Raw genomic sequence first — 57671 nt, forward strand, 5'->3', positions numbered from 1 at the left:
ATGCTGAGCGGCCCGCTCGATGCTGTCAGGACCATCGAGATCCTGATGGAGATCGATGCCGTGCATGTGCTCGGCAATCATGACCGCTATTTGCTCGACCGGCCCCCGGAGAAGATGGGCTCGTGGGATCGTCCTGCGCATGCGCAGCTCAATGCCGCCCAGCTCGATTGGCTGCGCGCGCAACCGATGACGCGCGTGTTTCGGGATCAGGTTTTCCTCTGCCACGCAACGCCCGAGAATGATGAAATCTATTGGCTCGACACCGTGCACCCCGATGGCACCGTCGCGCTGTCGCCGCTCGATCGCATCGAGCAGTTCGCGCAAGGCATCACGCAATCGCTGATCCTCTGCGCCCATACCCATCTCGCGCGCGCCGTGCGGCTTCGCGACAGCAGGCTGATCGTCAATCCCGGCAGCGTCGGCAGCCCCGGCTATCGCGACGTACATCCGTTCCCGCATGTCGTCGAAGCCGGCACCCCGCACGCGCGCTATGCAATTCTCGAACTCGTTGATGGTGCCTGGCAGGTGACGTTCTGCCACATCGCCTATGACCATGAAGCGATGGCCGCACTCGCCCGCCGCAACAATCAGCCCGAGCTGGCGAACGCACTGGCGACGGGGTGGATCAAATAGACGCCCGTAGCTCTGATGGGCTACGATCAACCTCACTTCAGCAGCTTCATCGGATCGGCCGCCTTCTGCTTCAACTGCTCGAAGGTACACTGCCGGGGCGCCTTGTCGGGGCGCCAGCGCAGGATCGAGGTGCCGTGGCGAAAGCGCTCGCCGCTGAAATGGTCGTAGCAGATCTCGATCACCAGCTTCGGCTTGAGCGGGCACCATTTGGCCGAGCGCTCGGTCGACCATCGGCTTGGCCCGCCGGGTGCGTTACCGGTGAAGCCGGGCTCGCCGATCAGCGCTTCCAGCCGGTCGGTCAGGGCGGGCTTCTCATCGGCCTTGATCGCTGACGTGAAGCCGACATGGTGCAGCAGGCCCTTGTCGTCGTAGAGCCCGAGCAGCAGCGAGCCCACGACCTTCCGGCCCGCGATCTTGTTGGTCGCATAGCGGAAGCCTCCGACCACGCAATCGGCGCTACGAAACTTCTTGATCTTCTGCATGCCCTCGCGATTTCCGGCCTGATAGGGCAGCTCAATGCGCTTGGCGATCACACCATCCGAACCGCCGCCGGATTGCGCCAGCCATTTTTTGGCCGTCGCGTAGCTCATCGTGAAAGGAGAGAGGCGGAAGAAACCGCCTTTCAGGTTGGCCCTCGCAAAGGCCTCCAGCGCCGGCCGGCGCTCGGTGAGCGGCGCATCGGCAAGCTCCCTTTTGTTCGCCGTCGCCAGCAGGTCGAACACGAGATACAGCGCCGGTGTTTCCTCCGACAGTTTCTTCACCCGGCTTGCGGCAGGATGAATCCGCTGCAGCAGCGCATCGAAGGAAAAGCCTTTGCCTTGCGGCACCACGATCTCGCCGTCGAGCGTGAACCGATCCGCCTTCAGCTCCAGCGCGGCGGCGACGATCTCGGGAAAATAGCGCGCGAGGTCCTCGCCGGATTTCGAGCGCAGATCAACGTTGCTGCCGTCGCGCGACAGCAGGCAGCGGAAGCCATCCCATTTCGGCTCGTACTGCCACTCCCCGCCGCGCGGGATGGCATCGACCGAACGCGCCTCCATGGCGGTCAGCCGGGCGGGCTTTCGGCGGGTTGCGCGGCGAGGAGAGGGCACGGCGAACGCTCTTTGACTGAGGACATGCGCTTCAACGCGGGGCCCGTAAATTTGCTCCTGCCAGGTGCCTTGACAAGATGATATGTGCGCTTATTATAAGCGCGCATATTAAAAAGGAGGCCGCATCGTGCGCATCGAAAACACCTGGCAGACGGAATGCGCCATCGAGACCACGGCCTCTCCGGAGGCGATCTGGGGCATCTTTCGCGACGTCCCCGCCTGGAAGAACTGGAACGCCGGCATCGAGCAGATCGCCATCGACGGGCCGTTTGCATCAGGCACCTGGTTCACCATGAAGCCGCCCGGCGAGGAAGCGCTGTGCTCGCAACTGGTCGAAGTGCGCGAAAATGTCTGCTTCGTCGATGAAACGCGGGTCGGCGACCTCGCCATCCTTGTCGCCCATCGCATCGAGCCGCTTGGACCCGGACGGACGCGCATCGTTTACGCGGTCGACGCCCGCGGGCCGCAGGCTGCCGAAATCGGCCCGGCTGTTTCCGCCGATTTCCCGGAGGTGCTGGCGAGCCTTGCCAAGCTGGCTGAAGGGACACGATGACCAAGCCGCCGCTTCCGACCCGATTGTCCGGGCCCGCCGAAAGCCCGGGCTTCCTGCTCTGGAAGATCTCGAACGCCTGGCAACGCCGGTTGCGGGTGGCGCTTCAGCCTTACGAGCTCACGCATTCCCAATTCGTGCTGCTGGCGACGGCAACCTGGTTTGGCGCCGAGGAAACGCTGACCCAGGCGCGGCTCTCTCAGCTCAGTGGCATCGATCCGATGACCACGTCGCAAGTGTTGCGCGCGCTGGAAGCTGCAGGGTTGATCGAGCGGATCGATCATCCTCAGGACCCGCGCGCCAAGGCGATCACCGTCACCAGAGCGGGGCGTGATCTCGCGCGGAAAGCCGTCGTGGCCGTCGAGGACGCCGACGCCGCGTTCTTCAAGCCGCTCGCGTCCGATACCAAGCGGCTGGTTGCGATGTTTCAGTCGCTCGTCGAGGGCAATGAGCGCGTTGATGAGTAGCCCGGATGGAGCCACCGGGACGGCGCGTCGCGCCGATCCGGTGGCTCCATCCGGGCTACGAGCAAAACAAAACGGCCGGCTGTTCGCCGGCCGTTGCAGAACTCTTATACGACGTGGATCAGACCGCGGAGGTGATCCACTGCTGCAGCTTCGCCTTCGGTGCGGCGCCGACCTGACGGGAGGCCATCTCGCCGCCCTTGAAGATCATCAGGGTCGGGATCGACATCACGCCATATTTCGACGCGGTCTTCGGGCTCTCGTCGACATTGAGCTTCACGATCTTGACCTTGTCGCCCATCGCGCCGGCGATCTCGTCGAGGGCGGGGGCGATCATGCGGCAGGGGCCGCACCACTCGGCCCAGAAATCGACGACGACGGGGCCGTTCGCCTTGAGCACTTCGGCTTCGAAATCGGTGTCAGAAACCTTGCCAACGGCCATTGGAGTACCTCACTCGGTTGAAAGAGAATCGGCGCGACCTGGAATCGCGCCGGAGATCATGGTCTCAACCTATGAACGGCCCCTTGCCGGGTCAAGGATGCTCACGCCGAGATGAAGGGATGCCAGCGCCGCGTCCAGCGCGGGGGCTGAAAGCTCCATATATTCAAGGGCCTCGGTCCAGAGCAGCACGGCGCGGACGGGCTTTTGGGGATAAAGCCTGGAAAGCACCGCCCGGTAGAGCGCGAGCTGCCTGACATAGGCGGCGGGCGCCTCGGCAGCGCTCCTGGGCGCCGTCTGGTTGGTCTTGAAATCGACGATCAAAACCTCTGATGGCGTCACCACCAGGCGGTCGATCTGCCCCGATACCAGCGCCGGCGGCCCGCCCGGCCGTTCCAGCCGTCCGACGATGGCGACCTCCGCCCGGCTCCCGGCGGCAAAGACCGGTGCGAAGCGCGGCTCGGCGATCAAGGCGAGCACCTTGTCGGCCAGCGCGACCCGATCGGCCTCGGTCCAATCAGCGGCGTTACGCGCCATGAAACCGAGCGCGGCCTCGCGCCGGCGCTCGGTGGCGATATCGGGCAGGGATTGCAGCAGCCGGTGCACCAGCGTGCCGCGCTGCAATGCAAGAGCGCGCGATTGCACGGATTCGCCTGATCGCACGCGGCGGCCTTCCTCGGCCTGCTGGCCGGAGGGGCGCAATGGATCGTCCTCCATCATCTCGCGCAGTGCCGGCGTCCGCAGCCAGTCCGGCAGCGTGATCGTCTGATCGACTGAGCTCGCCGGTGTGCCCAGCGCCGCCACATCCCCGGGACGGGCGAATCGGGTCACCTTTCCGAGCGGTGTCTCGATCGTTTCTTTCGCCAGGCCCGAGCCTGAGAGACCGGTGTCGATCAGATCGTACCAGCTCAGCTTGCGGACGGTCCTCATGTTGCCGGGCATGCAGCCGCCGACGATTAGGCGGTCGGCCGCGCGCGTCATCGCGACATAGAGCAGGCGGCGATATTCGTCCTCGGTCTCCTCCAGCATCGCCTTGCGCGCCTCGGCGACAGGTCTTGGATCGTCGGCCTTGCGCCCAGCCCAGACCACGACCTCGCCGCCATTGCCGCGTGGCACGTTGATAAGCCGCACCCGCTGCGAGTCCGCGGGTGACGACGTGGTGTCGACCATGAACACGACCGAGGCCTCGAGGCCCTTGGCGCCGTGCACCGTCATCACCCGGACTTCGTCGCGGGTGATTTCCATGTCGCGCTTCACTTCAGTGTCGGCTGAGCGCAGCCAGGCCATAAAACCCTGCAGCGAGGCAGGTGCCTTGCGCTCGCAATTCAGCGCCAGCTCCAGAAACTCGTCGAGCGCGTCATTGGCTTCGTGACCGAGCCGCCGCAGGATCCGCGCGCGGCCGCCGTCGCCGCCGAGCAGCCAGGCATAGAAGGCAAACGGCGTTTCCTCGCGGGCCCGGATCTCGCAGGCTTCCAGGCGCCGCAACACGGTCGCAAACTTCTCGCTTCCAGCCGCACGCTCGCCGAGGGCGCTGCGCAGCGATCCCTTGCGGTCATGCGCAAGCACGAACAGGTCGTCGTCATCGAGCCCGAACAGCGGGCTCTTGAGCGCCACCGCCAGCGCAAGGTCGTCCTGCGGCAGCAGCAGCGCGTCCGCAAGGTTCATCAGATCGATGATGGCGATGTGCTCGGTCAGCTTGAGGCGGTCGGCGCCGGCAACGGGGACGCCGGCGTGCTTCAGTGCCTGGATCACGGCGTCGAACGCATTGCCGCGTCGGCGCACCAGGATCAGCACGTCGCCATAGCGCAAGGGGCGTCGCTCGCCTTCATGACCCGTGAGCGTGCCGCTCTCGACCAGCCGCTTGATCTCGGCCTGGATGCGCCGGGCGAGCTTGACCTCGGGGCTGGTCACGGCGACGCCGTCGAACGGCGCGCGCCATCCCTCGATCTCCTGCCGGTCGTCGGCTTCGGCGAGATCCCAGAGCTCGATCACGCTCGGGCCGGCATCGGCCAGCGCGTTGTGCAGGGGATGGCCGATCTCGACCGAATGGATGCTCTTGTAGATCGCGGGATCGCGGAAGACGTGGTCGACCGAATGCAGGATCGCGGCGCCCGAGCGGAACGAATAGGTGAAAGCCACGGGATCGAATTTCAGCCCGGCCGCGGTGAATTTGCGGTGCAGCTCGCGCCGGCGCGCATCGAACTCGTGCGGGGCTGCGCCCTGGAACGAGAAGATCGACTGCTTCTCGTCGCCGACGGCGAAGACCGTGCGGTTCAATCCCTCGCGCGCGCCTTCGCCGGCCGTGAATTCCGAAATGATATGCGCGACGATGTCCCATTGCCGCGGGCTGGTATCCTGCGCCTCGTCGATCAGCACGTGATCGACGCCGCGGTCGAGCTTGTAATGCACCCAGCCCGAGGAGATGCGGTCGAGCATCGCCAGCGTCTTGTCGATGAGGTCGTCATAGTCGAGCAGGCCGCGCTCAAGCTTCTCGCGGCGGTAGTTCGCAGCGGCTGCGGTCGCGATATGCAGAAGAGCCGCGGTGCGGTCGCGTACGACCACTGCACGGCGCTTATCTATCAGAGCCTCGAGACGCTGCGCCTCTTTCTCCAGAAGATCAGCGACGGCTGGATAGTCCTTGCAAAACTGCTTTGTAAATAACGCTTTGCGCGGTTGCTTCTTATCATCGGTAAGGAACACTCCGAGATAAGTATCGACTTGATCACTTCCCGAGAAGGCCTTCGCATTTCGCAAGCAATCGGAATGGGCTTTTTCGGTCTTGTTCCCGTTATCTAGCACAAGGGCTATCTCATCCCAGCGGGAGCGCGGCAGGTATGGGCCGTCGAGAATCTCGGTCTCGACATCCTCGACGCGGTCACTCGCGTCGACGCCCAATACGGTCGCCATCTGCTCGGCTGCAACGGCGGCGTTGCCGGCCTCATCGGTCCAGGCCATGAAATGGTCGCGGCTGAGGCACGCCTCGCGCACGACCTCCTTGAAGGTGACGTCGGCGGCGCTCGCCATCGCGGTCAGCAGCGCGCGGCCGGTGACGCTGTCAGGATCGCGCGCGGCCTCCAGGAATACCTTCAGATTGGCGCGCTCCATCATGTCGTTCTGATCGCGGTCATCCATCACGGCGAATCGCGCCGGCACGTTGGCTTCGAACGGGAACTGCTGGAGCAGGCGGGTGCAGAGCGCGTGGATGGTCTGCACCTTCAATCCGCCCGGCGTCTCCAGCGCGCAGGCGAACAGCTTTCGTGCCTCGCGCCGCAGCTTTGCGCTGGGATGCGGGATGCCGATGGCGCGGATCGCAGCGTCGAGCCCGGCATCATCGAGCGTCACCCAATGTCCCAGCGTGGTGAACACGCGCTCGGCCATGTTGGCGGCGGCCGCCTTGGTGAAGGTGATGCAGAGGATCTTTTCCGGCGGTACGCCCGACAGCAAAAGGCGGATCACGCGCTGCACCAGCACATGCGTCTTGCCCGAGCCGGCATTGGCCGACACGAAAGCCGACGCGGTCGGGTCCGACGCACGCGCCTGCCGTGCACGCACCTCGTCCGGGATCGGGCGCGGAAGCTTCACCATTCCTCGATCCCCAGACCGCCGGCCGCGGACCATTCCTTGATCCGGGCGAGATTGTCATAGGCGCCGTAGCGGTTGGTCCACATCGGCAGGTTCAGCGAGGTGTAAGGCTGGTTCTCGTCGTCGAAGGCGCGGATCAGCGCTTCCAGCTTGGCGCGCGCTTCCGCGGCCGCGGTGTCCGGCGGCTGCGGCTCGTCACCGGGCTTGTATTTGAGCTCGAGGATGCGCTCCTCGCCCGGCGGGTTGTTGCCGCTGAGGCGGACGTAGACGAGCTGGCTCACCGATGCGCCGGCGTCGATGTCGGGGAAACCGCCCTCGCGCAGGATGGCGGCTTCCAGCGTCAGCTGTGGCGACAGGCCCATGCGGACCTGCTTGCCGGTCGGTGGCTGACCGGTCTTGTAGTCGAGGATGGCGTAGCCACCGCCGCGGCGCCGCTCGATGCGGTCGGCGCGGGCGGAGAGAATGAAGCTGCGCTGATGATCGAGCCGGATCGAGATCTCGCCGCGGGTCTCGGCCGTGATCGCCTCGATCGCATCGCGCCGCGCCGTCTCCCATTCGCCGAACCATTGCGCGATGCGCTGGAAGCGCGGCCACCACAGCGCGCGCGCCTCGGGCCGCTCCATCAGCAGGGCGAAATGCTTCTCACCGATCGCGCGCAACACGCGGGCGGGATCGTCGGGCAGATGCCTGGCGTAAGTCTCGGTGAACTCGCCGATTGCATCGTGAATGGCCGAGCCGCGATCAGCTGCCGACAGCGGCATGTCGACGGGATCGAGCGTGTCGAGCTTCAGGATGTATTTGGCGTAGATCGTGTAGGGATCGCGCAGCCAGTCCTCGATCGCGGTGACCGACATCTTCAGCGGCCGCGTCGCGCGCGGCGGTCGCGGCTCGGGCTGCTTGACCGGCCTGACCTCGGCGGGCTGGTCCAGCGCGCCCGCGAGCTGCACGTATTTTTCGCCGGTGCGAACCGCCACCTTCCAGAGCTCGTCGCCCGCAACAGCTTCCAGCCGGTGCAGGAAGCGCGAGGCGACGGCCGGCGCGCCGCCGGCTTTGGCGGAATGGGTGAGGATCACCTCGTCGCCGCCGAGCAGCTGCGCGAAATCATGCGCGGAGAGGCCGATACGGCGCTCCGGCAGATCGAGACCGAGCTCGTGCCGCATCGGTCGGCTCAGCCAGGGATCGATCCGCGGCGCCGGCGGCCAGACGCCTTCGATCAGGCCGCCGATGATGACGCGGTCGGCCTGCATCAGGCGCGATTCCAGCGGGCCGTAGATCTGAAGGCGCGCGCCGGGCTGGTCGCGCCGTCGCACCGCGCGATCGCTGAACGCGGTCTGGAACACATCGGCATAGTCCGCTAGCTGCACCATCAATCCGCTGCTGGTGCCGCCGCGCAGGAGATCGTCGAACGCGCTGGCGAGCGCAAGGCCCTCGCGCTCCTCGAACGCAAGTGGAACGCCCTGCTCGTCGCGCGACAGCTCGATCAGGATCTCGCGATGGCGATGCGCCAGCTCGGCGAAGTCGAACGGTTTTGACGATGCGAGGCTCTCGATCGGCGCCAAGGCTTGTCGGAGCGCGTCGATCAGCGCCTGGATGCGATCGAGATCTTCTGCCTTGAGACGCGCGCGCGGCTCGGCGGCGTGCAGCGCGGAGACGTCATGGCGCCAGAGCTTTGCCAGCTCCTCGCGAAAGCGGCTGAACTCGCGCAGCAGGCCGCCCGTCCCCGCCGGCGGACGCGTGCCGCGCAGGACTGCGAGCTCCAGCCCCTCGATCGCCGCCTTCCATGCGCCGGGCGTGCGGCCGAGCCGGCACAGCGGGTGTTTCAGCATCGCCAGCAGCGTCGGCGGCTCCAATCCCCTGGTCGCGACCTCCGCCACAAAGCGGGCGAAGACGCCGGCTGCGGTCTCCATCAACACGTCGCCGCCGGAATCATCGAAGGCGAGATCCCAACGCGTCAGCGCCGCCATCACCCGCCGCGCCAGCGCGCGATCCGGTGTCACCAGCGCCGCCGATTTGCCGAGATGCCGCGCCTCGCGCATCGCAATTGCAATGGCGAGCGCTTCCATTTCCGGATTGGGCGCCGCGACGACGGCGAGGTTCTTCATGCCGCCGGCGATCTTGGCGGCGACGTCAGGCTGCTTCAGCCGGTCATGCCAGACTTCCGTCTTGGCGGATGGCCGCATCGATTCCGATGCGAGCAGGTCACGGCCGCTTTTCGCCGGCGGCTGCAGAATCTCGACATCGCTGCGCTTGATGCCGAAGCGCTGGAGCAGCGCATGCATCGCATATTGCGGATGGTTCGAGGTGGGAGTCTCGGTGATGCCCAGCAGGTCCCTGCTGCCGCCGATGCTGCGCCAGGCTTCCTCATCGAGATCGGTGTCGAGCCCCGGCAGCACCACGGCGCCATGGGGCAGCGAAGCGACGGCATGGAGGAATTTCGCGGTGGCCGGCATCGAGCCGGTCGAGCCTGCTGCGATCACGGGACCGCGGGGATGCGCGGTCAGCCGCTTGGCTTCGGCCGCGATCAAGAGATCGCGCCGCGCGGCGGGCTCGATGCGGTTGATCTCGGCGAGATGTTGCGGCCAGGCGATGCGCGCGATGCGCAAGAAGTCGAGCGAGTGCTGCCAGTAGCGATCGAGCATGTCAGGCACGAGCCCGTCGAGCGCACTCCAGTCGACGCCGCGCGTCACCATGTCGTCGATCAGGCGTGCGAGGTCGCCGGCCAGCGCCAGGGTGGAAGCGGGGCCGCCGACCACCAGCGGCGCCAACACCGGGCCCTTGGCCCAGGCGGCGACCAGCTGCGCCAGGGTCAGCCGCCGCTCGAGCTCGCCGAGCCGCGGCGGAATCTCGAGCGGCGTCGTGCCGGAAAACTGGTCGGCTTCGTCAGCGAAAGCGAGCTCGTCCTCGTCGATGTCGCCGAGCGCGACGATACGCGGCAACACCACGGCGTCGGCCTTCATCTCGTCGAGAAAGATCTCGCGGACCACGCGCATGGCGCGCCGTGTCGGCAGGTACAGCGTGGCGTCCGCCAGCCGCGCCGGTTCCTTGCGCGCCTCGAATCCGTCGACCAGCCTGCCATCGAGCAGGGCAGAGACGATGGTGCGCAGGAACGGAACTGAGAGGGGGACGCTAAAAACGCGCATGAGCTGCCTGATTCGAACGATCAGGCAATATAGGGAGGCGGGCTCGAATGGTCATGGGTGGGGGCGAAATCGTCCCCGCTGTTTGTGAGGCTAGGACGGTTTCGTAGGGTGGGTTAGACGGCGGCTGCGCGAAGCGCAGTCCGCTGGCGTAACCCACCACTTCTGCTGCCGCGGAAACCAAAGTGGTGGGTTACGCCCGCGGATCGCGCTTCGCGCGACCGCAAGCTAACCCACCCTACGGCGCCGTGCTCGTGGTGGCCCTTACGCCACGCTCTCCAGAAACGCCTCTTCCGCCGCGTGCACCGCATCGGGCGTGCCGACATGCATCCAGACGCCGTCGAGGCGCAGGCCGAACAGGCGCTCCTGCTCATTGGCGCGGTCGAACATCCTTGTCAGCGAGAACTCGCCCTGCGGCGCGGCCTCGAAGATCTTCGGCGACAGGATCGCCGCGCCCGCATAGACGAACGGGACGATCTCTTTTTCCTTGCGCTTGCGCAGGGCGCCGTCGGGCAGCATGCCGTAATCGCCGCGGCCGCTATAGCCGATGCTGGTCGCGGTCGGCGCCATCAGCAGCAGGATGTCCATGCTGGCAGGATCGAAGTTTTCCGCGAGCCGCGTCAGGTTGGAGCGCACGCCATCGATCCACAGCGTGTCGGAATTGACGTGGAAGAACGGCGCATCGCCGAGCAACGGCAGCGCCTTGACCACGCCGCCGCCGGTGCCGAGCACCTGGTCGCGCTCGTCCGAGATGGTCACGCGCGGATGCTGGCGTGCCCTGGTGTGCTCGATGATCTGGTCGGGCAGATAGTGCACGTTGACGACCGCGTCGGTGACGCCGGCCTGGGCAAGCTTGTCGAGCACGTGGTCGAGCAGCGGCTGGCCGGCCACCGGCACCATCGGCTTTGGCATCGTGTCCGTCAGTGGACGCATGCGCAGGCCGAACCCAGCGGCGAGCACCATGGCTTTGGTCGGTTTGACGGACATGCCTGACTTTCTCGAACCTCAAATTCGCGTTTGCAGGAAACCTAGCACGGACCTGACACGGCCGCACCGCATCTCGACGGCCTTAGCCGGCCGGCGTGACGGTTGTGCGACGTGTGTTGCCGTCACGCCCCGACGGCTGTGGAACGCGCCTTTTTCCTCTTGTCGCCGACTTTCAGGAAATTGACGCCGATCTGGTCGCCATTCACCCAGGCCAGTTCGCAGCGCCGGTACGCAAGTCCCGTCGACGACAGCAGCAGAAAGAATTCCTTCAGATGCAGGCCTTCGACCGAGCCGTCGATGGTCAGCTTGGCGCCGCTGTCGGAGACGTCCTCCACGGTGCATTCACGCCGCCAGGTGCCGTCAATGCCCATCATCTGGGCCGAAATCCCGCGTTCGAAAACAACCCTGTTGTTCCCGCGATGATCCGCCTTGACCGCCATCTGCCTCAAGCTCCAGCCCGGTATTTGTCCGGCTGCCCGGGGGCGATGATACCGGTGTGATGGCTAACAGCCGGTAAACCGGTTCCGGCTCAGGCTTCAGGCGGTCGTTGCGGCGGCGGCACGTTGGCGAGATACCAGTCGCGCAAATGCTCCAGCGCGGGATGTGCGAGCGAGCGCTGGAGATAGGTCCAGATCCGCGGCTGGTGGCGCAGATAGTGCGGCTTGCCGTCGCGGCGGTTGAGCCGGGCGAAGGTGCCGAGCAGGCGTGTGTTGCGTTGCGCCGACATGATCGCATAGAGCTCGGCAAAGCTGGCCGCATCGAAGCTCGCATCATCCTTGCGGCGCGCCTTGATGTAGCGCGACAGCAGCGTCAGCTCCAGGCTCTCGGGCACATCGATGCGGGCGTCCTGAAGCAGCGACACCACGTCATAGGCGTGCGGCCCGAGCACGGTATCCTGGAAGTCGATCACGCCGACGCGTGCCATGCCGGCACGATCCGCCAGCCAGATCAGATTGGGCGAGTGGTAGTCGCGGATGATCCAGGTCTTTGGCGCGGCCAGCGGCTTCTTCAGGAGCTCGCGCCACATCGCAAAGAATTCCGCGCGCTTCTCACGGCTCAGCGGCGCGTTGCGATCGGGCAGATACCATTCCGGCATCAAGCCGATCTCGATCAGCAGCGCGTCGGTGTCCCAGGCGGGAATGGTATAGGTCTGCCCGTCCAGCGGCAGCGTCTCCGGCAGTGTCTTGCTGTGGAGCACGGCCAGCACGTCGGTCGCGGCTTCATAGCGTTCGGCAATCGGCCGCGGCGGATTGCCTTCGATCACGCCTTCCCTGCCGAAATCCTCCGAGATCAGAAAGCCGTGCTCGAGATCGCAATGGTGGATTTTCGGCGCCGAGATGCCTGCCGCGCGCAGGCCTTCGTCGATGGCGACGAACGGCTTGATGTTCTCGGCCAGATGCACCGCGGCGCTGTAGGATTTTCCATTGTAGATCGCGGCACCATCGGGGCGCTGCGGGGAGTTCATCAGGATGACGGCGCGGTCGTCGCGGATCAGGCGCGCATAGGAGCGGGTCGAGGCGTCGCCCGGCATGCGCTTGCGCGTCGCGGCGAGATAGCCTGAGGCGTCGAGGAATTCGCGCAGCGTCCTCAGTCGCGCAACAATGGCCGCGCTCTTGCCATAGCCGGTGATGTCGGCGGCGCGCGCATTCGAGCCCAGCGCCGGGCGATGCGTCAGCGCGATGTCGATGCGGTCTTCAGGCATCGCCGATGGCGCACGCTCGGGCCATTCGATCAGCACCAGCGTCGCATCGGGGAGCGGCGACAGCCCGATCTCCTCGAGCTCGCTCTCGTCCTCGACGCGGTAGAGGTCGGCATGCATCACCGCAAAGGCCGGCAGCTCGTAACCCTGCACCAGCGTGAAGGTCGGGCTCGGCACTTCCAGCGCGTCGTCGTCGGCGAGGTAACGGATCAGGCTGCGGGCCGCGGCCGTCTTGCCGGCGCCGAGATCGCCTGTCAGCGTGATGGTGTCGCCGGGGCCGACCAGCAGCGCGAGGTCGGCCATCAATTGCGCGGTCGCCGTCTCGTTGTGGAGCGCGACGGAGAGTTTGGCGGGTTCGCTCATTCGGCGGCGTCGCGATGCGCCGCCTGGTCGGTCGGGAAGTCGCAAGTGACGACCGTCCCTTTGCCGACGGCCGAATCCACCTGCACCTTGCCGCCATGCAGCTCGACGAAGGAGCGCACCAGCGACAGGCCGAGCCCGGCGCCCCGATGACGCGAGCCCTGCGAGCGGCTTTCGAACCAGTTGAATACCTTGTCCCTCATGTCGGCGGGTATTCCAGGTCCGGAATCTGTCACAATGAAGACGACGCTGCGCTCGGTGCGTCGCGCGCTGATCCCGACGGTGGAATCCTGCGGCGAGAAGCCGACGGCGTTGGCAAGGAGGTTATAGAGCACCTGCACCACGCGCTTCTCGTCGCCGATGAAGCTGCCGACATCGGGCGCGATCTCGACCTTGAGGCGGATTCGGTCGGTGGCGAGCCGGTCCTGGATACCTTCGGCGGCCAGCTCGATGGTCTTGCTGACGTCGACCGGGCCAAGCTCCAGCTTCATAGCGCCGGCGTCGATGGTGGCGAGATCGAGAATGTTGTTGGTCAGCGCCAGCAGCGCATTGGTCGATTTGGTGACGTAGTCGAGATATTCGGCCTGCTTCGGCGTCAGCGGCCCGGTCGAGGGATCGCTGAGGAAATGCGCGAAGCCGATGATGGTGGTGAGCGGCGAGCGCAGCTCGTAGGAGACGTGGTGGACGAAATCCACCTTCATCTGGTCGGCGGCCTCCAGCGCCTCGTTGCGCTCGCGCAGTGCGCGCTCGACATTCTCGGTGTCGGTGATGTCGAGGAAGGTCAGCATGGTCGCGCCGTCATGCAGCGGACGGATCATGCCGTCGAGCACGCTGCCGTCCTTGCGCTCCAGCTTGATCGGCACGTCGCCACGGTTCTCGATCGAGGTGATGGCCTCGCGGATCTGCCGCCACACCACGGGGTCGTCGAACAGCTGATGGCACCAGCCCTCGACGGTCTGAATATGCGGCTCCTCGCGCATGGCATCGTTGGAGAGCTTCCACATCCGCAGGAAAGCCGGATTGAACAGCTGCGCCTTGCCGTTGCTGCCGAACACGGCGACGCCCTCGGCGAGGCTGTCCAGCGTCTCGCGCTGCACCCGGATCATGCCGTCGAAGCGGCGGGCGAGCTCGAGGCTCTCGGTGACGTCGTCGAAGAGGTAGGTGACGCCGCCTTCGGGGTTCGGCGTGGTGACGACCGAGAGCGCGCGGCCGTCGGGCAGGTACCAGGTGTCCTTCGCGGTCTCGACCGCGCGATAGGCCTCGTGCAGCTTGGCCTTCCAGGCGCGGAAATCAGGCTGCTCCTGTAATTTGCGCGCGGCGCGGAGCTGGTCGAGCACACTGGAATCGTCTGGGTGGGCGTCGAGGAAGTTGCGGTCGAGGTCCCACAGCCGCCGGTAGGAATCGTTGTAGAAGGCAAGGCGCCGCTGGCCGTCGAACACGGCAACGCCTGACGAGAGCTGGTCGAGCGTGCGGCGATGCGCCTCCGCCATCCGCACCAGCGCGGCGCTCAAGGCATCGGCTTCGCTCGCATCGATCGCGACACCGACACTGCCGTGGCCGACATTGACGGAGCGCACGTCGTACATGCGCCGCTCGCCGCCGATCACGATCGGCAGCCGCGAGGTGAACTGAGCGCTGTCCTTCAGGCTGCGCTCCATGGCGGTGCGGTCGGCGCTGTCGAGCAGCTCGAGCTTGCGGTCCTGGGCGTCCGCGATGCTGGTCGCTTCCGTCGCGCGTACATAGGCCGGGTTGGCGAAGGTCAACGCGCCGTTCTCGCCCTTGGCCCAGATCGGCCATGGCGCGGCGGCGGCGAAGCCGCGCAGCATCTCGGTCTCGTCCGAGAGCGCCTGGTAGCGCAGATGGGTCTCGGCGAGATCGCGCCGCAGGCCGGAGAGCTCGCGAATCCGGACGATGGCCTGGCCGCCGATGGCGCGGCCGATCGCTTCCAGCGTGTGGCCGTTGGCGGTGGTCAGCGTCAGCTGGAAGCCGTCGCCGCGTTCGCGCAAGCCGTCGACGGCGTGATCCATTTGCAGCGCCGGTTCCGGCGGCAGCCAGGTTCCAAAGGCGAGCACGCGCTGCGGCGACGAATCGCGCGGCAGCACCATGGAGATGTCGCCCGAGATCTGCGCGCGATCATCGCCGGCCGGCCACGAGATCAGGATCTGCGGCTCGGCGAACAGCAGCGCGCCGAAGCGGTCGGTCTGCAACTGAAGTTCCCGGATCCGTTCAAGCAGCGCCGCCTCGTTCTTGGCGGTGCGCACGCGGGTCCGCATCAAGAGGATCGCGGCCACGACCGAGAAGCCGAGCAGAGCGAGCGCAGTGGCCAGCACCGCAAGCTCCTGCCGGTTGAAATCCAGCAATATCGAGAGTGTGTCGACAAGGTCGGCGGCATCAGCCGGCTCAGCCGGCAGCAGCGCTGCGAGAGCGCCTCCGAATAGGCTGTTGCGCACCAAGGAGGAGCACGACAGCAGCGTCCGACGCATCGACACGATCACGCCTGACATAGTTGCCCCAAGACCGCACGAATTGACCTCGCGGCGACCCCCGTCGCGCGCGAATCAAACGACAATACCCCCACCGCGACTCCACCGGTAAGAGTCCAGACCGTGAACGCAAACGCGGCCCCAAAAAAATGCGGGACGTGGAGTTCCAGCCTCACGTAATTCTGCGGATGATTCGGCTGGGATTGCGGTGTGTTAGTGGCGGATGTTGGCGAGACTCGCTGTTCGCTCCAACGAGGGTGCGTTCCCTCCCCCCTTGTGGGGGAGGGCTAGGGAGGGGGGTAGCTCAGCAAACGGTGCCAGTTGTTGCTGATGCAAGAAGGACGGTGAGCGCTCGAGAGAATCCCAGTGTGGCACCCCCCTCCCTGACCCTCCCCCACAAGGGGGGAGGGAACCGAGAGAGTGCCGCTGTCGATCGACGCGATTGGCTTCAACCGATCGCGCTACCGCCCCGTCGACCCAAACCCGCCGGCACCGCGATCGGTCGACGACAGCGTCGCAACCGGAGCCAGCGCGGCCTGCACCACCGGCGCGATCACCATCTGTGCGATGCGCTCGCCGCGCTTGATCACGAATGGTGCCTGGCCGTGGTTGATCAGGATCACCTTGATCTCGCCGCGATAGTCGGCATCGACAGTGCCGGGCGAATTCAGCACGGTGACGCCGTGCTTGGCCGCAAGGCCGGAGCGCGGCCGCACCTGCGCCTCGTGCCCGGGCGGCAGGGCAATCGCAAGCCCTGTCGGCACCAGCGCATATTGGCCCGGCGCGAGCGTCATCGGCTCGCCCTCCGCCACCGCCGCCATCAGATCGAGGCCGGCGGCCTCCGCGCTCTGATAGGCCGGCAGCGGCAGACCGTCCGCGTGGGGCAGGCGCTGCAGTTCGACCGTGACTTTGCTGCTCAAGATGCCGGCTCCAGTGATTTGTCGGCGGATTTGTCGGTCACGCTTTTGACGATATGCGCGACCAGTTCGATGGCGACCTGTTCCTTGGTCATGACAGGCCAGGAATCAACCATGATCTCGCCGTTATCAGCAGCATTCTTGCTGATCAGGTGCACGGTGTTGCGGTCGCCGCCCATCACGCCGGTGGCCGGGGAAACATCGTTGGCGACGATCCAGTCGCAGCCCTTGCGCGCGAGTTTTGACTTCGCGTTGTCGATGAGATGCTCGGTCTCGGCGGCGAAGCCGATCACCAGCGGCGGGCGCTTGTCGGTCAGCTTGGAGATGGTGGCGAGGATGTCGGGGTTCTCGACCAGCTGCAGCGGCGGCATGCCGGCCGAACTCTTCTTCAGCTTCTGCTCACCTTCGACGGCAACGCGCCAGTCGGCGACGGCGGCGGCGAAGATCGCGATGTCGGCAGGAAGCGCCGCCTGCACCTGCTCCAGCATCTGCCGCGCCGATTCCACATGCTTGACGGTGACGCCGGCGGGATCGTCGAGATCGACCGGGCCGCTCACCAGGATCACCTCGGCGCCGGCGGCCTGCGCTGCGGCGGCGATGGCAAATCCCTGCTTGCCCGAAGAACGATTTGCAATATAGCGCACCGGATCGATCGGCTCATGCGTGGGCCCTGCGGTGATCAGTACGCGCTTGCCGGCGAGCGGCCGTGGCACCGGCGGCCGCAGCAATTTCTCGGCGGCATTGGCGATCTCGATCGCCTCGGACATGCGGCCCATTCCGGCCTCGCCTGCTTCCGCCATCTCGCCGGAATTGGGGCCGATCAGCAGCACGCCATCGCGCTGCAGCTGCGCGACGTTGCGGCGGGTCGCGGGGTTGTTCCACATCAGCGGATTCATCGCCGGCGCCAGCAGGATCTTTCTGGAGGTCGCGAGCAGGATGGCGCTGGCGAGATCGTCGGCATGGCCGTTCGCCATCTTCGCCATCAGGTCGGCGGTGGCGGGCGCCACCACGATCAGGTCGCAGTCGCGGGCGAGGCGGATATGGCCGGCATCGAACTCGCTCTGGGGATCGAACAGATCGTCGTAAACGCGCTCATGGGAGAGGGCGCTGACCGAGAGCGGGGTGACGAATTGCTCGGCCGCCTTGGTCAGCACGCAGCGGACCTCGATGCGCCGCTCCTTCAGCCTGCGGATCAGGTCGAGTGACTTGAAGGCCGCGATGCCGCCGCCGATGATCAGGGTGACGCTGGCCTCAGGGACCGCACTGGAGCGCTGGGACGCCGGCGCCGGGGATGCCTCGGGCGGCGCCGAGAACGGCGTCAGCGGCTCCTCATGGCCCTCGATCAGCTCCCGCAGGATGACCCGGACCTCTTCCTCGACCGACCGGTGGTTCCTGGCCGAGCGCAGCCGCAAATAGGCTTTGACGGTGTCGTCGAGCTTACGGATGGTCAGGCTTGCCATGACGCCTCCAGCACGGAATGATAGCGATGCTATCACTTTCGTGATTGCAGTGCAATCAGGCTTGTGGCGTCACAGATTCCGGACGGCGATCAGGATGCCGATGAAGGTCACGGCGATGATCCAGACCGCCACGGTGCGCCAGCGGTTCTTGCGGCCCTCGCTGCGGCCCATGGCCGCGATGCTCTCCGGTGACAGATGGAGCCCTTCCCGGGTCATGGTCTCGAGCTGCTCCAGCACCGCGACCGAGCGCTGGGCGATGTCAGGCAGGCGCATCAGCACCTTGGCGAGGTCACCGCCACCAGCCAGCGCGCCCTGCACACGGCCAAGAGGTCCGAGATTGCGCTCGATCCATTCGCGCACCACGGGGTCGGCGACCTTCCAGATATCGAGCCTGGGATCGAAAACGCGCGCCACGCCCTCGACCACGACCATGGTCTTCTGCAACAGGATCAATTCGGGCCGCGTCGTCATGTCGAACAGGCCGGTGACCTCGAGCAGCAGCGTGAGCAGCCGCGCCATCGAGATTTCCTCGGCGGTGCGGTTGTGGATCGGCTCGCCGATGGCGCGGATGGCCTGCGCAAAATTTTCGACCGAATGGTGCGAGGGCACGTAGCCGGCCTCGAAATGCACTTCGGCGACGCGGCGATAATCGCGGGTGATGAAGCCGAGCAGGATCTCGGCGAGGAAGCGCCGCTCCTTCATGCCGAGCCGGCCCATGATGCCGAAATCGACCGCGACGAGACGGCCGGCGTCATCGAGGAACAGATTGCCCGGATGCATGTCGGCGTGGAAAAAGCCGTCGCGCAGCGCATGGCGCAGAAAACTCTGGATCACCTTGCGGCCGAGATCGGGCAGGTCGACCTGCGCCTCTGCAAGGCGCTTGTGATCGTTGAGCGCGATGCCGTCGATCCACTCCATCGTCAGCACGTTGTGCGTGGTGCGGTCCCAGTCGACGGCGGGCACGCGGAAATCAGGATCGCCTTCCGTGTTCTCCGCCATCTCCGACAGCGCAGCCGCCTCCAGCCGCAGGTCCATCTCCATCGCGACCGAGCGCGACATGGTGTTGATGACTTCGACCAGGCGCAGGCGACGTGCCTCCGCCGAATAGGCTTCGGCCTTGTGCGCAACGTAGAAGAAATCGGAGAGGTCGCGGCGGAAGCGCGCCGCCACGTTCGGCCGGAGCACCTTGACGGCGACAGGCTTGCGGATGCCGTCGCGCATAACCTCGCCGCGATGCACCTGCGCGATCGAGGCGGCCGCCACCGGCGGGCCGAAGGTGACGAAAATATCCTTCAGCGGCCGTTCCAGCGACGTCGCGATCGCGGCTTCGGCTTCGGCTTGCGAAAACGGCGGCAGGCGGTCCTGCAGGCTTTCGAGGTCGCGCGCCATGTTGAAGCCGACGACGTCGGGGCGCGTCGCCAGGAATTGGCCGAGCTTGAGATAGGCCGGGCCCATTCGTGTCAGCGCGCGCGAGATCCGCGGCCCCTGCTTGGCGCCGCCGCGTTCGACCAGGCGCGCCAGCTTCAGCGCCAGCTGTCCGGGCGGAGGCACCAGGCTCGGGTCGACGGCGCCGAACACGCCCTCGCGCGCAAACACGAACGCGGCGCGGATCAGGCGCGTGATGTGGGTGATGGCAGAGATCACAAACGCCAGCCCGAATGCAGTGCGACGATGCCGCCGGTCAGGGTCTGCCAGCTCACGCGGGAAAAGCCGGCCTCGCGGATCATGTCGGCGAAGGCGGCAGGCTTGGGAAACTTGCGGATCGATTCGACCAGATACTGGTAGGACTCGGCATCGCCAGTGACCATGCGACCGAGCGGCGGGATCACCTTGAACGAGAACAGATCGTAGAGCTTGTCGAGACCGGGCACCTCGACGGTGGAGAATTCCAGGCAGAGGAAGCGGCTGCCGGGCCTCAGCACGCGATAGGCCTCGCGCAGCGCCTTGTCGATCTCAGGCACGTTGCGGATGCCGAAAGCGATCGTATATGCGTCAAAGCTGCGGTCCGCGAACGAGAGCGCTTCGGCATTGCCCTCGACGAAATCGACCTGGCCCTCGAGATGGCGCTTGGCCGCACGCTCGCGGCCCACGGCGAGCATGTCGGAATTGATGTCGCAGACCGTGGCGTGGAAGCCGGGGCCCGCCGCCTTGGCAGCCCGGAACGAGATGTCGCCGGTGCCGCCGGCAACGTCGAGCAACGCGAACGGCCGGTCGCCGCGGGGCGGGTCGAGCGTGTTGATCATGATGTCCTTCCAGACCCGGTGCAGGCCACCGGACATCAAATCGTTCATCAAGTCATAGCGCGACGCCACGCTGTGAAACACATCGTTCACCAGCGTCTGCTTGTCCCCCAGGGGAACGTCTTTGAAGCCAAAATGCGTGGTTTCGCCCGGCCGATCCATTACTCTACTCCGTGGAGCGGACCATAGCCCGCCCGCCGCAATGGCGCTATCACACCGCCTTCATAAGGTGAATGCCTGACCATGCCTGAATTGCCCGAAGTCGAGACCGTCCGCCGCGGCCTTCAGCCCGTCATGGAGGGTGCGAAAATCGTCGTCGCGGAGGCCCGCCGGCCGGATTTGCGCTTTCCGTTCCAGCCCGATTTCGTGGCCCGGCTGCAGGGACAGATCGTCACGGGGCTCGGGCGCCGTGCAAAATATCTCATGGCCGATCTCGGCTCCGGCGACGTGCTGTTGATGCATCTGGGCATGTCGGGCTCGTTCCGCGTCATCAAGCCGGACAATGAGGCTGTATCAGGCGAATTTAACTATCCCAGGGGCAAGGACTCCGCGCATGACCACGTGCTGTTTCGGATGTCCTCGGGTGCCGACATCATCTTCAACGATCCCAGGCGCTTCGGTTACATGAAAGTGATCGCGCGCCATGCGCTTGAGGACGAGCCGCTGCTGCGCGGCCTCGGTCCCGAGCCGCTCGGCAACGAGTTCGACGCTGCGATGCTGGCGCGCGCCTGCCATGACAAGACCACCAGCCTGAAGGCCGCGCTGCTTGACCAGCGCGTGGTCGCGGGCCTCGGCAACATCTATGTCTGCGAAGCCCTGCACCGCGCGCATCTGTCGCCCCGCCGCATCGCGGCGACGCTGTCGACCAAGTCCGGACAACGCAAGGGCGTTGCCGGGGGCGAGCCGACGGACCATGCCAAGCGGCTGGTCGGCGCCATCCATACCGTGCTCAACGACGCCATCAAGGCCGGCGGCTCGTCACTGCGCGATCATCGCCAGACCTCGGGCGAGCTCGGCTATTTCCAGCACTCCTTCAAGGTCTATGATCGCGAAGGCGAGACATGCACCACGCCGCGCTGCGGCGGCAGGATCAGGCGCTTCACCCAGAACGGCCGCTCGACCTTCTGGTGTCCGAAATGTCAGAAGTGAGAGGGATCGCAGCAGGAAGACTGTGGGCCTCTGTAGGACGACCAACCAACCACGTCATTGCGAGCCACCGGGGCCGCGCTTGCGCGGCCCCGGTGGCTCGCAATGACGGGGATAGAGCGCCGTAGCTTGCGAACAGCCGTTTTGCCTGACAAGTCAAACGTCTGCACGCCGTCGCCGCGGCAACGCGGGTGAACGCGGTTCTACTGTGCATGAGGTTGTTTTCGAGATTTGTTCGAGAGCGCGTTCGCCCTCGCCAAAAACGACCGAAGCAGTCCGGCCAGGCCGGTGGCCGGATTGCATCGTCGCTTGGGCTCATTCACCGGATGGCGACGAGCCCGCCAGCGCCTTGAGCGATCGCCCCGCTCAGGACGCCAGAACTGTGGTCTTGTGCGCAGACAGCTCGCTGGCTGCATGCAGCACTTCGTCGACCGCCGACAGGACCTGATCGATCAGGAGATTGCCGGCGGAGAGCTCGAGGCGGGCCTCGATCCAGCGCCAGAGGCCGCGGACCTCCTCGGTCGACTTGCCGCTCGGCGCGAACTCGCTGACGGCGAGGCCCGCGGCGAGCGAGTCCTGGTGGTCGTTGCGCATCACGATCAGCGGACGGGCGAGCACGTCAGCGAGATCGAGCGCGGCTTCCTCGGCGAGCGTGTTGGCCGCGTTGTCGATGCGCTGGCCGCGGATCGGCGTCTGGTTCAAGACGAAGCTGTAGGGGCGCCTCCAGGCGCGGGCGACGCTGACGGTGGAGACGGTCGCCTCGATGTCGGCGACGCTCGGGCGGGCCGGGATCAGGCAGAGGTCGGAGTAGCGGATCGCGGCGGTGGTCGCGGCGGACAGGCCGGCTGCGGTGTCGACGATCGCGAGCTGGAGACCGCTGTCGGCCAGCATCTTCAGTCGCGGCGCAAAATCGGCGGCGTGATAGATCGGCTCGACCACGACATCGTCGTTGTTGCGGCGGCGCGACCAGTTGGAGAGGGTGCCCTGCGGGTCGGTCTCGATCAGGCGAACGGTGAAGCCGGCCTGCTTGGCAGCCAGCGCGAGGCCGATGGCGAGGGTGCTCTTGCCACTGCCACCCTTTTGGGTGGCGAGTACGATCGTGTGCATGGAGAGTTGAATCCTTTGGAGTGCCTGGGTCTTGGGATCACGCCACGCGAACGTGCATCGTTTGCGATGCTGAGCTCTTCTCGCTCAGGACGTGCCCTGCCCGATCCAAAGGGACCGCGGATGTCCGAATCAACGGTAACGATGATGGCAGAATCAGGAATGCCAGCTAATCCGTACCATTACTGGACCCGCAATCCTGCGTGTGATGTGCTCGTTATCGCGAACAGGAAGGACGAGCGGCATGGGCGGAAACTGGCGCGACCGAACGGCAACGAGCTTTGAATGTCAGAAGATGCCGGCGGTCTCGAGCCGCGGCATGGTTGTGAGCAACCACCCGCTGGCGTCCAGCGCCGGAGCCGAGATGCTGGCCGCCGGCGGCAACGCTGTCGATGCTGCCATCGCCACGCTGTTCACGCTGACCGTGGTCGAGCCGATGATGGTCGGCATCATCGGCGGCGGCATGGCGCATATCCGTCTCGCCGACGGCAGCCACCGCGTCATCGATGGCCAGAGCACCGTGCCCGCTTCGGTGCGCGACACCACCTACACGTCGAAGCCGGGCTCGGCCCACGACGTGTTCGACACCGTCGGCAATGAGAACCTCAACGGTCCAAAGGCAGTCGCGACGCCAGGCTCGCTGAAAGCCTGGTGCGAGACGCTGCAACGGTTCGGCACCATGTCGCTTGCCGACGTCATGCAGCCCGCGATCAAGCATGCCGCGCGCGGCTATGCAGTCACGCCCTATTTGCATGAATGCATCAGCGAGAGCGCGGCCACGATGCGCAAGGACAAGCCCATCGCGGCGATCTATTTGCCCGGTGGCGAGCCGCTCAAGATCGGCGAGCGCGTGGTGCAATCAGAATATGCCGAGACGCTCCGTACCATCGGCGATCACGGCGAGAAGGCGCTTTACGAGGGACCGCTCGGCGACATCCTCGTCGACTACATGGAGAAATCAGGCGGCTTCATCCGCCGCAACGATCTCACCAATTACAAAACCGTCGAGCGGCAGCCGATCCGCGCCGACTATCGCGGCTGGACCATTTTGGGCCCGCCGCCGCCCGCGGCCTCCGGCGTGCACATCGCGCAGATGCTGAATATTCTTGAAGGTTACGACATCGGCCGCCTCGGCTTCGGCACGTCGGAGACGATTCACTATCTCGCCGAGGTTTTCAAGATCGCCTTCGCCGATCGCGCCGCGGCCAGCGGCGATCCTGATTATGTCGGCGTGCCCGTGGAGAAGCTGACCTCGAAGGCCTATGCCGAGGAGCGCCGTCGCACCATCGATGCGGCGCGCGCGCAGGCCTTTGGCGCCGGCGTGACCCAGCTCGAAAGCGCGCACACCACCCACATGACGGCGGCGGACAGCTTTGGCAATGTCGTCGCGACCACGCAGACCATCAACAATCTGTTCGGCGCCAAGATCATGATCCCGGGTCTGGGGGCCATCGCCAACAACTACATGAACCTGTTCGATCCGCGGCCGGGCCATGCCCTGTCGCTTGCGCCGGGCAAGCGTGTGACGACCTCGATGTCGCCGATGATGGCGCTGCGTGACGGCAAGCTGCGCTATGCGCTCGGCCTGCCCGGCGGCAAACGCATCTTTCCGAGTGCGATGCAGGCGCTGGTCAACCTGATCGACCACGGCATGAGCTTGCAGGAAGCGGTCGAAGCGCCGCGCGTGTGGACCGAAGGCAACGCGCTCGAGGTCGAGCACACCGTGCCGGAAAGCGTGCGCGCGAAACTCGCGGCGCTCGGTCACAAGGTCCAGCCGGTCGCGACCGTCGCCGGCGGCATGAACGGCATCGCCTTCCACGACGACGGCACCATGACCGGCGCCGCCTGCTGGCGCGCCGACGGCACGCCGGTCGGGATCTCCGGCGGGCTCGCGAAGGCGGGGATCAGGTTCAGACTGAGTTGAGCGTTATTTCCGTACGCAGATCACGCGCACGACGGCGGCTTTCGCATCGGTCGACGTGCCGTTCGCGGTGACGGCGTTCGCCTTCAGGAAATCGCGCACCGTCTCCGCAGAGACCATCACCGCTTGTGACGTCGGCATTGAGGTCGCGGGACCCGCAACCATCGCTGGCTTCGACAAGGCAACACCGACGAACTTGCCCTCGCCGTCGATGGCCGCGCCGCCGGAGAAGCCGACCGCGGGCGGAGGCGACAGCGCGGAGTCGCTGCTGGTCACCGGCGTCAGCGTGCCCTTGACGCTCGACACGCCGGCCGCGCCGCCCTGGCTCTGCGGATCGGCGATGCCGACGACATCGACGCCCGTCTTCGCCGCGCCGCCGGTCAGGCTGAGCGGCTTCAAGCCGCGCGCGCCATAGATGTGCAGCAGCGCGAGATCGTGCTCCTTGTCCTCGGCGAGGCGGTCGGCACTGCCATAGCCGCCGATCGTAATGGCAAGGCAGGCATCGGTGACGAGACGGTCCGCCAGAATCGCGCCGCCGTCGCTGACGACGATACCCGTGCCGTATTCGACCGTCTTGCGCGGCGGCGGCCCGGCTTGCGGCCGCGACGGAAACGCATTGAACGCGCTCGACATCGCGATCACGACCGGCTCGACCGTGTTCTCCATCGCCTGGTCATACAGGATCGTCATGATGCGGACCTCGTCGCCCTTGAACGTGCCGCGCACGTAAAACTTCTTCAGGCCCTGCAACCCTGAAAGCACGAAGAAATCGGGCTTCACCACGGTGTAGTCGACCTTACGCCCGGCCGGCTCCTTCTTCTCGGTTTCAGCAAGTTTTGCGGTGGTCGGATTCGCCTCCTTGCGGCGGTTCAGCAGCACCTGCACCGTGCCGGTCGGTGAGCTCCATTTCGAGCCGTTGGCGTCGGTCGCCTGATTGGGCACCAGCTTGGAGGGAATGCCGAGCCGCGCGCCGCTGGTCGTCTCCGTCACGATCTTCCAGCCGACGCTGTCCTGCTTGCGCCGTGCGGTCTCGGCCAGCGCGGCGCGCTCCTGCGGATTGAGCACGCCGGTCGGCTTGCCACCCTTGGCCTTCTGGTACTCCTTGATGGCGTCAACCATGCGCGAGCTGACGTCGCCGGTGATGGCGCCGTTATATTGGCCGACCCAGGCGAGGTCGGACTGGAGCGCCAGCCGCTCGGCCTGCACCATCGCGTCGGCGGTTTCCGACGGTGTTTGCAGTGCGGGCGGCTTGATCGGAACGGTCTGGACCACCTTCGGCTTGGTGCCGGGGATCGGGGGCGTTGTCATCTGGGCGCCGGCGCCTGTGGCGGACGCCAACATCAGTGTTGCCGCAAGCATCGATCTCATGACAAATCCAGCCAGCCCATTGAACGCGCTGCCATTCAAGCACATCTCGTTGGTCGCGAACAATGTTGGGCTGGTTCAGGAGTAAGAGAAGGTGCTGAGCCCGGACGAACTCGAACGCTATGCCCGCCATATCGTGCTGCGCGATGTCGGCGGTCCCGGCCAGGCCGCGCTGAAGCGGGCCTCCGTGCTGGTGATCGGCGCCGGCGGGCTCGGCGCGCCTGCGCTGATGTATCTGGCCGCCGCCGGCGTCGGCACGCTCGGCGTGATCGATGACGACGTGGTGTCGCTGTCAAATCTCCAGCGCCAGGTCATCCACACCACGCCCGACATCGGCCGCCACAAGGTCGAGAGCGCGGCGGAACGGATCGCCGAACTCAATCCGCATGTTCGCTTCGTCGGCCACGCCACCTGGCTCAATGCCGACAATGCGCTCTCGCTGATCGGCGATTACGATCTCGTGCTCGATGGTTCCGACAATTTCTCGACGCGCTATCTGGTGTCGGACGCCTGCTTCTTCGCCAAGCGGCCGCTGATCACCGCGGCGCTCGGCACGTTCGATGGCTCGCTCACCACCATCCGCGCACATGAGACCAACGCGCAGGGCGAATTCAATCCGACCTATCGCTGCCTGTTTCCGGAACCGCCGCCGCCGGGCACCGTGCCGGCCTGCGCCGAGGCCGGCGTGATGGGCGCGCTTGCGGGCGTCATGGGCTCGATGATGGCGCTGGAGGCGATCCGCGAGATCGTCGGTTTTGGCGAGGGCCTCGTCGGCCGCCTGCTGATGATCGATGCGCGCGCGATGCGCTTCGAGACGCTGCGCTATGCGCGCGATCCCGCCAATCCGCTCAATGGCGATGGGCCGGTGTTCCAGGATCTCAGCGTGCATCGCGCCTGAGCGCGATCAGTTTTAAGCTTCACAGCATGCTCGGCAGCACGCGGTCCGGCGGTTTGTGGGCGTCGAGGAAGGTGCGGATGTTGATGATCACCTTCTCGCCCATCTCGACGCGGCCTTCGATCGTGGCCGAGCCCATATGCGGCATCAGGATCACCTTGCCGGCCTTCGCAAGCCGCACCAGCTTCGGATTGACCGCGGGCTCGTGCTCATAGACGTCGAGAGCGGCGCCGCCGATCTCGCCGCCTTCGATCAGCTTGATCAGCGTGTCTTCGTCGGTGACTTCGCCGCGCGCGGTGTTGACGATGTAGGCATCTTTGCGGATCAGCTTCAGCCGTCGCGCCGACAGCAGATGATAGGTCGCCGGCGTATGCGGACAATTCACCGAGATGATGTCCATCCGTGCCAGCATCTGGTCGAGGCTTTCCCAATAGGTCGCGCCAAGCTCTTCGGCGATCTTCGGGGCGACGGGACGGCGGTTGTGATAGTGGATCTGGAGGCCGAAGGCGCGGGCGCGGCGCGCGACCGCCTGGCCGATGCGGCCCATTCCGATGATGCCGAGGCGCTTGCCGCCGATGCGGTGGCCGAGCATCCAGGTCGGCGACCAGCCGGCCCAGGGCTTTCCTTCCGTCAGCACCGAGGCGCCTTCGATCATCCGGCGCGGCACGGCCAGGATCAGCGCCATGGTCATGTCGGCGGTGTCTTCGGTCAGCACCTTCGGCGTGTTCGTCACGGTGATGCCGCGGGCATGCGCGGCCTCGACATCGATATTGTCGACGCCGTTGCCGAAATTGGCGATCAGCTTCAGCTTGCAGTCGGGCTGGTTGACGATGTCGGCGCTGATGTGATCGGTGACAGTCGGAACCAGGATGTCGGCGGTGCGCGCGGCCTCGGCGAGCCGCTCGGCCGACATCGGCGTGTCGTCGAGATTGATGCGTGCGTCGAACAGTTCGCGCATCCGGGTCTCGATCGAGTCCGGCAGCTTGCGCGTCACCACGACGAGGGGCTTTTTCTTCACCGACATGTCCTGCCCTCATGAGGCGTTGCAGGCCGCCTTTGTCGCCAAAGGCCGGCTGTTGAGGCCTCATTAACCCGGTTGTTCGACACTGGCTTTGCCGTGTCGTCCCCGGCGTTTCCTTCAAGCTTTCCCGAGATTTCCGGCCGGAAAATCGGGGCAAACTGGTTGTTCAAGCGTCCGTCCTCTCTAGCAGAAGGCCGGGCCAAGACAAGTTGGCTTCGGGAACACCCGCGTGGGGCGGGAGAGGGGCGTTGCGCGGCAGGTTTTGGAATTTGGGGTGAGGACCCGGTTCAGCCGGGTCTTCGACAGGAGACGGGTGATGGCGTTGGGGCGTTTTTGTTCGGTGATGGCGCTCGTTTGCACCTGGTGGAGCGCCTCGGTCGGCCCCTCGCACTCGGCCAAGGACACCACACCCCAGACCGCCAGCGGCCTGCCGGTGCCGCGCTACGTCAGTCTCAAATCGGATCACGTCAATGTCCGCGCCGGCCCGACCAAGGACAATGATGTGGCCTGGGTCTACACCCGTGCCGGCCTGCCGGTCGAAATCACCGCCGAGTTCGAGAACTGGCGCCGGGTGCGCGATTCAGAGGGCGCCGAGGGCTGGGTCTATCACTCCCTGCTGTCGGGACGCCGCACTGCGGTGGTCACCATGAAGAACAAGGACGAGCTCGCACCGATCTATGACCGTGCCGATCCCCAGAGCACGGTGGCCGCAAAGCTCCAGGCCGGCGTTGTGGCGACAGTGAAAAAATGCACCACCAGCTGGTGCCACGTCACCGGCAACGGCTTTGACGGCTGGATCCAGCAGGAGCGCCTCTGGGGCGTCTATGCCGACGAGCAGGTGAATTGACGCACCACCGTGGTCCCGGCGAAAGCCGGGACCCAGAACCACGGGCGGAAGTTTGACGAGTACCGCCAGTGATCCGCTCGTCCCGCGGTACTGGCATCTAGGATTATCGATAGATCGCGGCATGGGTTCCGGCTTTCGCCGGAACGACGACTAGCGCTTCTTGCGCAGGCGCACGACCATGTCGATGCGCGCGATCTCGTACCCCTCCGGCACCTCGGGCATCTTGGACAGCGCCAGATGCGGATCCTCGATATCGACCAGCTCGTGGCTGTTCTCGAGGTAGTAATGGTGGTGGGTGGTGACGTTGGTGTCGAAATAGGTCTTGGTGCCGTCGACACTGACCTGACGCAGCAGGCCGGCATCGGTCAGCTGGTTCAGCGTGTTGTAGACGGTCGCGAGCGAGACCGGAACCTTGGCCAGCGTCGCTTCCTCATAGAGCATTTCAGCCGTGAGATGGCGCGCGCCCTTGCCGAACAGCAGCCAGCCGAGCGCCATCCGCTGACGCGTCGGGCGCAGACCGGCGGATTGGAGCATTTCGTTGACGTCGTGCCAGGGGCAGCCGGTCAGGGCCGGCTGGCGGCCGGACAGAAGGGCCGCATGGGCATCTTCGTCGTGACGGATCGCGTTGTTTTCGCTCATTTCCAGAATTCGGGCACGCGTGAACACTATCTGTCTGCAATATATGGACAGATAGATGCAGATGCAAGTTTCTCGCAACTAGACTGGTTCTAATCAGCTGAGGAACCGGCCCGAAGCTCCGTCATTTTACCTTCATGGGACGGCTTTGCTACCCGAAAAGGCCTGTGTTAGAGAGCGCGCGGTTCCGTCCAACCGATTTTGGCGCGGCTAGGCATTGGGGCCCGGCCCGCGGCCGATCCGGCTCTCGGTATTGGCGCCTGAGGACGGCAATCGGTGTTGCCGTCCGAGCAGGACGGGGCCCATTTTTGCCAGAAACGCCGCTCAATCGGGGTTCAAACAGAGGCTTCCGCATGCTGAACAGGCGCAACGGTTACGAATACGAAGATTTGCTGGCATGTGCCCGCGGTGAGATGTTCGGCCCGGGCAATGCGCAATTGCCGCTGCCACCGATGCTGATGTTCGACCGCATCACGGAAATTAACGACAATGGCGGCGAATTCGGCAAGGGCCTGGTGCGCGCCGAGCTCGACGTGAAGGCCGACCTCTGGTTCTTCGGTTGCCACTTCAAGAACGATCCGGTGATGCCGGGATGCCTCGGACTTGATGCGCTGTGGCAAATGGTCGGCTTCTATCTGGGCTGGATCGGTGGCGAAGGTCGCGGCCGTGCGCTTGGCCTCAGCGAATTGAAGTTCGGCGGCCAGGTGCTGCCCGAGGCCCGCAAGGTTGTGTACAATGTCGATATCAAGCGCGTGATGCGTTCAAAGCTGGTGCTCGGCATTGCCGACGGATGGCTTTCGGTCGACGACCAGATTATTTATCGCGCCAAGGACCTGAAGGTCGGCCTGTTCAAGCAAGGCACGAGCCTGGGATAAGCGCATCACCAAGAAGACAACGATTTAGGCGAGGCTGTCATGAGGCGGGTTGTGGTCACCGGGATGGGTATCGTCTCGTCGATCGGAAACAACACCCAGGAAGTGCTTGCAAGCCTTCACGAGGCGAAGTCGGGCATTTCGCGGGCCGAGAAATATGCCGAGCTCGGTTTCCGCTCGCAGGTGCAAGGTGCGCCCACGCTCGATCCATCGACGGTCGTCGACCGCCGTGCGATGCGTTTCCTCGGCCAGGGTGCCGCGTGGAATCACATCGCAATGGAGCAGGCGATCCAGGACTCCGGTCTGTCGCCTGACGAAGTCTCCAACATTCGCACCGGTATCATCATGGGCTCCGGCGGTCCATCCGCCCGCACCATCGTCGAAGCCGCCGATATCACCCGCAGCAAGGGACCGAAGCGCGTCGGTCCGTTTGCGGTGCCGAAGGCGATGTCGTCCACGGCGTCGGCAACGCTTGCGACCTGGTTCAAGATCAAGGGCGTGAACTATTCGATCTCGTCAGCCTGCGCGACGTCGAACCATTGCGTCGGCAATGCCTATGAGACGATCCAGATTGGCAAGCAGGACGTCATCTTCGCCGGCGGCTGCGAGGAACTCGACTGGTCGTTGTCGGTGCTGTTCGATGCCATGGGCGCGATGTCCTCGAAGTACAACGACACGCCCGCCACAGCCTCGCGTCCCTACGACGTCAACCGCGACGGCTTCGTCATCGCCGGCGGCGCCGGTGTGCTGGTGCTGGAAGAGCTCGAGCACGCCAAGGCGCGCGGCGCGCGGATCTACGGCGAGATCGTCGGCTATGGCGCGACCTCGGACGGCTACGACATGGTCGCGCCGTCGGGTGAAGGTGCCGAGCGCTGCATGCGCATGGCGATGTCGACGGTAAAGACCAAGGTCGACTACATCAACCCGCACGCGACCTCGACGCCGGCCGGCGACCCGCCGGAAATCGACGCGCTGCGTCGCGTGTTCGGCGCCGGCGAAAAGTGCCCGCCGATCTCGGCGACCAAGGCGCTGACCGGCCACTCGCTGGGCGCGACCGGCGTGCAGGAGGCGATCTATTCGCTGCTGATGATGAACAACGGCTTCATCTGCGAGAGCGCGCACATCCAGGAGCTCGATCCTGTGTTTGCCGACATGCCGATCGTGCGCAAGCGCATCGACAACGTCAAAATCGGCACCGTGCTGTCGAACTCGTTCGGCTTCGGCGGCACCAACGCCACGCTGGTGTTCAGCCGGATGGACGTGTGACGGCGCACGCTGTCATGCCCCGCCTAGTGCGCAATTGCGCACGGGAGCGGGGCATCCGGTACGCCGCGGCTTCTCGATTTCTCACGACGGTCTCTGGAATACTGGATCGCCCGCCCCAGTGCGCAAGCGCGCACGAGGCGGGCGACGACACCGAATAGTGGAGTTAAGAAGCAATGGAAGGCTTAATGAAAGGCAAGCGCGGTCTGATCATGGGCATCGCCAATGATCATTCGATCGCCTGGGGCATGGCGAAGACGCTGCATGCCCACGGCGCCGAGCTTGCCTTCACCTTCCAGGGCGAAGCTTTGGGCAAGCGTGTCAAGCCGCTCGCGGAGTCCCTCGGCGTGGAGCTGGTGCTGCCCTGCGACGTCGAGGACATCGCCAGCGTCGATGCGACCTTCGCCGTGCTTCGCGAAAAATGGGGCCAGCTCGATTTCGTCATCCACGCCATCGGCTTCGCCGACAAGAACGAGCTGAAGGGACGCTATGCCGACACCAGCCGCGAGAATTTTTCGCGCACCATGGTGATCTCCTGCTTCTCCTTCACTGAGGTTGCAAAGCGCGCGGCCGAACTGATGACGGACGGCGGCAGCATGCTCACGCTGACCTTCGGCGCTTCCGAGCGGTCGATGCCGAACTACAACGTGATGGGCGTCGCCAAGGCGGCGCTGGAAGCCTCGGTGCGCTATCTCGCCTCCGACTTCGGACCGCGCGGCATCCGCGTCAACGCGATCTCCGCCGGCCCCATCCGTACGCTCGCCGGCTCCGGCATCGGCGAGGCGCGCGCGATGTTTGCATTCATGCAAAAGCATTCGCCACTTCGTCGCGGCGTCACGCTCGACGAGCTCGGCGGCTCGGCGCTGTATCTGCTGTCGGATCTCTCCGGCGGCGTGACCGGCGAGATCCACTATGTCGATAGTGGCTATAACATCGTGCTGATGCCAAGGCCGGATGATCTGAAGGCGCCGGAGTAGGTGCCGTAGTGACGTAGGGTGGGCAAAGGAGCGTCAGCGACGTGCCCACGATCTTTCAATCATCGCAACCAAGTGGTGGGCACGCTGCGCTTTGCCCACCCTACGAGAGCTCGCTTAGCCCGCCGCGATCTTCTCCGCGCGCTGAAACGCCGGCCGCGCCATGCAGCTTGCGATATAGGTATCGAAGGAAACGCGCGACGGCACCATCTTGAACCGGCGCACCGCGGAAGATCTGGATGATCGCCGGCTCGATGCAGCTGGGCGAGAAGAACAGCCATTGCAGATAGCGCGCGCGGCGCGGGTCGGTCGCGGCTGGCGCCAGCTTCGTCTCGGGATAGCGGTCGGCAATGTAAGCGCACATCGCCGCGGCCTCGCCGAGCGCGGCATCGCCGTCGCTGAGCGCCGGCACCTTGCCCATCGGATTGATCTTCAAATAGTCCGGTGCCTTCTGCGCGCCGGTCGAAATGTCGGTCAGCACCCGTTCATAGGGCAGCCCGCTCTCTTCCATCAGCCAGAGCGTCGAGAACGATCGCGAGCGCGGTGACCAGTAGAGCTTGATCATGGCGAGTTCCGTTTGCGCTCCCAACGGTAGTATTTCATCACGAACCCGTTCGACGGTTCGACCTCTTCCTTCTCGAACACAAAGCCTTCGCGCTCATACCAGCGCCAGGCCTTCTCGTTCTCGCGAACGCAGCGCAGGTAGATCTCGTTGGGCATTTGCGTGCGCGTGAAGGCGAGCAGCTTCCGGCCGAGCGATTGACCCTGATAGGCGGGCCCGACGAACAGCATGTCGAGATAGTGGTTTGGCAGATGCAGCGCCAGCATCGCGGCGATGGTGCCCTGATCATCGGCGACGAACAGGCTCCAGCCGTCCTCGATCTCGCGCCGGACGCGGGCGCGCAAATTGGCCAGCAGGAATTCGCTGGCTTCGGCCAGACCCGTGGAAACCCAGCTCTCCATCCAGACACGGCCGATCTCGTCATATTCATCGGCGCCGGCAGGCCGGATGATGGGATCTGACGTCACGGCTCAAGCCTTGCTGCGCGCGGTCGGCCGCGCGCGCACCTTGCCGGCCGACAGGCACACCACCTCGGAAATCTGCAGCAGTTGGCGCGCCAGCGGGCTGGTCTTGCGCCAGACCATGCCGATGGTGCGCGAGGGCTCGGGGTCGCGGAAGCGCGACAGCGACACCGACGCCGATCGCGTCTCCACCGACACCGCCATCTCCGGAATCAAGGTAACGCCGATGCCGGCGCTGACCATTTGCACCAGCGTCGACAGCGAATTCGCATCCAGCATCTCGCGCGGCGGCGCCGACTGCATATTGCAGAACGACAGCGCCTGGTCGCGGAAACAATGGCCTTCCTCGAGCAGCAGCAGCCGCATCTCGCGCATCATCTCGCGCGACGGCACCGGGGTGCCCGCATCCGTGCCCGGCCGCACCAGCAGGAATTTCTCCTCGAACAGGGCGACCTCGGTGAGCGAGGGCTCGGAGACCGGCAGGGCGACGATCGCGGTGTCGAGCCGGCCTTCGACCAGCTCCTGGATCAGCCGCGGTGTCATCGTCTCGCGCACGCGGATGTCGAGCTCCGGATGCATGCGCGTCAGATTCTTGGTGATCTTGGGCAAAAGATAGGGCGCGATCGTCGGGATCATGCCGATGCGCAGGCGCCCGGCAAAACGGTTCTGTGAGGCGCGGGCGAAATCGCCGAGTTCATCGACCGAGCGCAGGATGTCGCGGACGCGCTGGGCGAGCTCCTCGCCGAACCGGGTCAGCGCAACCTGGCGCGCGCTGCGCTCCAGCAGCAGCCCGCCGAGCGCCTCCTCCAATTCCTTGATCTGCATCGACAGCGCCGGCTGCGAGATGGAACAGGCTTCCGCGGCGCGGCCGAAATGACCATGGCGGGCGAGCGCGTCGAAATAGCGCAGCTGGCGCAGCGTCAGATTGATCATCAGAAAAACCTATCGCAGCGATCATTAAAGTCAACTTCCCCTGATCGAAGGCGACGCTTAGAGTGTTTCGACCTGGTCAATGGCGCAGTCGGACGCCACCAGAGGAGGTATTCATGGACGACACTTCGAAGTGCCCGTTTTCGGGCGGCAAACGCGTGCCAGCGAACCGCGACTGGTGGCCCACCAATCTCAGCATTGACATGCTGCACAGGAATTCCAGCCTGTCCGATCCGATGGGCGAGGCGTTCGACTATGCCAAGGAATTCAAGACGCTCGACCTGAATGCGGTCATCAAGGACCTGACCGCCCTGATGACGGATTCGCAGGAATGGTGGCCCGCCGATTTCGGTCACTATGGCGGCCTCATGATCCGCATGGCCTGGCATAGCGCCGGCACCTACCGCATCACCGACGGCCGCGGCGGCGCGGGTGCCGGTCAGCAGCGTTTTGCTCCGCTCAACTCCTGGCCTGACAACGCCAACCTCGACAAGGCGCGCCGGCTGCTCTGGCCGATCAAGCAGAAATACGGTCGCAAGATTTCCTGGGCCGATCTGATGGTGCTCGCCGGCAACGTCGCGCTGGAGTCGATGGGCTTCAAGACGTTCGGCTTCGCCGGTGGTCGCGCCGATGTCTGGGAGCCGGAAGAGCTCTATTGGGGTCCGGAAGGCACCTGGCTCGGCGATGAGCGCTACAGCGGCGAACGCCAGCTCGCCGAGCCGCTCGGCGCGGTGCAGATGGGCCTGATCTACGTCAATCCGGAAGGCCCGGACGGCAAGCCGGATCCGGTCGCCGCGGCCAAGGACATCCGCGAGACCTTCTTCCGCATGGCGATGAACGACGAAGAAACCGTTGCGCTGATCGCCGGCGGCCACACCTTCGGCAAGACCCATGGCGCCGGCGATCCGTCGCTGGTTGGTCCCGAGCCGGAAGCGGGCGCGCTGGAAGATCAGGGCCTTGGCTGGAAGAGCAAGCACGCCACGGGCCTCGCCGGTGATACCATCACCAGCGGCCTCGAAGTGACCTGGACCACGACGCCGACGAAGTGGAGCAACAACTTCTTCGAGAACCTGTTCAAGTACGAATGGGAGCTGACGAAGAGCCCCGGCGGTGCGAACCAGTGGACGGCCAAGGGTGCCGACGCCATCATTCCCGATCCGTTCGACAAGTCGAAGAAGCATCGCCCGACGATGCTGACGACCGACCTCTCGCTGCGCTTCGATCCGGCCTATGAGAAGATCTCGCGTCGCTTCCTGGAAAACCCCGATCAGTTCGCGGACGCGTTTGCCCGCGCCTGGTTCAAGCTGACCCATCGCGACATGGGTCCGATCCAGCGCTATCTCGGCCCGTTGGTGCCGAAGGAGACGCTGATCTGGCAGGATCCGATTCCGGCCGTGAATCACGAGCTGGTCTCTGATCAGGACATCGCCGCGCTGAAGGCCAAGATCCTGGCTTCGGGTCTCTCGGTGTCCGAGCTGGTCTCGACCGCCTGGGCGTCGGCCTCGACGTTCCGCGGCTCGGACAAGCGCGGCGGCGCCAACGGTGCGCGCATCCGCCTTGCCCCGCAGAAGGACTGGGAGGTCAACCAGCCGGCCCAGCTCTCCAAGGTGCTCGGCAAGCTCGAAGCGATCCAGAAGGACTTCAACGCGGCCTCAGGCGCCAAGAAGGTCTCGCTCGCCGATCTCATCGTCCTCGGCGGCACAGCCGCGGTCGAGAAGGCGGCGAAAGATGCCGGCGTCGACGTCAAGGTCGGCTTCACGCCGGGCCGCATGGATGCGTCGCAAGAACAGACCGACGCGGCCTCCTTCGCGCCGCTGGAGCCGCGGGCCGATGGCTTCCGCAACTATGTCGGCAAGAAGCATCAGTTCCTGCGGGAGGAGGAAGCGCTCGTCGATCGCGCGCAGCTTCTCAAGCTCACGGGTCCTGAGCTGACCGTGCTGGTCGGCGGCCTGCGCGTGCTCGGCGCCAACGCGAACGGGTCGAAGCACGGCGTCTTCACCGCCAAGGCGGGCACGCTGTCCAACGACTATTTCGTCAACCTGCTCGACATGAGCACGGCGTGGACCCCAGTGGCCGACGGTTCCTATGAGGGGCGCGACCGCAAGACCAATGCGGTGAAGTGGACCGGCACGCGCGCCGATCTGATCTTCGGCTCGCACTCGCAGCTCCGCGCCTTCGCCGAAGTCTATGCGACCTCGGATTCGAAGGAGAAGTTCGTGGCCGATTTCGCCAAGGCCTGGACCAAGGTGATGAACCTCGACCGGTTCGACCTCGCGGCGTGAGTACTTCACCTCTCCCGCTTGCGGGAGAGGTGAACGCCCGAGCGGTTCGTGTGACGCGACAAACAAAAAGGGCGGCCTCTCGGCCGCCCTTTCGTGTTTCCGATGTGAGAAGGGATTACTCGCCGGCCGCTTCGCGCGGAGCCTTCTCGCCCTCGCCGCCCTTGTCCTTGCCTTCGAGGTCTTCGCCGGTGGTCTGGTCGACCACCTTCATCGACAGGCGGGTCTTGCCGCGGTCGTCGAAGCCGAGCAACTTGACCTTGACCTTGTCGCCTTCCTTGACGACGTCGGAGGTCTTCTGCACGCGGTTGGCGGCGAGCTGGCTGATGTGGACGAGGCCGTCCTTCGAACCGAAGAAGTTCACGAAGGCGCCGAACTCCATCACCTTGACGACGGTGCCGTCATAGATCTGGCCGACTTCCGGATCGGACGCGATCGACTTGATCCACTTGATCGCGGCCTTCATCGCCTCGCCGTCGCTGGAGGCGACCTTCACGGTGCCGTCGTCCTCGATGTTGACCTTGGCGCCGGTCTTCTCGACGATTTCGCGGATCACCTTGCCGCCGGTGCCGATCACTTCGCGGATCTTGTCGGTGGCGATCTTGAAGGTCTCGATGCGCGGCGCGTATTCGCCGAGCTCGGCGCGGGCGTTGGTGAGCGCCTTCGCCATCTCGCCGAGGATGTGGATACGACCTTCCTTGGCCTGGCCGAGAGCGACCTTCATGATCTCCTCGGTGATGCCCTCGATCTTGATGTCCATCTGGAGCGAGGTGATGCCGGCTTCGGTACCTGCGACCTTGAAATCCATGTCGCCGAGATGGTCCTCGTCGCCGAGGATGTCGGAGAGAACCGCGAAGCGCTTGTCCTCGAGGATCAGGCCCATCGCGATGCCCGCGGTCGGCCGCTTCAACGGCACGCCGGCGTCCATCAGCGCGAGCGAGGCGCCGCAGACCGAAGCCATCGACGAGGAGCCGTTGGATTCGGTGATCTCCGAGACGACGCGCACGGTGTAGGGGAATTCGTGATGGGGCGGCAGCACCGGGTGGATCGCGCGCCAGGCCAGCTTGCCGTGGCCGATCTCGCGGCGCTTGGTGCCGCCGAGGCGGCCGGTCTCACCGACCGAGAAGGGCGGGAAGTTGTAGTGCAGCAGGAACGTCTCCTTGTACGTTCCCGACAGCGCGTCGATATACTGCTCGTCCTCGCCGGTGCCGAGCGTGGTCACGACCATCGCCTGGGTCTCGCCGCGGGTGAACAGCGCCGAGCCGTGGGCGCGGGGCAGCACGCCGACTTCGGCGACGATGTTGCGCACGGTCTTGACGTCACGGCCGTCGATGCGCTTGCCGGTGTCGAGGATGTTCCAGCGAACGATCTTCGCCTCGAGCTCCTTGAACACGGCGGCAACCCGCAGCTTGTCGTATTTCGGCTCCTGCCCTTCGGGGAAGTAGTGGGCGATCACCTTCTCCTTGACCTTGCCGACCGCGGCGTAGCGATCCTGCTTGACCGGAATGGCGTAGGCGGCGCGCAGCTCCGCCTCGACGAGGCCGAGCATTTCCTTCTCGAGCGCGGCGTTGTCGATCACGGTGACTTCGCGCGGCTCCTTGGCGGCCTTCTCGGCGAGCTCGATGATCGCGTTGATGACCGGCTGGAAGTGGCGGTGACCGAACATCACGGCGCCGAGCATGATGTCTTCGTTCAGCTCCTTGGCTTCCGATTCCACCATCAGCACGGCATCCGCGGTGCCGGCGACGACCAGGTCGAGCTGGGTGTCGACCATCTCGTCGAGCGTCGGGTTGAGGATGAACTCGTCATTGGCGAAGCCGACGCGGGCGGCGCCGATCGGGCCCTTGAAGGGGGCGCCTGACAGCGTCAGCGCGGCCGACGAGGCCACCAGCGCGACGATGTCGGGATCGTTCTCCATGTCGTGCGACAGCACGGTGGCGATCACCTGGGTCTCGTTGCGCCAGCCGTCGACGAACAGCGGACGGATCGGACGGTCGATCAGGCGGGAGACCAGCGTTTCCTTCTCGGTCGGACGGCCCTCGCGCTTGAAATAGCCGCCGGGAATGCGGCCAGCTGCGTAGGTCTTTTCCTGGTAGTCGACGGTCAGCGGCAGGAAATCGACGCCTTCACGCGGCGCTTTCGCCGCGACGACGGTGGCGAGCACCACGGTCTCGCCATAGGTGGCGATGACGGCGCCGTCGGCCTGGCGTGCGATCTTGCCGGTTTCGAGCTTGAGAGGGCGTCCGCCCCAGTCGATCTCGACTGAATGCTTATTGAACATAGAGGTCTTCTTTCATGGGTTCTCGAAAGAAGGGACGGCTCGAAAAACAAAAACCATGTCAAGATTGCAGGACGCTGATCGGAGCGGGCGATCAGCGTCCTGCGATCCTGCCATGGTTTTTGGATGTCGGATGGCGTCCATCCTTTCGGGTCATACGGGCACCTTGCCCGTTGCGCCCAGCCGCCGGATTGCTGCTGGACTGTCAGTCGGCACGTTCGCGAACACCGAACCTTTGGTCTTCGCTGCTCATGCCCCCGGATGCGAAACATCGCTCACACCGGACTTACGCGTGAGCCTCGATCAAAAACCCTGCAATAAGCGCTTTCGCTCGAAATCACGCGCAAAAACGCGCGCCAGTGGCGCGCGCAAGAACTAGCGACGAATGTTGTGCTTCTCGAGCAGCGCCTTGTACCGCGCCTCGTCCTTCTTCTTCAGATAGTCGAGGAGAGAGCGGCGGGTCGAGACCAGCTTCAAGAGACCACGACGCGAATGGTTGTCCTTCACGTGGGTCTTGAAATGGTTGGTCAGGTTGTTGATGCGTTCCGACAGGATCGCGACCTGAACCTCGGGCGAGCCGGTATCACCGGCCTTGGTGGCATTCGTCTTGATGACTTCCGCTTTGCGTTCTGCGGCAATCGACATCGTCAATTTCTCTCGTTGCGACCGGTTGAGGCAGTCAAGCCGGTCAGGTTGAACACACGCTTGGGGATGATTTCGCCATTGCCAACTTCAGCAAGCGCCAAAAGACGGCCTGCCACCGTGACATAGACTGTGCCGCTACTTGTGGGCGCATCCCGTCCGCGCAACAAAACGGCCTGGCCCCGATGGAGCCTTGCCGCATCAGCCCGAGTGACGGCCAGTGCCGGGATGTCGTCCAGCGCGGTCTCAACGGGCATCAGCGCGTCGGCGAGGCTTCCCTCGCCGGACGCGGCTCTATCGCACAAAGCCTCCAGCTGATCCAGCGGAATCATGTCATTTTCGCTGAATGGGCCGACCAGGGTCCGCCGCAGCGCGCAGATATGGCCGAAATTGCCGAGAATCCGGCCCATATCGCGGGCGAGTGCCCGGACATAGGTGCCCTTGCCGCACTCGGCCTCGAACACGGCCCTGTCGTTATCTGGTTGATCTACAAGGGTTAAATGGTGAATTTCGACCGGACGGGGGGCCAGCTCCACGACCTCGCCGTCGCGGGCGAGGTCATAGGCCCGCTCGCCCTGGACCTTGATCGCGGAATAGCGTGGTGGAACCTGCTCGATGATTCCAGTGAAACGGGGCAGCAGCGCTTCAATCGCCTCCCGGGTCGGGCGCTGGTCGGATGTGGCGGTGACCCGGCCTTCGATATCGTCGGTGTCGCGCTCCTCGCCCCAGCACACGGTGAAGCGGTAGCGCTTGCGGCCGTCCATGACGAAGGGAACCGTCTTGGTGGCTTCACCCAGCGCGATCGGCAGTCCGCCGGAGGCGAGCGGATCGAGCGTGCCGGCATGGCCGGCGCGCTTGGCGTTGAACAGGCGCTTGAGAACGGCAACGGCCTGCGTCGAGGTCATGCCGATCGGCTTGTCGAGCACGACCCAGCCATGCACGTCGCGACGATCGCGGCGCACCTGATTGCCCTTCTGCTTGTTCGCACGCGGATCGTTGTTGACGCGACGCGCCTCCCGATGCGGCTCTCCATTGCCGCCGATATCCGCGAAACTATTTTGCTGCGCCTCGCGCGTATCGACCTCATCGCTGCCGATCGCGCCGTGAGCGGGGTTCATCGTCATTGTTCTTCTTCCCGATCCGAATCCGGATGCTGATCCGGATTCTTGTCCAAGTCCTTCTGCACCGCAGGTGTTCGCAAAAGCTTCTCGATCCGTTCCGCTTCGTCGAATCGTTCGTCGACGCGGAAGCGAATGTCAGGTGCAAATTTCAGGTTAACGCGCCGCGCGACTTCGCCGCGCAGGAATTTCTTGTTGCGATCGAGCGCAGTGATGACGAGCTCGGTGTCGCGGCCACCGAGCGGCATCACGTAGATTGTCGCGAGCTTCAAATCGGGCGACATCCGCACCTCCGGCACGGTGATGATGTGGCCTTCGAGGTCCGCATCATGCACGCTGCCTTGCGCCAGAATATCGGCTATCGCGTGGCGAACCTGCTCGCCGACGCGCAGCTGACGCTGCGAGCCGCCGGGCGCGGAACTCTTCTTCTGATGATGCCGTGGCATGGTCGAAAATCACCTCAACGTGCCCGCGTTTGGGCACGAGCATTGTCATTTGTCCTGTTGAAACGAATGGAGCGTGGATGGCCGGAAAAAATCCGGCCATCGCACTCCCGCAATTTCAGCTCAAAAAGATCCGGGCGCTTCGGTAAGATTTGGACTTACAGGGAGCGCTGGATCGTCTCCACGCGGTAACACTCGATCACGTCACCGGCACGCATGTCGTGATAGTTCTCGAAGGCCATGCCGCATTCCTGGCCGGCCTGGACTTCCTTCACCTCGTCCTTGAAGCGCTTCAGCGTCGACAGCTTGCCTTCGTGCACGACGACGTTGTCGCGGATCAGGCGCACATTGGCGCCGCGTTCCACGGTGCCGTCGGTGACGCGGCACCCGGCAACCTTGCCGACCTTGGAGATGTTGAAGATCTCCAGGATCTCGGCATTGCCCAGCATGGTTTCGCGCAAGGTCGGCGCGAGCAGGCCGCTCATCGCCTTCTTCACGTCGTCCACGAGGTCGTAGATGATGTTGTAGTAGCGGATCTCGATGCCGTTGCGCTTGGCGGCGGCAGCGGCTTCCTTGTTCGCACGAACCGAGAAGCCGATGATCGCGGCGTTGAAGCCTTCCGCGAGCGTCACGTCGGATTCCGAGATGCCGCCGACGCCGGCATGCAGGATGCGGGCTGCGACTTCGTCGGTACCCAGCTTCTCCAGCGAGCCGAGGATCGCTTCCAGCGAGCCCTGGACGTCGGCCTTGACGATCAGCGGGAATTCCTTGCGGCCCGCCGTCTTCAACTGCGACATCATCTGCTCGAGCGAGCCACGCATGCCTGAGATCGAGGCTGCCGCGTTCTCGCGCTTCTGGTGCGCGCGGTAGCTGGTGATCTGGCGGGCGCGGGCTTCGTTCTCGACGACCGCGAGACGGTCGCCGGCTTCCGGCGGACCGTTGAAGCCGAGCACCTCGACCGGCACCGACGGCCCGGCCTCGTCCACGGTCTCGCCCTGATCCGAGATCAGCGCACGGACGCGGCCCATCTCGGCGCCGGCGACGATGATGTCACCGACACGCAGCGTGCCGCGCTGGACCAGCACGGTTGCAACCGGACCACGGCCGCGATCGAGCTTGGCTTCGATCACGGTGCCTTCGGCCGGACGCTCCGAATTGGTCTTCAGGTCGAGGATTTCGGCCTGGAGCGCGATCATCTCGAGCAGCTTGTCGAGATTGGTCTTGTTCTTGGCGGAGACTTCGACGTCGACGACTTCGCCGCCGAAGGATTCCACCTGCACCTCGTGCTGGAGCAGCTCGGTGCGGACGCGCTCGGGCTTGGCATCGGGCTTGTCGATCTTGTTGATGGCAACAATGATCGGCACGCGGGCCGCCTTGGCGTGATTGATGGCTTCGATCGTCTGCGGCATGACGCCGTCATCGGCCGCGACCACCAGCACGACGATGTCGGTGACCTTGGCGCCGCGGGCGCGCATCGCGGTGAACGCGGCGTGGCCGGGCGTGTCGATGAAGGTGATCTTCTTGCCGCTTTCGGGCGACAGCACCTGATAGGCGCCGATATGCTGGGTGATGCCGCCGGCTTCGCCCGACACCACGTTGGCATGGCGGAGCGCGTCGAGCAGCGAGGTCTTGCCGTGGTCGACGTGGCCCATCACGGTCACGACGGGCGAACGCGTCTCGGTATCGGTGGAATCGTCGACCTGGTCGAACAGACCCTCTTCAACGTCCGACGCGGCGACGCGCTTGACGGTGTGGCCGAGCTCTTCGGCGATCAGCTGCGCGGTGTCGGCGTCGATCACGTCGGTGATCTTGTGCATCGCGCCCTGCTTCATCAGCATGCGGATGACGTCGACCGCGCGTTCGGACATGCGGTTGGCGAGTTCCTGGATGGTGATCGCTTCCGGAATCGTCACTTCGCGAATGAGCTTTTCCTTCGGCTCGTTCGAGGCATGGCCCTTCAGGCGCTGGGTGCGGCGGCGGAACGAGGCGATCGAGCGCTCGCGCACGTCGTCCGCGTTGAGAGCGGTCACGACGGTCAGACGGCCGCGCTCCTTCTGCGGGCCGGGCTTGTGCGTGGTCTTCGGGGCCGCGGCAGGACGCGCGGCGCCGCCGGGACCGCGGCGGATCTGGCGCGGACCATCGTCCTCGTCCGGACCGGCCGCAACGGCGGGCGTGCGACCGACAGGGCCGCCCGGCCGTGACGTGGTGGTTGCCGGGCGAGCGGTGGTCGTCGCCCCCGGACGCGTCGTGGTCGGCGCGGGGCGCGGGGCGGTGGCCGCGGGGGCCGAAGCCGCGGCGGCGGGACGCGCGCCGGCCGCCGGCTGCTCGCCTTCGCCAAAACGCTTCTTGGCTTCGGTCTCGGCCTTGCGCTTGGCTTCGTCCTCGTGACGGTGGCGCTCTTCCTCGGCCTTGCGGCGGGATTCGGCGGCTTCGCGCTCGGCGCGTTCGGCGGCCTCGCGGACGGCGCGGCGCTGGGCCTCTTCCTCGGCCTGGCGGCGCTCTTCGATTTCGCGAACCTTGGCGTCAGCGAGCGCGCTGGCGCGAGCGGAACGTTCGTCCTCGGTCAAGGTACGCAGCACGACGCCGGAGCCGGCGTTGCGCGGTGGCACCGGGCGTGACGGGGCGGGCGTGGGCGCAGCCGGCGCCGGCTTTGCGACAACCGTGGGGGCCTGCGGCTCAGGGGTGCCGTCGATGCGGCGCTTGCCGCGCTTCTCGACCACGACCTGCTTGCTGCGGCCATGGCTGAAGCTCTGGCGCACAGTGCCCGTTTCGACGCGCGGCTTGAGCGATAGCGTCTTGCTCGGAACGCTCAGCTTCTTGTCGTCAGGGGTCTTGGTATCAACCATTCAGCAGTCCTAATCCTGATTTATTCAGTGTTGTGCGTTTCCGCACCGTCCTATCGGGTCGTCTCGTTGTCTCTCAGAAATCCTGGCCGGGCTTTTCGGCAGTCTTGTCAGCGTCCGCCATCCGGTATCGGACCAGCATCTGGCTACGTGACAGGAATGACTTGCTCGCCGGGCCCGCGAGCAGGGCAGCATGTATCACATTTGACCGGGTCAGTGCCAAATCCAATTCTACCGATTTCAGGGCGGTGATGACGGGAATCTGCGGCTTGGTACCGCGATTTCCGGCATTTTGCCGTGCCAGCATGTCCAATTTGCGGATTCCGTCCGCGGCCCCGTCGCTGGCGTGGATCAGGACCTCGACCGTGCCTTCCTTCAGGGCGCTCTCGACCTTGCCGAATCCGGTGACGATCTGGCCCGCCTTGGCGGCAATCCCAAGGGCTTCGGTCACGCTCCGGACCAGGAGCGCCTCGATGTCGGCGGGAAGCGTCTGGGGAGTGCGCAGCTCGCGCTTGAAGGCCTTGCTAAATTGGTGACGCCGCACCGCTTCCGCAACCACCTGGCGCGAGGCGGTCACCCACATGCCGCGTCCAGGCAGCTTGCGCTTGAGATCGGGAACTATATCGCCGGCAGGCGATACGACAAAGCGGATCAGCTCATCGATCGGCCGGACCTCGCGGCTGACCGCGCACATGCGCATGGTCGCGGACCTTTCGGCCCGCGGTCCATGGTCAAGTTCGCTGTCAACGCTGGCAAGCATCCGGGCGACATTCTCCTTTGCCCTTAAGCCGGCTGATCTTCGGCCGCGTCAGCCTCTTCGGCCGGCTTGGCGAGGTCAGCCTCGGTGATCCAGCCGGCCTTGACGCGAGCCTGCATGATCATGGCTTCCGCATCGTCACGCGAGATGCCGAGGCCGTCGAGCGCACCGGCGAACTTGGTCTGCTCGCCGCCTTCCTTGCGCTCGGTCCAGCCGACCAGATCGTCGGTGGCGCAGCCAGCGAGGTCCTCGACTGTCTTGATGTCGTTCTCGCCGAACTTCACCAGCATCTTCGAGGTCACGCCGGGCACGTCCTTCACGGCGTCCTCGACGCCGAGTTCCTTGCGCCTGGCCTCGATCTCGGCTTCCTGCTGATCGAGATATTCGCGGGCACGGCTCTGCAGCTCCTGCGCGGTTTCCTCGTCGAAACCCTCGATGCTGGCGAGTTCCTTGAGGTCCACCATCGCGAGTTCCTCGACCGAGGTGAAGCCTTCGGACGCCAGCAGCTGGCCGACCACCTCGTCGACATTGAGCGATTCCATGAAGACGCGGGTGGAGTTCTCGAAGTCGGCCTGGCGGCGCTCCGATTCCTCCTGCTCGGTCAGGATGTCGATGTCCCAGCCGGTGAGCTGCGAGGCGAGGCGCACGTTCTGGCCGCGGCGGCCGATCGCCAGCGAGAGCTGGTTGTTGGTATCGGGCACCACGACCTCGATGCGCTCGCGGTCTTCGTCGATGACGACCTTGGACACTTCGGCCGGCGCCAGCGCGTTGACCACGAAGGTCGCGATGTCGGGCGACCAGGGAATGATGTCGATCTTCTCGCCCTGCAATTCGTTGACCACGGCCTGCACGCGCGAGCCGCGCATGCCGACGCAGGCGCCGACCGGATCGACCGAGGAATCGCGGGAAATCACGCCGATTTTCGCGCGCGAGCCCGGATCGCGGGCGACCGCCTTGATCTCGACGATACCGTCATAGATTTCAGGCACTTCCTGCGCAAACAGCTTCGCCATGAACTGCGGATGGGTGCGGGACAGGAAGATCTGCGGTCCGCGGGTCTCGCGCCGGACGTCGAAAATATAGGCGCGGACGCGGTCGCCGTTGCGGAACACTTCGCGCGGCAGCATCTCATCGCGGCGGATGATGGCTTCACCGCGGCCGAGATCGACGATCACGCTGCCATATTCGACGCGCTTGACGACGCCGTTGACGATGTCACCGATGCGGTCCTTGAATTCCTGATATTGTCGGTCGCGCTCGGCCTCGCGCACCTTCTGCACGATCACCTGCTTGGCCGATTGCGCGGCGATGCGGCCATATTCCAGCGGCGGCAGCGTGTCTGCGATGGTGTCGCCGACCTGGGCGCCCGGATTGGCGCGCTGCGCGTCGATCAGCGAGATCTGGTTGGAGTGGTTTTCGACCTTGTCGACCACCAGCATGTGGCGCGACAGCCGCAGCTCGCCCTTCTTCGGGTCGATCTCGGCGTGAACGTCGGTCTCGCTGCCGTAACGGGCGCGCGCCGCCTTGGCGATGGCATCTTCCATCGCCGCGATGACGATGCCGCGATCGATCGATTTCTCGCGGGCGACGGCGTCGGCGATCTGGAGCAATTCAAGTCGATTGGCGCTGACTGCCATGGCTAGTCTCCTTCGTCAGGCTCGATCTCGCCGCGCCGCGCGCGTTCGGCGGCAAGGCGATGTTTCTTGGTATTGGTCGGTGCCGGCTTCTTTTTCGGCTTGGTGTTCTTGGTGATTTTCGCACTGATCTCGGCGTGGGGTGCCTGCGGCGGCTCCAGACCGAGATCGCGGCGCATCTTGCGCTCCTCGGCCTTGCCGCGGCGCATCGATTCGGCGATCAGCTCATCGGTCAGCACCAGCCGTGCCTCACCGATATCTTCCATGGTCAGCAGCACGTCGGCATCGTCGCCCGCCTTGGCGTCGTCGCGACGCAGGTGCACGCGGTCGCCTTCGACGGCACCGAGAATGCCGCGGAACCGCTTGCGGCCTTCATGGGCGACGGCCATCTCGATCTTCACCAGATGGCCGGAATAGCGCTCGAAATCGGAGCGGCGCACCAGCGGCCGATCGATCCCCGGCGAGGAGATCTCCAGCCGATAGGCGCGGTCGATGGGGTCGGCGACATCGAGCACTGGCGACAGCGCCCGCGAAATCGCCTCGCAATCCTCGAGCTGCATCGAACCATCAGGCCGTTCGGCCATGATCTGCACGGTGCAGCCGGCCTCGCCCGAAATACGGATCCGCACCAGGCGGTAACCCATGCCCTCGAGCACCGGCGCCGCGACCGCAGACACCCGTGCCGCCACGCCCGGCTCGACCACGAGCCTCGGCTCGGCCAGCAACTCGGCATCGGTGGAACCAGTGGTCGGTCCAGTCATATCAGGGGTCAAGGCGCTCGATGGTTAACGCTTGGCTAAGAGGACAAAGCCCGCTTCGGAACTTTCCCGACAGCGTCGGGCCGCAATCTTCCGCCGAGCCGCGTTCAGGTAATAAAAAAGAGCGGGTCCTTTCGGGCCCACTCTCACTACGCGGATCGTATGAGAAGATGAATTGCCGTTGATATAGCCGTTTCCGACTGCCCGGACAAGGCCCATCGCAGACGGATGCGGGCTTTTTGCGCCTCTGGCCGTCGCCCCTTGGGAGCGCCGAGCGGCGCCCCTGGGAGCGCCGACGCCGGCCGTCGCCCCTGGGAGCAACGCTTCTTTCACGAAGGGGGCCTAGATTCCGCAATTGTGGAGCGGCTCGAGCTATGGCGCGCCCACGGCGTGCCAGATTCGAGTTTGCGTTCCATGACCGTTGCCACGTCGCTCATTCCCGGACTCGACGATATCGTCAAACGCGGCGATCCCCGGCGTCGTGGCGAGATCGCGAGCGCTATCTCCGCGCTGTTCTTCCAGGACGCTTCAAATCTCCGTCCCGAGCTGGTCGATCTCTTCGACAATCTCCTGATCGATCTGGTCCCGCATGCCGAGCTTGCCGCGCGGGTCGATCTCGCCGAGCGCTTCTCGCGGCTGGACAATGCGCCGCCTCATCTGGTCGGCCAGCTTGCGCGTGAAAACGAGATCATGGTGGCGGGTCCTGTGCTGCGCCGCTCGCCCGTGCTCGATGAAGCCGCGCTTGTCGAGATCGCCCGGCTGAAAGGCCAGGGCCATCTGCTGGCGATGACGGAGCGGCCGACCTTGTCGACCGAGATCACCGACGTGCTGATCCAGCGCGGCGATCGCGACGTGGTGCGCCGCGCCGCCGGCAACGCCGGCGCGCATTTCTCGCCGGGCGGCTATTCGGAGCTGATCAAGCGTGCGAGCCAGGACGGCGTGCTGACGCTCAAGATCGGCCAGCGCGAGGATCTTTCGGGCGAGCACCTCAAGGAGCTTCTGGACGGCACGCTCGACGTCATCAGGCGTCGCCTTTCCACGGTGGTCAATCCGACGCGTCAGGTCGAGATCAAGCGCGCGATGGCGGCGATCGAGGAGGCTTCGCTGCCGCCCGGGCCGCGACGTGATTTCTCGGACGCGCAACGCACGGTGCTCGGTCTGCATCGCGGCGGCCATCTCGGCGAGAGCGCGCTGCTCGGCTTCGCCAAGGCGCACAAATACGAGGAATCGGTTGCCACGCTCTCGGCGATGTCAGGCGTCAGGCTGCCGATGCTCGATCGCCTGCTCGCGGGCGACCGTTACGATCCGATTCTGGTCGTCGGCCGTGTGCTGAATTTGGGCTGGCCGACGGTGCGCGCGCTGATCCTGATGTGGTACGGGCCGCATCGCACCCCTGGTGCTGCCGATCTCGAGCAGGCGCGCCTGAACTTCGCCCGCCTGATGCCATCGACCGCCGAGCGCGTCGTGAATTTCTGGCGCAACCGGCAGACCAGCTAGCTCCACCCTCCGTCATTGCGAGCGAAGCGAAGCAATCCAGAGGTTTCTCCGCAGAGGCAGTCTGGATTGCTTCGTCGCAGCAGTGCAAAATTGCTTCGCAATTTTGTCACGGGCTCCTCGCAATGACGACTAAGACCGCCTGAACCGCAAATACGACGCCTTGCGTCCCTCGCGCGCGGCTTTTCGTCCATAGCGCGTCATGGTGTAGCCGGCCCAGGGCTGGCGGAAATGATCGGCGCGCTCGGCGAGCCATGTGAAATCCGACGCGTGCGACAGATGCGACAGCGTCCAGGCGCAGTAATCGTCGATGTCGCAGACGAAGCGGAATTCACCGCCCGCCTTCAGCACGCGCGCCATCGCGGCGATGGTCCTGTCCTGCACGAAGCGTCGCTTCCAGTGCCGTCGCTTCGGCCAGGGATCGGGATGGATCAGGTCGATCCGCGACAGCGAGGCATCGGGCAGCCAGGCCAGCAGCTCGGCGGCATCGCCGGCGAACAGGCGGATGTTGCGGATGTTGGCCGCTTCGATCTGCGCGAGGATCTTGGCCATGCCGTTGACGTAAGGCTCGCAGCCGATGAAGCCGGTGGTCGGAAAGTTTTGCGCTTCCGCGGCGAGATGCTCGCCGCCGCCGAAGCCAATCTCGAGCCGCACATCCTCGGCCGCGGGATCGAAGATCTCGTTCGCGTTCGCCGGTCTTTCCGCCGTGATGTCGAGCGACAGATGCGGCAGCAGATGATCGACCAGATCGGCCTGGTGCTGCCTGAGCTTGTGACCCTTGCGCCGTCCGAAGAAGGCGCGCTCGCCGTCGGCGCGATCGGGATCTGACTTGCGTTCGCTCATCGCAGCGTCTGGTACAGGCGATAGAGCAGGCGGGCGCGCGGTTCGAGCGAGGAGACGTAGAGCTGCTCATAATGGGTGTGCGCGCCTTTGCCGTCGACGCCGAGACCGTCGAGCGTGCCGGTGTAAGGCGCGGTGAAATTGCCGTCCGAGCCGCCGCCGGTGTGGGTGTCGACGAGCTCGAAGCCAAGTTCGGCGGCGAGCGTCTTGGCATGCTCATACAGCGAGGCGCCGGCATTGCCCTTCTCGTAAGGCGGACGGTTGAGCTCGCCGGTGACGGTCACGGTCACGCCTGGTGTCTGCGAGGTCAGTCCGAGGATCTTGCCGACGAACTCGTCCGCGTCGTTGGTACCAGGCACGCGCAGATCGACTTCGGCATAGGCTTCTTCCGGCGTGACGTTGGGGCGCGTGCCGCCGCGCACCACGCCGACATTGACGGTGACGCCGCGCGTCAGATCGTTCATCCCTTCCAGCGTCAGGATGACGTTGGCGAGCTCACGCACCGCGCTGCGACCGTCTTCGGGCCGCGAGCCGGCATGCGCAGGCACGCCCTTGATGAACACCTCGAAGCGCCCGACGCCCTTGCGTCCAGTGACGATCTTGCCGCCGTCGCGCGCCGGCTCCGTCACCAGCACGTATTTGGCCTTGCGCCCCTCGTTCTCAATCAGCGCACGCGAGGTCGGGCTGCCGATCTCCTCGTCGGAGGTGAACAGATGGGTGATGCCGAGCGGTGGACGGGTGGGTGCAGCGCACAGCTCGCGAAAGGCGTGATAGGCGATATAGGCGCCGCCCTTCATGTCGTAGATGCCGGGACCGAACGCGCTGTCGCCTTCGACCTTGAACGGCAGCCGCGCGATGAAGCCCATGGGATGAACGGTATCGAGATGACTAAGCACCAGGATACCGGGTCGGTCCTGGCCCCAGGTCGAACGCACCGCAAGATGATCGCCGCAGCCATCGACGCCGGGGATGCGTTCGAGCGTGACGGGCAGATCGCGATAATGATCGGCAACCATCGAGGTCAGCTTGTTGACCTGCTCGGGCACTTCCGTCGGCGTCTCGATTTCCACCCAGCGGCGGATACCAGCGAGGATGGTTTGGGAATCGAATGAATTGGAGTTCGCCATGGACGTATCTGTGCCTTCGAATCGCATCATTTAAGCGGAGGCAGCGCGAGGCGCGGTCCGCAAATGACGACATAGGCCAGATTTGGCGCAGTCTCAAATCGGAATGAAAAAGCGCCTCAGCGCTTGTCCGGGCCTTCGCGGGCGGCGATCTGCTCGACCAGATCGACGATCGAACGGCGCAGCTTCGAATCGGTGATTCGGGTGAACGCCTTGGTCAAAGCGAGCCCTTCCGATGTCGCGAGGAAGTCCGAGACATAAGAGGGCGACGCGCCTTCGGCGAAGCCGTCGGGGCCGGCGACGCCGCTCGGTCCGCCTTCGAACAGGAATGATACCGGCACCTGCAGAATCTCTGCAATTTGCTGGATGCGGCTCGCGCCGACCCGGTTGGTGCCCTTCTCGTATTTCTGGATCTGCTGGAAAGTCAGGCCCAAAGCTTCACCGAGCTTTTCCTGACTCATGCCCAACATGATGCGGCGCATGCGCACGCGACTGCCGACATATTTGTCAACAGGGTTGGGCGCTTTCGACATTTCCTCAGCCCTCCAAACACCACCGTCGGCGCAATGAACGATTGCCTCAGGTGACAGCGACGTCAAAACTTCACTCTGATTGGGGAAACATTGCGGAGAAAGTTAGCAATGCACCGCTGTCTTTTGCAGAAGGTGCAGAATGGGGAGCCCGTGTGCAGTCTGTCAACCGTGGGACTACGGTTGTCAAAGGATTCCGGCCACCTCGCCGGACATCGCAAGCCGCGGTAATCAGGGGCGCCGTTTGGCAACGCGCCGCCGCACCGCCAAAATCACAGCCAGTGCGACGAGCATGGCTGCGGGGATGTCACCGACTCTCGCATAGATCGTGGGCGGGATTGCGGTCGGCAGATTTGCGTCCAAAATGCCTTCGATCCCGAGGCCGAGGCTGGCCACCGTGCGTCCTACCGGATCGATCACGGCCGAGATGCCGGTATTGGCCGAGCGGACCAGCGGCAGTCCAAGCTCGATGGCGCGCATCCGCGCCTGCTCCAGATGCTGGTACGGACCGGTCGAAATGCCGAACCAGCCGTCATTGGTGAGGTTCACCATCCAGCCCGGGCGCTCGTCGCGCGTGCCGATCTCGTCGGGGAAGATGGCCTCGTAGCAGATCAGTGGCAATGCGGGCGGTGCGCTCGGCACCGGTAGCATGTGCCGCACCGTACCGGGAATGAAGCCGCCGCGCATGCGCGTCAGTTGCTCGAAGCCGAGCTTCTCCATGATGCCCTGGTACGGAAGATATTCGCCGAACGGCACCAGGTGCAGCTTGTCGTAGACGGCGAGCACGCTGCCGTCGTGGTCGATCACATAGATCGAATTGTAAGCCCGGGTGATCGGCGTGCCCGGTGGCAGATCGGGTGCGCGGACCGAGCCGGTGATCAGCACCGTGCCCTTGGGCAGCAGCGCGGCGATCTCAGCCATCGCGTCGGCTTCGCGGGTCAGGAAGAACGGAAAGGCTGATTCCGGCCAGATCAGGATTGTGGCCGCGCTCACGCCGCTCGATTGTGGTCCGGAGGCGCGGTCCGACAGCGCCAGATATTTCTTCATCACCGCCGCCTTGGCGGAGTAGTTGAATTTCAGGTCCTGCTGCAGGTTGGGCTGCATCAGGCGCAGCTTGGCGCCCGCAACCATCGCAGTCGGATGCAGCGACAGGCGGATCGCGCCGAAAATGCCCATGACGACCAGCAGCGCGAGCGCCGCAGCCGGCACGCGCCATGCCGGCTTGCGATCGCGCGTGCGGTCGATCAGCACCGCCGGGCTTGCGAAGATCGCGACCGTGAGGAAGGTCATGCCCCACTGGCCGATCAACGAGGCCGTCTGTGCCAGGGCCAGCGGCTCCGACAGGGCATAGCCGAACGCGTTCCAGGGAAAACCCGTGAGCGCGTGCCCGCGCAGCCATTCGCCAATGGTGAGGCTTGCGGCGAGCGCGAGAATGCGGGTGGCGTCCTTGGTCCAGAGCAGGCGGGCCAGCGCGAAGCCGATCGCCGTGAAGATGGAGAGATAGGCCGGCAATCCCAGCACGGCGAACGGCGTCAGCCAGGCGAACACGTCGGCGTCGACGAAGAAGGCGTAGCCGATCCAGTAGAGGCCAGGGACGAAATAGCCGAGCCCGAACCAATAGCCGGTCAGCGCCGCGGCGGGGACGCCGCCGTAACGTCCGGCACCCGCGCCGTCGATCAGCCAGACCATCACCGGGAAGGTGATGAACAGCACCGGAAAGACGTTGAACGGCGCCAGCGCCAGCACCGAGAACGCGCCGCACGCCATCGCGAGGAACGCGCGCTTCCATCCCCAGGTCAGGATGATGGCAAGCGCAATCTGCCGGAAACGCTGGAACGCGCTCACTGCGGGCCGGTCCCGTCGGCAGGCGGCGGGGTCGGGGTGTCGCCGGCCGGCGGCTGGCCGCTGTCGGGTGCGGCCTCGCGGCGGCTTCGCTCGCGCTGGGTGCGCGGTGTGGGGCGTTCTTTCCGGGTCGAGATGCGCAGCCGCTTGACGCGGCGCGGATCGGCATCGAGCACCTCGACCTCGTAATGGCCGGGACCGGAGATCACCTCGCCGCGCACCGGCAGGCGCCCGACGAAGCTGACGAGATAGCCGCCCAGCGTCTCGACTTCCTCGCCGGCCTCGCCGGTGACGAAGTCCTCGCCGATGACGGTGCGGACATCCTTCAGGCTGGCGCGGGCGTCGGCGATGAAGGCGTTGTCGGGCAGCCGCACGATCGACGGCGGCTCGTCGCTGTCATGCTCGTCGTCGATCTCGCCGACGATCTGCTCGACAATGTCCTCGAGCGAAACCAGCCCGTCGCTGCCGCCATATTCGTCGACGACGAGGGCCAGGTGAATGCGCGTCGCCTGCATCTGCGCCAAAAGGTCGATCGCGCGCATCGACGGCGGCACGTAGAGCAGCTTGCGGATGATGCGCGCATCCTGCAGCGGCAGCGCGAGGTCCACGGCCTTCAGATCGAGCCCGGCCGGCAGCGGCTTCTTGCGTTTGGTCTTGGTGGCCTCCGAGACGCGCGCTCGCGCGGTCATGAAGGCGAGCAGATCGCGGATGTGGACGATGCCGACGGGATCGTCGAGCGTCTCGTTGTAGACGACGAGGCGCGAATGGCCCGCCCTCTCGAACCGGTCCATCAATTCGCCGAGCGGAATGTCGCGCTTCACAGCGATGATGTCGGCACGGTGCACCATGACGTCGGCGATGCGGCGCTCGTGCAGGCCGAGGATGTTGCGCAGCATGGTGCGCTCGACCGCGGAGAAGCCGGTGTCATCGGGCGTCGATGCGTCCAGCACCACCTGGAGATCGTCACGCACCGAGCCGGCTTTCCAGCCGAACAGCGTGCGGATGGCCCGCAACAGCCAGCCCTCCGCGGTCGGGCGCATGACTTCGCCCGGCGTCACGACGGCCGGCAGATTGGCCGTGTTGCGCGGATTGTCGTGAATAGGCTCTGAGTCCGGCATATCAGTGCGTCCCCGCGCGGTCTGCATAGGGATCGGGGATGCCGAGATGAGTAAGGATCTCGGTCTCGAGTGCTTCCATTTCTTCCGCGTCGTCGTCGTTCTCGTGATCGTAGCCGATCAGATGCAGGAAACCATGCACCGCGAGATGGCTCAAATGATGGTCGAACGGCTTGTGTTCCTCGTCCGCCTCGCGCCGCATGGTCTCAAAGGCGATCGCGATGTCGCCGAGCATGCGCGGCGCATCGCCCGGCTTCCATTCGCCCTCGGGCTGCAGCGCGGGAAACGACAGCACGTTGGTCGGCTTGTCGATGCCGCGCCAGTTGCTGTTGAGCGTGCGGATGCCGGCATCATCGGTCAGCATCACGGCCACTTCCGCGTCCGCGACGTCCTCGTCGACGGATTCGGCGGCCGCCGCAATGGCGCGCTGGATCACGGCTTCGGCGTCAGGCTCGCCTTGCCAGCAATCGGCGACGACGAGGACCTCGGTGATGGGAAGGTTGGGATGTGACATGGCTCTGTTCGGAACGATAAGGCGTTGTCGCCCGCCTGGTCCCGCTGTTGTCTCGTCAGGATTTGTTGCCGGCGGGCGCCCGCTGCGGCGAGCCTTCATAGGCGGCGACGATTCGTGCCACGAGCTCGTGGCGGATCACGTCCTCGGCCTTGAAATGAACTTGCGCAATGCCTTCGACGCCATCGAGCAGGCGCGTCGCCTCGGCGAGTCCCGAAGTCTGGCCGTTCGGCAGATCGATCTGCGAGGGATCGCCGGTGACGATCATGCGGCTGTTCTCGCCAAGACGGGTGAGGAACATCTTCATCTGCATCGACGTGGTGTTCTGGGCCTCGTCGAGGATGATCGCGGCATTGGTCAGCGTGCGACCGCGCATGAAGGCGAGCGGTGCGATCTCGATCTCGCCGGTCTGCAGCGCGCGCTCGACGATGCGCGCGTCCATCAGGTCGTAGAGGGCGTCGTAGATCGGGCGCAGATACGGATCGACCTTCTCGCGGAGATCGCCGGGCAAAAAGCCGAGCCGCTCGCCGGCTTCCACCGCCGGGCGCGACAGGATGATCTTGTCGACCTCCTTGCGCTCGAACAATTGCGCGGCATGGGCAACCGCGAGCCAGGTCTTCCCGGTGCCGGCGGGGCCGATGCCGAACACGAGTTCATGGCGCTTCAGCGCGCGGATGTAGGAGTCTTGCGCCGCCGTGCGCGCGCGCACCGGGCGCTTGCGCAAGTTGATGCTGTCGAAGGTCGACTTGGCCGACTTCGCGTCGAACTCGAACAGCGAGCCTTGCGCGATCACGGCGCGGATTGCGCCTTCGACTTCGCCCTGGTCGACGTCCTGGCCCTTCACCGCGTGGGCATAGAGCGTCTCCAGCACGCGGCGCGCCGCGTCGCAGCCGTCGCGGGTGCCGCCGATGGTGATGTGGTTGCCCTTGGAGTCCACGACGACGCCGAGCCGGCGCTCGATCTGCGCCAGATTCTGGCCGTAGGGGCCGACCAGCGCGGATGCGGCGCGGTTGTCGTCGAAGTCGATGACGACCTGGGTCTCGGGCGGAACTTGCATGTCGCGGTCAAATTTGCGGCTGGGAGCGATAGAAGACGAATCCGATGCGCTTTTTGGCAAGGGTTCAGGCTCCAGTGGCGATGGATGATAAAGCGGGCTCGCGGGCATGGCGCGGCGCGGCGAGCTCGCCGAGGAAACTGTAGCGCTCGAGGCTGTCGATCCTGACCGGCAGGATCTTTCCGATGATGTCGGGCGAGGCCATCACATGGGCGGGCTGGAGGAAGGCGGTGCGGCCGACGATCTGGCCGTCCTTGCGCGCCGGGCGTTCGAACAGCACGTCGACCGTTGAGCCAATCGCAGCCTTGTTGAAGGCCGATTGCTGGCTGTCGATCAAGTTCTGGAGCCGCTCCAATCGCTGGTCCATCTCGGCGGGGGACACCGTCTCCTGCATGTCCGCGGCCGGCGTTCCCGGCCGGGCGGAGTATTTGAACGAATACGCCGCAGCGTAGCCGATTTGCGTGACAAGCGCGAGGGTCGCGAGAAAATCTTGCTCAGTCTCGCCGGGAAAGCCGACGATGAAATCTGATGAAAAAGCAATGTCTTGGCGCGCGGTGCGGAAACGATCGACGACACGCCGATAATCATCGGCGGTATGTTTCCGGTTCATGGCGGCAAGAATCCGGTCCGAGCCCGACTGCACCGGCAAATGCACGAACGGCATCAGGGCGTCGAGATCGCGATGGGCCGCAATCAAACCGTCATCGACGTCGCGGGGATGGCTGGTCGAATAGCGCAGCCGCGCGATGCCGGGAATCGCTGCCAGATGCTCCAGCAATTTGCCGAGCCCCCAGGTTTTTCCGTCGGGCCCCTCGCCGTGATAGGCGTTGACATTCTGCCCGATCAGCGTGAGCTCGCGCACGCCATTGTCGGCGAGCCGCTTCACGTCATCGACGATCTTGGCCACGGGGCGCGAGACCTCCGAGCCCCGCGTGTAGGGCACGACGCAGAACGTGCAAAACTTGTCGCAGCCTTCCTGCACCGTGACGAAAGCGGAAATGCCGCGCGCGCGGATCGCATCGGGCCTTGGCGGTGTCAGGAAGCCGAACTTGTCGGCGGCGGGAAACTCGGTCTCGATCGCGCGGCCTTCATGGCTGGCGCGCTTCAGGAGGTCGGGCAGATGATGATAGCTCTGCGGTCCGACCACGACGTCGACAACGGGCGCGCGGCGCACGATCTCTTCGCCTTCGGCCTGCGCGACGCAGCCGGCCACCGCGATCTGCATGGCGCGGCCCTCGCGCGCGGCCTCGTCCTTGGCGACGCGCAGGCGGCCGAGCTCGGAATAGACCTTTTCGGAGGCCTTCTCTCTGATATGGCAGGTGTTGAGGATGACAAGGTCGGCGTCCTCGGCACGGGCTGTCTCCACGAATCCTTCCGGAGCCAGCGTGTCCACCATGCGCTGGGCATCGTAGACATTCATCTGGCAGCCATATGATTTGATGTGCAGCTTGCGCGGCGGCGTCATGGAACCCGGAGGTGAGGTGGAGGACGGCCTTCAAATATAGGCTGAGGGACCGAAAATCCAGCGAATGAGCCTATTTGGGTCGTCATTCCCGGGGCGCGCGCCAGCGCGAACCCGGAATCCCGCGCGAAAACCTCTGGATTCCGGCTTCACGCGCGTTGCGCGTGCCCCGGAATGACGGCAATGGGCCGAAATCAGCCCGTCAGGGCGTCCGCGGCGATACGCCGGACCAGGTCCGGCAATTCATGCATATCGCCGAAGGTCAGGTCGGCACCGGCCTGGCGCAGGGTCTCGGCATGGCCATCGTCGCAATGGCTGCCTCCGTAAAAGCCGAACACCTTCATCCCCGCCGCCCGCGCGCCGGCAATGCCAGCCAGGCTGTCCTCGATCACGACGCAGCGCTCGGGCGGCACGCCCATCTGCCTGGCTGCGAACAGGAACAGGTCCGGCGCCGGCTTGCCGTTCGCCACTTGGGAGGACGAGAAGATATTCGGCGCGAGGCGTTCATAGAGCCCCGTGCTCCCGAGGCTCACCTGCATGCGCGGATGCGAGCCGCTCGAGGCCACACAGACGCGTTGCGTCACGACATCGAGCACGTCGTGGATGCCGCGGATCGCCTCGAGGTCGGCTTCGAACGCGCGAAACAGCTCGTCCTGGAGTTCGCCGTGATAGGCCTCGGGCAGCTGGCGGCCGAGTTCGGTTTCGATCTCGAGGTTGGCCTGTTTGGTCGAACGGCCGAGGAAGCGCTCGGACACCTGTGCCGAGGTGATCGGATAGCCGTGCCGCGTGAGCACATCGGCATGCGCGCGACAGGAAATCACCTCGCTGTCCACGAGCACGCCGTCGCAATCGAAGATGATGAGGTCGATGGGCACGAGACTCAAGACGTCGGCTTGTCGTCGTCGAGC

Annotated in this window: 48 protein-coding genes and 1 pseudogene (1 of these 49 running past the window's edge); 12 read left to right on the forward strand and 37 right to left on the reverse strand. The window is 65.1% G+C overall.

The annotated features are described in order from the left end of the window. The coding region (locus tag HYH07_RS20405; protein ID WP_220004183.1) for a metallophosphoesterase at positions 1-633 on the forward strand (633 nt) is incomplete at its 5' end. Between the two features lie 32 nt (positions 634-665). On the opposite strand, the gene HYH07_RS20410 is transcribed toward HYH07_RS20405, so the two are convergent. Then, positions 666-1673, reverse strand: a complete 1008-nt coding sequence (locus HYH07_RS20410) for an ATP-dependent DNA ligase (protein WP_220004290.1) — start codon at positions 1671-1673, stop codon at positions 666-668. 178 nt (positions 1674-1851) lie between these two features. Between HYH07_RS20410 and HYH07_RS20415 the strand changes: the two genes are divergently transcribed. Together HYH07_RS20415 and HYH07_RS20420 are read left to right on the forward strand one after the other, a co-directional pair. Beyond that, positions 1852-2277, forward strand: coding sequence for an SRPBCC family protein (locus HYH07_RS20415; RefSeq protein ID WP_220004184.1), 426 nt, complete (start codon positions 1852-1854; stop codon positions 2275-2277). Next, positions 2274-2741, forward strand: a complete 468-nt coding sequence (locus tag HYH07_RS20420) for a MarR family winged helix-turn-helix transcriptional regulator (protein ID WP_220004185.1) — start codon at positions 2274-2276, stop codon at positions 2739-2741. The genes HYH07_RS20415 and HYH07_RS20420 overlap by 4 nt, the downstream gene beginning before the upstream one ends. Positions 2742-2859: 118 nt before the next feature. On the opposite strand, the gene trxA is transcribed toward HYH07_RS20420, so the two are convergent. The 11 genes from trxA to ubiE form a co-directional block, all read right to left on the reverse strand. Beyond that, the gene (gene trxA, locus HYH07_RS20425) at positions 2860-3180 is read right to left on the reverse strand and encodes a thioredoxin (RefSeq protein ID WP_007598398.1); all 321 of its coding nucleotides are present in this window, start codon (positions 3178-3180) and stop codon (positions 2860-2862) included. Positions 3181-3249: 69 nt separating this feature from the next. After that, positions 3250-6762 carry a double-strand break repair helicase AddA gene (gene addA, locus HYH07_RS20430; RefSeq protein WP_220004186.1) on the reverse strand — a complete coding sequence of 1171 codons (3513 nt, stop codon included), beginning with the start codon at positions 6760-6762 and terminating at the stop codon, positions 3250-3252. Then, on the reverse strand, positions 6756-9899 hold the full coding sequence (addB, locus tag HYH07_RS20435) for a double-strand break repair protein AddB (protein WP_220004187.1): 3144 nt from the start codon (positions 9897-9899) through the stop codon (positions 6756-6758). Before addB ends, addA begins: the two co-directional genes overlap by 7 nt. 261 nt (positions 9900-10160) lie before the next feature. Next, positions 10161-10883, reverse strand: coding sequence for a nucleotidyltransferase family protein (locus HYH07_RS20440; protein ID WP_220004188.1), 723 nt, complete (start codon positions 10881-10883; stop codon positions 10161-10163). A 122-nt stretch (positions 10884-11005) separates the two neighbouring features. Then, a complete protein-coding gene (locus tag HYH07_RS20445) occupies positions 11006-11323 on the reverse strand; it encodes a PilZ domain-containing protein (protein WP_220004189.1) in 318 nt (105 codons plus the stop codon). Between the two features lie 89 nt (positions 11324-11412). Continuing rightward, positions 11413-12945 carry a tRNA (adenosine(37)-N6)-threonylcarbamoyltransferase complex ATPase subunit type 1 TsaE gene (tsaE, locus tag HYH07_RS20450; RefSeq protein WP_220004190.1) on the reverse strand — a complete coding sequence of 511 codons (1533 nt, stop codon included), beginning with the start codon at positions 12943-12945 and terminating at the stop codon, positions 11413-11415. Further along, positions 12942-15446, reverse strand: a complete 2505-nt coding sequence (locus HYH07_RS20455) for a PAS domain-containing sensor histidine kinase (RefSeq protein ID WP_220004191.1) — start codon at positions 15444-15446, stop codon at positions 12942-12944. The genes tsaE and HYH07_RS20455 overlap by 4 nt, the downstream gene beginning before the upstream one ends. A 440-nt stretch (positions 15447-15886) precedes the next feature. Continuing rightward, positions 15887-16345, reverse strand: coding sequence for a dUTP diphosphatase (gene dut, locus HYH07_RS20460; RefSeq protein WP_220004192.1), 459 nt, complete (start codon positions 16343-16345; stop codon positions 15887-15889). Further along, on the reverse strand, positions 16342-17802 hold the full coding sequence (coaBC, locus tag HYH07_RS20465) for a bifunctional phosphopantothenoylcysteine decarboxylase/phosphopantothenate--cysteine ligase CoaBC (RefSeq protein ID WP_220004193.1): 1461 nt from the start codon (positions 17800-17802) through the stop codon (positions 16342-16344). Before coaBC ends, dut begins: the two co-directional genes overlap by 4 nt. Before the next feature lie 69 nt (positions 17803-17871). Further along, complete coding sequence (gene ubiB / locus HYH07_RS20470; protein ID WP_220004194.1) at positions 17872-19446, reverse strand: 2-polyprenylphenol 6-hydroxylase; 1575 nt, start codon at positions 19444-19446, stop codon at positions 17872-17874. Next, the gene (ubiE, locus tag HYH07_RS20475; RefSeq protein ID WP_220004195.1) at positions 19443-20204 is read right to left on the reverse strand and encodes a bifunctional demethylmenaquinone methyltransferase/2-methoxy-6-polyprenyl-1,4-benzoquinol methylase UbiE; all 762 of its coding nucleotides are present in this window, start codon (positions 20202-20204) and stop codon (positions 19443-19445) included. Before ubiE ends, ubiB begins: the two co-directional genes overlap by 4 nt. 81 nt (positions 20205-20285) lie before the next feature. Between ubiE and mutM the strand changes: the two genes are divergently transcribed. Next, positions 20286-21191 carry a bifunctional DNA-formamidopyrimidine glycosylase/DNA-(apurinic or apyrimidinic site) lyase gene (gene mutM, locus HYH07_RS20480; RefSeq protein WP_220004196.1) on the forward strand — a complete coding sequence of 302 codons (906 nt, stop codon included), beginning with the start codon at positions 20286-20288 and terminating at the stop codon, positions 21189-21191. Between the two features lie 363 nt (positions 21192-21554). On the opposite strand, the gene HYH07_RS20485 is transcribed toward mutM, so the two are convergent. After that, entirely contained in the window at positions 21555-22295 is a 741-nt protein-coding gene (locus HYH07_RS20485; protein WP_220004197.1) for a ParA family protein, read from the reverse strand. A gap of 241 nt (positions 22296-22536) precedes the next feature. Here HYH07_RS20485 and ggt point away from each other — a divergent pair, with 241 nt between their 5' ends. After that, positions 22537-24216 carry a gamma-glutamyltransferase gene (gene ggt / locus HYH07_RS20490; protein WP_220004198.1) on the forward strand — a complete coding sequence of 560 codons (1680 nt, stop codon included), beginning with the start codon at positions 22537-22539 and terminating at the stop codon, positions 24214-24216. 3 nt (positions 24217-24219) lie between these two features. On the opposite strand, the gene HYH07_RS20495 is transcribed toward ggt, so the two are convergent. After that, positions 24220-25581 carry a serine protease gene (locus tag HYH07_RS20495; RefSeq protein ID WP_220004199.1) on the reverse strand — a complete coding sequence of 454 codons (1362 nt, stop codon included), beginning with the start codon at positions 25579-25581 and terminating at the stop codon, positions 24220-24222. 91 nt (positions 25582-25672) lie between these two features. Here HYH07_RS20495 and HYH07_RS20500 point away from each other — a divergent pair, with 91 nt between their 5' ends. Then, a complete protein-coding gene (locus tag HYH07_RS20500) occupies positions 25673-26476 on the forward strand; it encodes a molybdopterin-synthase adenylyltransferase MoeB (RefSeq protein WP_220004200.1) in 804 nt (267 codons plus the stop codon). A gap of 19 nt (positions 26477-26495) precedes the next feature. On the opposite strand, the gene HYH07_RS20505 is transcribed toward HYH07_RS20500, so the two are convergent. Beyond that, on the reverse strand, positions 26496-27497 hold the full coding sequence (locus tag HYH07_RS20505; RefSeq protein ID WP_057752344.1) for a D-glycerate dehydrogenase: 1002 nt from the start codon (positions 27495-27497) through the stop codon (positions 26496-26498). A gap of 313 nt (positions 27498-27810) precedes the next feature. Between HYH07_RS20505 and HYH07_RS20510 the strand changes: the two genes are divergently transcribed. Beyond that, the gene (locus HYH07_RS20510) at positions 27811-28341 is read left to right on the forward strand and encodes an SH3 domain-containing protein (protein ID WP_220004201.1); all 531 of its coding nucleotides are present in this window, start codon (positions 27811-27813) and stop codon (positions 28339-28341) included. 150 nt (positions 28342-28491) lie between these two features. Here HYH07_RS20510 and irrA read toward each other — a convergent pair whose 3' ends face one another. Beyond that, positions 28492-28980 carry an iron response transcriptional regulator IrrA gene (gene irrA / locus HYH07_RS20515; protein ID WP_057752350.1) on the reverse strand — a complete coding sequence of 163 codons (489 nt, stop codon included), beginning with the start codon at positions 28978-28980 and terminating at the stop codon, positions 28492-28494. 350 nt (positions 28981-29330) lie between these two features. Here irrA and fabA point away from each other — a divergent pair, with 350 nt between their 5' ends. The 3 genes from fabA (at position 29331) to fabI (ending at position 32089) form a co-directional block, all read left to right on the forward strand. Next, on the forward strand, positions 29331-29852 hold the full coding sequence (gene fabA / locus HYH07_RS20520; RefSeq protein ID WP_057752353.1) for a bifunctional 3-hydroxydecanoyl-ACP dehydratase/trans-2-decenoyl-ACP isomerase: 522 nt from the start codon (positions 29331-29333) through the stop codon (positions 29850-29852). Between the two features lie 39 nt (positions 29853-29891). Beyond that, the gene (fabB, locus tag HYH07_RS20525) at positions 29892-31115 is read left to right on the forward strand and encodes a beta-ketoacyl-ACP synthase I (RefSeq protein WP_057752357.1); all 1224 of its coding nucleotides are present in this window, start codon (positions 29892-29894) and stop codon (positions 31113-31115) included. Between the two features lie 173 nt (positions 31116-31288). Next, positions 31289-32089 carry an enoyl-ACP reductase FabI gene (gene fabI / locus HYH07_RS20530; protein WP_220004202.1) on the forward strand — a complete coding sequence of 267 codons (801 nt, stop codon included), beginning with the start codon at positions 31289-31291 and terminating at the stop codon, positions 32087-32089. Positions 32090-32203: 114 nt separating this feature from the next. Here fabI and HYH07_RS20535 read toward each other — a convergent pair. The 3 genes and pseudogenes from HYH07_RS20535 to HYH07_RS20545 all read right to left on the reverse strand — a co-directional run bounded on the left by HYH07_RS20535 (position 32204) and on the right by HYH07_RS20545 (position 34042). Then, positions 32204-32651, reverse strand: a pseudogene (locus tag HYH07_RS20535) (glutathione S-transferase family protein). Then, a complete protein-coding gene (locus tag HYH07_RS20540) occupies positions 32648-33049 on the reverse strand; it encodes a GNAT family N-acetyltransferase (protein WP_228749678.1) in 402 nt (133 codons plus the stop codon). Before HYH07_RS20540 ends, HYH07_RS20535 begins: the two are co-directional and overlap by 4 nt. Positions 33050-33118: 69 nt before the next feature. Then, positions 33119-34042, reverse strand: a complete 924-nt coding sequence (locus HYH07_RS20545) for a hydrogen peroxide-inducible genes activator (protein WP_220004204.1) — start codon at positions 34040-34042, stop codon at positions 33119-33121. Between the two features lie 113 nt (positions 34043-34155). On the opposite strand from HYH07_RS20545, the gene katG reads away from it, so the two are divergent. Then, positions 34156-36321, forward strand: a complete 2166-nt coding sequence (katG, locus tag HYH07_RS20550) for a catalase/peroxidase HPI (protein ID WP_220004205.1) — start codon at positions 34156-34158, stop codon at positions 36319-36321. A gap of 115 nt (positions 36322-36436) precedes the next feature. Here the strand turns inward: katG and pnp are convergent, their stop codons facing one another. The 8 genes from pnp to rimP all read right to left on the reverse strand — a co-directional run bounded on the left by pnp (position 36437) and on the right by rimP (position 46794). Next, positions 36437-38599, reverse strand: a complete 2163-nt coding sequence (pnp, locus tag HYH07_RS20555) for a polyribonucleotide nucleotidyltransferase (protein ID WP_220004206.1) — start codon at positions 38597-38599, stop codon at positions 36437-36439. A gap of 372 nt (positions 38600-38971) precedes the next feature. Beyond that, on the reverse strand, positions 38972-39241 hold the full coding sequence (gene rpsO, locus HYH07_RS20560; protein WP_008540131.1) for a 30S ribosomal protein S15: 270 nt from the start codon (positions 39239-39241) through the stop codon (positions 38972-38974). A 2-nt stretch (positions 39242-39243) separates the two neighbouring features. Then, positions 39244-40362, reverse strand: a complete 1119-nt coding sequence (truB, locus tag HYH07_RS20565; RefSeq protein WP_220004207.1) for a tRNA pseudouridine(55) synthase TruB — start codon at positions 40360-40362, stop codon at positions 39244-39246. Further along, positions 40359-40802, reverse strand: coding sequence for a 30S ribosome-binding factor RbfA (gene rbfA / locus HYH07_RS20570; protein WP_220004208.1), 444 nt, complete (start codon positions 40800-40802; stop codon positions 40359-40361). The genes truB and rbfA overlap by 4 nt, the downstream gene beginning before the upstream one ends. 155 nt (positions 40803-40957) lie before the next feature. Further along, complete coding sequence (gene infB / locus HYH07_RS20575) at positions 40958-43645, reverse strand: translation initiation factor IF-2 (RefSeq protein WP_220004209.1); 2688 nt, start codon at positions 43643-43645, stop codon at positions 40958-40960. Positions 43646-43718: 73 nt separating this feature from the next. Then, positions 43719-44402, reverse strand: coding sequence for an RNA-binding protein (locus HYH07_RS20580; RefSeq protein WP_220004210.1), 684 nt, complete (start codon positions 44400-44402; stop codon positions 43719-43721). Positions 44403-44425: 23 nt separating this feature from the next. Continuing rightward, the gene (nusA, locus tag HYH07_RS20585; RefSeq protein ID WP_194478656.1) at positions 44426-46036 is read right to left on the reverse strand and encodes a transcription termination factor NusA; all 1611 of its coding nucleotides are present in this window, start codon (positions 46034-46036) and stop codon (positions 44426-44428) included. 2 nt (positions 46037-46038) lie between these two features. Beyond that, positions 46039-46794 carry a ribosome maturation factor RimP gene (gene rimP / locus HYH07_RS20590; protein ID WP_220004211.1) on the reverse strand — a complete coding sequence of 252 codons (756 nt, stop codon included), beginning with the start codon at positions 46792-46794 and terminating at the stop codon, positions 46039-46041. Between the two features lie 411 nt (positions 46795-47205). Between rimP and HYH07_RS20595 the strand changes: the two genes are divergently transcribed. Beyond that, the gene (locus HYH07_RS20595; protein WP_220004212.1) at positions 47206-48288 is read left to right on the forward strand and encodes a DUF2336 domain-containing protein; all 1083 of its coding nucleotides are present in this window, start codon (positions 47206-47208) and stop codon (positions 48286-48288) included. 129 nt (positions 48289-48417) lie between these two features. Here the strand turns inward: HYH07_RS20595 and trmB are convergent, their stop codons facing one another. From trmB to HYH07_RS20645, 10 genes are all read right to left on the reverse strand, one after another. Then, the gene (trmB, locus tag HYH07_RS20600) at positions 48418-49128 is read right to left on the reverse strand and encodes a tRNA (guanosine(46)-N7)-methyltransferase TrmB (RefSeq protein ID WP_220004213.1); all 711 of its coding nucleotides are present in this window, start codon (positions 49126-49128) and stop codon (positions 48418-48420) included. Next, the gene (locus HYH07_RS20605) at positions 49125-50282 is read right to left on the reverse strand and encodes a M20 family metallopeptidase (protein ID WP_220004214.1); all 1158 of its coding nucleotides are present in this window, start codon (positions 50280-50282) and stop codon (positions 49125-49127) included. The genes trmB and HYH07_RS20605 overlap by 4 nt, the downstream gene beginning before the upstream one ends. Positions 50283-50368: 86 nt before the next feature. Further along, positions 50369-50782 (reverse strand): helix-turn-helix domain-containing protein, encoded by a 414-nt coding sequence (locus HYH07_RS20610; protein ID WP_057746952.1) that lies wholly within the window; start codon positions 50780-50782, stop codon positions 50369-50371. Positions 50783-51010: 228 nt separating this feature from the next. Next, positions 51011-52624 (reverse strand): apolipoprotein N-acyltransferase, encoded by a 1614-nt coding sequence (gene lnt, locus HYH07_RS20615; protein WP_220004215.1) that lies wholly within the window; start codon positions 52622-52624, stop codon positions 51011-51013. Then, entirely contained in the window at positions 52621-53739 is a 1119-nt protein-coding gene (locus HYH07_RS20620) for a hemolysin family protein (protein ID WP_228749673.1), read from the reverse strand. The genes lnt and HYH07_RS20620 overlap by 4 nt, the downstream gene beginning before the upstream one ends. A gap of 1 nt (position 53740) precedes the next feature. After that, the gene (gene ybeY / locus HYH07_RS20625) at positions 53741-54250 is read right to left on the reverse strand and encodes an rRNA maturation RNase YbeY (RefSeq protein WP_220004217.1); all 510 of its coding nucleotides are present in this window, start codon (positions 54248-54250) and stop codon (positions 53741-53743) included. Between the two features lie 55 nt (positions 54251-54305). After that, positions 54306-55304 (reverse strand): PhoH family protein, encoded by a 999-nt coding sequence (locus HYH07_RS20630; RefSeq protein WP_220004218.1) that lies wholly within the window; start codon positions 55302-55304, stop codon positions 54306-54308. Between the two features lie 64 nt (positions 55305-55368). Continuing rightward, the gene (gene miaB, locus HYH07_RS20635; RefSeq protein ID WP_220004219.1) at positions 55369-56766 is read right to left on the reverse strand and encodes a tRNA (N6-isopentenyl adenosine(37)-C2)-methylthiotransferase MiaB; all 1398 of its coding nucleotides are present in this window, start codon (positions 56764-56766) and stop codon (positions 55369-55371) included. A 191-nt stretch (positions 56767-56957) separates the two neighbouring features. Next, a complete protein-coding gene (locus tag HYH07_RS20640) occupies positions 56958-57638 on the reverse strand; it encodes an HAD family hydrolase (RefSeq protein ID WP_220004220.1) in 681 nt (226 codons plus the stop codon). A gap of 5 nt (positions 57639-57643) precedes the next feature. Continuing rightward, positions 57644-57671 carry the final stretch of a Fur family transcriptional regulator gene (locus tag HYH07_RS20645; RefSeq protein WP_220004221.1) on the reverse strand. Its footprint extends 428 nt past the window's final position, so 28 of the gene's 456 nt are visible here — the last part of the coding sequence; its start codon lies beyond the right edge, outside the window; the stop codon is at positions 57644-57646.

The sequence above is a fragment of the Bradyrhizobium sp. BR 10261 genome (assembly GCF_019455395.1).
In the GTDB taxonomy this organism is placed as follows: Bacteria; Pseudomonadota; Alphaproteobacteria; order Rhizobiales; family Xanthobacteraceae; genus Bradyrhizobium; species Bradyrhizobium manausense.

What these genes read in the sequence shown, in the direction of transcription:
- HYH07_RS20510 (WP_220004201.1), top strand. Translation starts at nt 27,811, where the DNA reads ATGGCGTTGGGGCGTTTTTGTTCGGTGATGGCGCTCGTTTGCACCTGG.
- trxA (WP_007598398.1), bottom strand. Translation starts at nt 3,180, where the DNA reads ATGGCCGTTGGCAAGGTTTCTGACACCGATTTCGAAGCCGAAGTGCTC.
- katG (WP_220004205.1), top strand. Translation starts at nt 34,156, where the DNA reads ATGGACGACACTTCGAAGTGCCCGTTTTCGGGCGGCAAACGCGTGCCA.
- HYH07_RS20410 (WP_220004290.1), bottom strand. Translation starts at nt 1,673, where the DNA reads ATGGAGGCGCGTTCGGTCGATGCCATCCCGCGCGGCGGGGAGTGGCAG.
- ggt (WP_220004198.1), top strand. Translation starts at nt 22,537, where the DNA reads ATGGGCGGAAACTGGCGCGACCGAACGGCAACGAGCTTTGAATGTCAG.
- fabI (WP_220004202.1), top strand. Translation starts at nt 31,289, where the DNA reads ATGGAAGGCTTAATGAAAGGCAAGCGCGGTCTGATCATGGGCATCGCC.
- HYH07_RS20595 (WP_220004212.1), top strand. Translation starts at nt 47,206, where the DNA reads ATGACCGTTGCCACGTCGCTCATTCCCGGACTCGACGATATCGTCAAA.
- fabA (WP_057752353.1), top strand. Translation starts at nt 29,331, where the DNA reads ATGCTGAACAGGCGCAACGGTTACGAATACGAAGATTTGCTGGCATGT.
- mutM (WP_220004196.1), top strand. Translation starts at nt 20,286, where the DNA reads ATGCCTGAATTGCCCGAAGTCGAGACCGTCCGCCGCGGCCTTCAGCCC.
- rimP (WP_220004211.1), bottom strand. Translation starts at nt 46,794, where the DNA reads ATGACTGGACCGACCACTGGTTCCACCGATGCCGAGTTGCTGGCCGAG.
- infB (WP_220004209.1), bottom strand. Translation starts at nt 43,645, where the DNA reads ATGGTTGATACCAAGACCCCTGACGACAAGAAGCTGAGCGTTCCGAGC.
- HYH07_RS20620 (WP_228749673.1), bottom strand. Translation starts at nt 53,739, where the DNA reads ATGCCGGACTCAGAGCCTATTCACGACAATCCGCGCAACACGGCCAAT.
- addB (WP_220004187.1), bottom strand. Translation starts at nt 9,899, where the DNA reads ATGCGCGTTTTTAGCGTCCCCCTCTCAGTTCCGTTCCTGCGCACCATC.
- nusA (WP_194478656.1), bottom strand. Translation starts at nt 46,036, where the DNA reads ATGGCAGTCAGCGCCAATCGACTTGAATTGCTCCAGATCGCCGACGCC.
- fabB (WP_057752357.1), top strand. Translation starts at nt 29,892, where the DNA reads ATGAGGCGGGTTGTGGTCACCGGGATGGGTATCGTCTCGTCGATCGGA.
- HYH07_RS20580 (WP_220004210.1), bottom strand. Translation starts at nt 44,402, where the DNA reads ATGCTTGCCAGCGTTGACAGCGAACTTGACCATGGACCGCGGGCCGAA.
- ubiE (WP_220004195.1), bottom strand. Translation starts at nt 20,204, where the DNA reads ATGGATCGGCCGGGCGAAACCACGCATTTTGGCTTCAAAGACGTTCCC.
- trmB (WP_220004213.1), bottom strand. Translation starts at nt 49,128, where the DNA reads ATGAGCGAACGCAAGTCAGATCCCGATCGCGCCGACGGCGAGCGCGCC.
- pnp (WP_220004206.1), bottom strand. Translation starts at nt 38,599, where the DNA reads ATGTTCAATAAGCATTCAGTCGAGATCGACTGGGGCGGACGCCCTCTC.
- HYH07_RS20610 (WP_057746952.1), bottom strand. Translation starts at nt 50,782, where the DNA reads ATGTCGAAAGCGCCCAACCCTGTTGACAAATATGTCGGCAGTCGCGTG.
- ybeY (WP_220004217.1), bottom strand. Translation starts at nt 54,250, where the DNA reads ATGTCACATCCCAACCTTCCCATCACCGAGGTCCTCGTCGTCGCCGAT.
- HYH07_RS20505 (WP_057752344.1), bottom strand. Translation starts at nt 27,497, where the DNA reads ATGTCGGTGAAGAAAAAGCCCCTCGTCGTGGTGACGCGCAAGCTGCCG.
- miaB (WP_220004219.1), bottom strand. Translation starts at nt 56,766, where the DNA reads ATGACGCCGCCGCGCAAGCTGCACATCAAATCATATGGCTGCCAGATG.
- HYH07_RS20420 (WP_220004185.1), top strand. Translation starts at nt 2,274, where the DNA reads ATGACCAAGCCGCCGCTTCCGACCCGATTGTCCGGGCCCGCCGAAAGC.
- HYH07_RS20545 (WP_220004204.1), bottom strand. Translation starts at nt 34,042, where the DNA reads ATGATCAATCTGACGCTGCGCCAGCTGCGCTATTTCGACGCGCTCGCC.
- irrA (WP_057752350.1), bottom strand. Translation starts at nt 28,980, where the DNA reads ATGAGCGAAAACAACGCGATCCGTCACGACGAAGATGCCCATGCGGCC.
- rbfA (WP_220004208.1), bottom strand. Translation starts at nt 40,802, where the DNA reads ATGCCACGGCATCATCAGAAGAAGAGTTCCGCGCCCGGCGGCTCGCAG.
- addA (WP_220004186.1), bottom strand. Translation starts at nt 6,762, where the DNA reads ATGGTGAAGCTTCCGCGCCCGATCCCGGACGAGGTGCGTGCACGGCAG.
- tsaE (WP_220004190.1), bottom strand. Translation starts at nt 12,945, where the DNA reads ATGAGCGAACCCGCCAAACTCTCCGTCGCGCTCCACAACGAGACGGCG.
- HYH07_RS20495 (WP_220004199.1), bottom strand. Translation starts at nt 25,581, where the DNA reads ATGAGATCGATGCTTGCGGCAACACTGATGTTGGCGTCCGCCACAGGC.
- HYH07_RS20540 (WP_228749678.1), bottom strand. Translation starts at nt 33,049, where the DNA reads ATGGAGAGCTGGGTTTCCACGGGTCTGGCCGAAGCCAGCGAATTCCTG.
- coaBC (WP_220004193.1), bottom strand. Translation starts at nt 17,802, where the DNA reads ATGGCAAGCCTGACCATCCGTAAGCTCGACGACACCGTCAAAGCCTAT.
- HYH07_RS20630 (WP_220004218.1), bottom strand. Translation starts at nt 55,304, where the DNA reads ATGCAAGTTCCGCCCGAGACCCAGGTCGTCATCGACTTCGACGACAAC.
- HYH07_RS20485 (WP_220004197.1), bottom strand. Translation starts at nt 22,295, where the DNA reads ATGCACACGATCGTACTCGCCACCCAAAAGGGTGGCAGTGGCAAGAGC.
- truB (WP_220004207.1), bottom strand. Translation starts at nt 40,362, where the DNA reads ATGACGATGAACCCCGCTCACGGCGCGATCGGCAGCGATGAGGTCGAT.
- HYH07_RS20445 (WP_220004189.1), bottom strand. Translation starts at nt 11,323, where the DNA reads ATGGCGGTCAAGGCGGATCATCGCGGGAACAACAGGGTTGTTTTCGAA.
- HYH07_RS20605 (WP_220004214.1), bottom strand. Translation starts at nt 50,282, where the DNA reads ATGATGCGATTCGAAGGCACAGATACGTCCATGGCGAACTCCAATTCA.
- rpsO (WP_008540131.1), bottom strand. Translation starts at nt 39,241, where the DNA reads ATGTCGATTGCCGCAGAACGCAAAGCGGAAGTCATCAAGACGAATGCC.
- HYH07_RS20455 (WP_220004191.1), bottom strand. Translation starts at nt 15,446, where the DNA reads ATGTCAGGCGTGATCGTGTCGATGCGTCGGACGCTGCTGTCGTGCTCC.
- HYH07_RS20440 (WP_220004188.1), bottom strand. Translation starts at nt 10,883, where the DNA reads ATGTCCGTCAAACCGACCAAAGCCATGGTGCTCGCCGCTGGGTTCGGC.